This is a genomic window from Citrobacter sp. RHBSTW-00599, assembly GCF_013784065.1.
GTDB classification, from domain to species: Bacteria; Pseudomonadota; Gammaproteobacteria; order Enterobacterales; family Enterobacteriaceae; genus Citrobacter; species Citrobacter braakii.
Genome location: NZ_CP056717.1, coordinates 4,249,631 through 4,307,301, shown reverse-complemented (window position 1 = coordinate 4,307,301; position 57,671 = coordinate 4,249,631). Strand labels below are relative to the sequence as shown.

The 57,671-nt window shown below is 53.6% G+C and carries 51 protein-coding genes (2 of these 51 running past the window's edge); 25 read left to right on the top strand and 26 right to left on the bottom strand.

Going from position 1 to position 57,671, the window contains the following annotated elements; all coding sequences use genetic code 11:
- The 7 genes from ileS to HV243_RS20960 form a co-directional block, all read left to right on the top strand.
- A protein-coding gene (gene ileS, locus HV243_RS20990) for an isoleucine--tRNA ligase (RefSeq protein WP_047358353.1) crosses the window boundary here: on the top strand, positions 1-1,085 show its 3' portion. It extends 1,732 nt beyond the left edge of the window; only the last 1,085 of its 2,817 coding nucleotides appear in the window; its start codon lies beyond the left edge, outside the window; it ends in the stop codon at positions 1,083-1,085.
- Entirely contained in the window at positions 1,085-1,582 is a 498-nt protein-coding gene (lspA, locus tag HV243_RS20985) for a signal peptidase II (RefSeq protein WP_053388870.1), read from the top strand. The genes ileS and lspA overlap by 1 nt, the downstream gene beginning before the upstream one ends.
- 117 nt (positions 1,583-1,699) lie before the next feature.
- Positions 1,700-2,149 (top strand): FKBP-type peptidyl-prolyl cis-trans isomerase, encoded by a 450-nt coding sequence (fkpB, locus tag HV243_RS20980; RefSeq protein ID WP_003018929.1) that lies wholly within the window; start codon positions 1,700-1,702, stop codon positions 2,147-2,149.
- Position 2,150: 1 nt separating this feature from the next.
- Complete coding sequence (gene ispH / locus HV243_RS20975) at positions 2,151-3,101, top strand: 4-hydroxy-3-methylbut-2-enyl diphosphate reductase (RefSeq protein ID WP_016155658.1); 951 nt, start codon at positions 2,151-2,153, stop codon at positions 3,099-3,101.
- 66 nt (positions 3,102-3,167) lie between these two features.
- A complete protein-coding gene (gene rihC / locus HV243_RS20970; RefSeq protein ID WP_016155659.1) occupies positions 3,168-4,082 on the top strand; it encodes a ribonucleoside hydrolase RihC in 915 nt (304 codons plus the stop codon).
- A gap of 97 nt (positions 4,083-4,179) precedes the next feature.
- Positions 4,180-4,743, top strand: coding sequence for a glucose-6-phosphate isomerase family protein (locus tag HV243_RS20965; RefSeq protein WP_181603872.1), 564 nt, complete (start codon positions 4,180-4,182; stop codon positions 4,741-4,743).
- Positions 4,736-5,518, top strand: a complete 783-nt coding sequence (locus HV243_RS20960) for a glucose-6-phosphate isomerase family protein (RefSeq protein ID WP_047414458.1) — start codon at positions 4,736-4,738, stop codon at positions 5,516-5,518. Before HV243_RS20965 ends, HV243_RS20960 begins: the two co-directional genes overlap by 8 nt.
- 41 nt (positions 5,519-5,559) lie before the next feature.
- Here the strand turns inward: HV243_RS20960 and HV243_RS20955 are convergent, their stop codons facing one another.
- From HV243_RS20955 to HV243_RS20935, 5 genes are read right to left on the bottom strand one after another with little or no spacing between them, the layout of a single operon-like run.
- Positions 5,560-6,378 (bottom strand): PTS system mannose/fructose/sorbose family transporter subunit IID, encoded by an 819-nt coding sequence (locus HV243_RS20955; protein WP_016151643.1) that lies wholly within the window; start codon positions 6,376-6,378, stop codon positions 5,560-5,562.
- On the bottom strand, positions 6,378-7,178 hold the full coding sequence (locus tag HV243_RS20950; RefSeq protein ID WP_046276031.1) for a PTS sugar transporter subunit IIC: 801 nt from the start codon (positions 7,176-7,178) through the stop codon (positions 6,378-6,380). The genes HV243_RS20955 and HV243_RS20950 overlap by 1 nt, the downstream gene beginning before the upstream one ends.
- A gap of 10 nt (positions 7,179-7,188) precedes the next feature.
- Positions 7,189-7,683, bottom strand: a complete 495-nt coding sequence (locus HV243_RS20945; protein WP_003837349.1) for a PTS sugar transporter subunit IIB — start codon at positions 7,681-7,683, stop codon at positions 7,189-7,191.
- 11 nt (positions 7,684-7,694) lie between these two features.
- On the bottom strand, positions 7,695-8,123 hold the full coding sequence (locus HV243_RS20940; protein WP_053388871.1) for a PTS fructose transporter subunit IIA: 429 nt from the start codon (positions 8,121-8,123) through the stop codon (positions 7,695-7,697).
- A 4-nt stretch (positions 8,124-8,127) separates the two neighbouring features.
- Positions 8,128-9,873, bottom strand: coding sequence for a class I mannose-6-phosphate isomerase (locus tag HV243_RS20935; RefSeq protein WP_047417256.1), 1,746 nt, complete (start codon positions 9,871-9,873; stop codon positions 8,128-8,130).
- Positions 9,874-10,060: 187 nt separating this feature from the next.
- On the opposite strand from HV243_RS20935, the gene HV243_RS20930 reads away from it, so the two are divergent.
- The 5 genes from HV243_RS20930 (at position 10,061) to caiF (ending at position 17,542) form a co-directional block, all read left to right on the top strand.
- Complete coding sequence (locus HV243_RS20930; protein WP_016151647.1) at positions 10,061-11,068, top strand: LacI family DNA-binding transcriptional regulator; 1,008 nt, start codon at positions 10,061-10,063, stop codon at positions 11,066-11,068.
- Between the two features lie 133 nt (positions 11,069-11,201).
- A complete protein-coding gene (gene dapB / locus HV243_RS20925) occupies positions 11,202-12,023 on the top strand; it encodes a 4-hydroxy-tetrahydrodipicolinate reductase (RefSeq protein ID WP_016151648.1) in 822 nt (273 codons plus the stop codon).
- A gap of 455 nt (positions 12,024-12,478) precedes the next feature.
- Complete coding sequence (gene carA / locus HV243_RS20920) at positions 12,479-13,627, top strand: glutamine-hydrolyzing carbamoyl-phosphate synthase small subunit (protein WP_053388872.1); 1,149 nt, start codon at positions 12,479-12,481, stop codon at positions 13,625-13,627.
- Between the two features lie 17 nt (positions 13,628-13,644).
- Positions 13,645-16,872, top strand: coding sequence for a carbamoyl-phosphate synthase large subunit (gene carB / locus HV243_RS20915; protein WP_047498316.1), 3,228 nt, complete (start codon positions 13,645-13,647; stop codon positions 16,870-16,872).
- Between the two features lie 274 nt (positions 16,873-17,146).
- Entirely contained in the window at positions 17,147-17,542 is a 396-nt protein-coding gene (caiF, locus tag HV243_RS20910) for a carnitine metabolism transcriptional regulator CaiF (protein ID WP_016151651.1), read from the top strand.
- A 42-nt stretch (positions 17,543-17,584) separates the two neighbouring features.
- Here the strand turns inward: caiF and caiE are convergent, their stop codons facing one another.
- The 6 genes from caiE to caiT form a co-directional block, all read right to left on the bottom strand.
- A complete protein-coding gene (caiE, locus tag HV243_RS20905) occupies positions 17,585-18,181 on the bottom strand; it encodes a carnitine operon protein CaiE (RefSeq protein WP_053388873.1) in 597 nt (198 codons plus the stop codon).
- A 60-nt stretch (positions 18,182-18,241) separates the two neighbouring features.
- On the bottom strand, positions 18,242-19,027 hold the full coding sequence (gene caiD / locus HV243_RS20900; RefSeq protein WP_000004376.1) for a crotonobetainyl-CoA hydratase: 786 nt from the start codon (positions 19,025-19,027) through the stop codon (positions 18,242-18,244).
- Positions 19,028-19,081: 54 nt separating this feature from the next.
- The gene (gene caiC / locus HV243_RS20895) at positions 19,082-20,635 is read right to left on the bottom strand and encodes a crotonobetaine/carnitine-CoA ligase (RefSeq protein WP_016151653.1); all 1,554 of its coding nucleotides are present in this window, start codon (positions 20,633-20,635) and stop codon (positions 19,082-19,084) included.
- A 62-nt stretch (positions 20,636-20,697) separates the two neighbouring features.
- Positions 20,698-21,915: an L-carnitine CoA-transferase gene (gene caiB, locus HV243_RS20890; protein ID WP_019078349.1), complete on the bottom strand. Its 1,218-nt coding sequence runs from the start codon at positions 21,913-21,915 to the stop codon at positions 20,698-20,700.
- A 105-nt stretch (positions 21,916-22,020) separates the two neighbouring features.
- Positions 22,021-23,163 carry a crotonobetainyl-CoA dehydrogenase gene (gene caiA, locus HV243_RS20885; RefSeq protein WP_003018898.1) on the bottom strand — a complete coding sequence of 381 codons (1,143 nt, stop codon included), beginning with the start codon at positions 23,161-23,163 and terminating at the stop codon, positions 22,021-22,023.
- Positions 23,164-23,197: 34 nt separating this feature from the next.
- Complete coding sequence (gene caiT, locus HV243_RS20880; RefSeq protein ID WP_019078351.1) at positions 23,198-24,715, bottom strand: L-carnitine/gamma-butyrobetaine antiporter; 1,518 nt, start codon at positions 24,713-24,715, stop codon at positions 23,198-23,200.
- 481 nt (positions 24,716-25,196) lie between these two features.
- On the opposite strand from caiT, the gene HV243_RS20875 reads away from it, so the two are divergent.
- The 9 genes from HV243_RS20875 to folA all read left to right on the top strand — a co-directional run bounded on the left by HV243_RS20875 (position 25,197) and on the right by folA (position 33,488).
- Positions 25,197-25,967 (top strand): electron transfer flavoprotein FixA, encoded by a 771-nt coding sequence (locus tag HV243_RS20875; RefSeq protein ID WP_053388874.1) that lies wholly within the window; start codon positions 25,197-25,199, stop codon positions 25,965-25,967.
- Between the two features lie 15 nt (positions 25,968-25,982).
- Complete coding sequence (locus HV243_RS20870; protein WP_053388875.1) at positions 25,983-26,924, top strand: electron transfer flavoprotein subunit alpha/FixB family protein; 942 nt, start codon at positions 25,983-25,985, stop codon at positions 26,922-26,924.
- Positions 26,925-26,973: 49 nt separating this feature from the next.
- Positions 26,974-28,260, top strand: a complete 1,287-nt coding sequence (locus tag HV243_RS20865; protein ID WP_047358345.1) for an FAD-dependent oxidoreductase — start codon at positions 26,974-26,976, stop codon at positions 28,258-28,260.
- Entirely contained in the window at positions 28,257-28,544 is a 288-nt protein-coding gene (gene fixX, locus HV243_RS20860; RefSeq protein WP_000203736.1) for a ferredoxin-like protein FixX, read from the top strand. Before HV243_RS20865 ends, fixX begins: the two co-directional genes overlap by 4 nt.
- Before the next feature lie 109 nt (positions 28,545-28,653).
- Positions 28,654-29,997 carry an MFS transporter gene (locus tag HV243_RS20855; RefSeq protein WP_016151659.1) on the top strand — a complete coding sequence of 448 codons (1,344 nt, stop codon included), beginning with the start codon at positions 28,654-28,656 and terminating at the stop codon, positions 29,995-29,997.
- 90 nt (positions 29,998-30,087) lie between these two features.
- The gene (locus HV243_RS20850; RefSeq protein ID WP_003018880.1) at positions 30,088-30,321 is read left to right on the top strand and encodes a YgdI/YgdR family lipoprotein; all 234 of its coding nucleotides are present in this window, start codon (positions 30,088-30,090) and stop codon (positions 30,319-30,321) included.
- A gap of 103 nt (positions 30,322-30,424) precedes the next feature.
- Positions 30,425-30,955 (top strand): glutathione-regulated potassium-efflux system oxidoreductase KefF, encoded by a 531-nt coding sequence (gene kefF / locus HV243_RS20845; protein ID WP_016151660.1) that lies wholly within the window; start codon positions 30,425-30,427, stop codon positions 30,953-30,955.
- On the top strand, positions 30,948-32,810 hold the full coding sequence (gene kefC, locus HV243_RS20840) for a glutathione-regulated potassium-efflux system protein KefC (protein WP_016151661.1): 1,863 nt from the start codon (positions 30,948-30,950) through the stop codon (positions 32,808-32,810). The genes kefF and kefC overlap by 8 nt, the downstream gene beginning before the upstream one ends.
- A 198-nt stretch (positions 32,811-33,008) precedes the next feature.
- On the top strand, positions 33,009-33,488 hold the full coding sequence (gene folA, locus HV243_RS20835; protein WP_016151662.1) for a type 3 dihydrofolate reductase: 480 nt from the start codon (positions 33,009-33,011) through the stop codon (positions 33,486-33,488).
- 94 nt (positions 33,489-33,582) lie between these two features.
- Here the strand turns inward: folA and apaH are convergent, their stop codons facing one another.
- Genes apaH through lptD form a run of 6 tightly spaced genes read right to left on the bottom strand, consistent with a single transcriptional unit; the run spans position 33,583 to position 40,328 of the window.
- Positions 33,583-34,431: a bis(5'-nucleosyl)-tetraphosphatase (symmetrical) ApaH gene (apaH, locus tag HV243_RS20830; protein ID WP_016151663.1), complete on the bottom strand. Its 849-nt coding sequence runs from the start codon at positions 34,429-34,431 to the stop codon at positions 33,583-33,585.
- 10 nt (positions 34,432-34,441) lie between these two features.
- Positions 34,442-34,819 carry a Co2+/Mg2+ efflux protein ApaG gene (gene apaG / locus HV243_RS20825; RefSeq protein WP_003018867.1) on the bottom strand — a complete coding sequence of 126 codons (378 nt, stop codon included), beginning with the start codon at positions 34,817-34,819 and terminating at the stop codon, positions 34,442-34,444.
- 2 nt (positions 34,820-34,821) lie between these two features.
- The gene (gene rsmA / locus HV243_RS20820; RefSeq protein ID WP_003018865.1) at positions 34,822-35,643 is read right to left on the bottom strand and encodes a 16S rRNA (adenine(1518)-N(6)/adenine(1519)-N(6))-dimethyltransferase RsmA; all 822 of its coding nucleotides are present in this window, start codon (positions 35,641-35,643) and stop codon (positions 34,822-34,824) included.
- The gene (gene pdxA / locus HV243_RS20815; protein WP_053388876.1) at positions 35,636-36,628 is read right to left on the bottom strand and encodes a 4-hydroxythreonine-4-phosphate dehydrogenase PdxA; all 993 of its coding nucleotides are present in this window, start codon (positions 36,626-36,628) and stop codon (positions 35,636-35,638) included. The genes rsmA and pdxA overlap by 8 nt, the downstream gene beginning before the upstream one ends.
- On the bottom strand, positions 36,628-37,914 hold the full coding sequence (surA, locus tag HV243_RS20810; protein WP_053388877.1) for a peptidylprolyl isomerase SurA: 1,287 nt from the start codon (positions 37,912-37,914) through the stop codon (positions 36,628-36,630). The genes pdxA and surA overlap by 1 nt, the downstream gene beginning before the upstream one ends.
- A gap of 53 nt (positions 37,915-37,967) precedes the next feature.
- Positions 37,968-40,328, bottom strand: a complete 2,361-nt coding sequence (gene lptD, locus HV243_RS20805; protein WP_181603871.1) for an LPS assembly protein LptD — start codon at positions 40,326-40,328, stop codon at positions 37,968-37,970.
- Positions 40,329-40,671: 343 nt separating this feature from the next.
- Here lptD and djlA point away from each other — a divergent pair, with 343 nt between their 5' ends.
- Complete coding sequence (djlA, locus tag HV243_RS20800; protein ID WP_046276044.1) at positions 40,672-41,487, top strand: co-chaperone DjlA; 816 nt, start codon at positions 40,672-40,674, stop codon at positions 41,485-41,487.
- A gap of 95 nt (positions 41,488-41,582) precedes the next feature.
- Here djlA and rluA read toward each other — a convergent pair whose 3' ends face one another.
- The 3 genes from rluA to polB all read right to left on the bottom strand — a co-directional run bounded on the left by rluA (position 41,583) and on the right by polB (position 47,689).
- A complete protein-coding gene (rluA, locus tag HV243_RS20795; RefSeq protein ID WP_016151668.1) occupies positions 41,583-42,242 on the bottom strand; it encodes a bifunctional tRNA pseudouridine(32) synthase/23S rRNA pseudouridine(746) synthase RluA in 660 nt (219 codons plus the stop codon).
- Positions 42,243-42,253: 11 nt separating this feature from the next.
- Positions 42,254-45,160, bottom strand: a complete 2,907-nt coding sequence (gene rapA, locus HV243_RS20790) for an RNA polymerase-associated protein RapA (RefSeq protein ID WP_053388879.1) — start codon at positions 45,158-45,160, stop codon at positions 42,254-42,256.
- A 177-nt stretch (positions 45,161-45,337) separates the two neighbouring features.
- The gene (gene polB / locus HV243_RS20785) at positions 45,338-47,689 is read right to left on the bottom strand and encodes a DNA polymerase II (protein WP_053388880.1); all 2,352 of its coding nucleotides are present in this window, start codon (positions 47,687-47,689) and stop codon (positions 45,338-45,340) included.
- A gap of 600 nt (positions 47,690-48,289) precedes the next feature.
- Here polB and HV243_RS20780 point away from each other — a divergent pair.
- Entirely contained in the window at positions 48,290-48,673 is a 384-nt protein-coding gene (locus tag HV243_RS20780; RefSeq protein ID WP_016155677.1) for a DUF4751 family protein, read from the top strand.
- Positions 48,674-48,717: 44 nt separating this feature from the next.
- On the opposite strand, the gene araD is transcribed toward HV243_RS20780, so the two are convergent.
- Genes araD through araB form a run of 3 tightly spaced genes read right to left on the bottom strand, consistent with a single transcriptional unit; the run spans position 48,718 to position 52,693 of the window.
- Positions 48,718-49,413 (bottom strand): L-ribulose-5-phosphate 4-epimerase, encoded by a 696-nt coding sequence (araD, locus tag HV243_RS20775; protein WP_016151673.1) that lies wholly within the window; start codon positions 49,411-49,413, stop codon positions 48,718-48,720.
- 57 nt (positions 49,414-49,470) lie between these two features.
- Positions 49,471-50,973: an L-arabinose isomerase gene (gene araA / locus HV243_RS20770; protein WP_053388881.1), complete on the bottom strand. Its 1,503-nt coding sequence runs from the start codon at positions 50,971-50,973 to the stop codon at positions 49,471-49,473.
- 10 nt (positions 50,974-50,983) lie between these two features.
- On the bottom strand, positions 50,984-52,693 hold the full coding sequence (gene araB, locus HV243_RS20765) for a ribulokinase (protein WP_053388882.1): 1,710 nt from the start codon (positions 52,691-52,693) through the stop codon (positions 50,984-50,986).
- 339 nt (positions 52,694-53,032) lie between these two features.
- Here araB and araC point away from each other — a divergent pair, with 339 nt between their 5' ends.
- Positions 53,033-53,878, top strand: a complete 846-nt coding sequence (araC, locus tag HV243_RS20760; RefSeq protein WP_003018834.1) for an arabinose operon transcriptional regulator AraC — start codon at positions 53,033-53,035, stop codon at positions 53,876-53,878.
- Between the two features lie 119 nt (positions 53,879-53,997).
- Positions 53,998-54,765, top strand: a complete 768-nt coding sequence (locus HV243_RS20755; protein WP_053388883.1) for a DedA family protein — start codon at positions 53,998-54,000, stop codon at positions 54,763-54,765.
- A 49-nt stretch (positions 54,766-54,814) separates the two neighbouring features.
- On the opposite strand, the gene thiQ is transcribed toward HV243_RS20755, so the two are convergent.
- The 3 genes in view from thiQ to thiB are tightly spaced (each overlapping or abutting the next) and all read right to left on the bottom strand, a layout consistent with a single transcriptional unit that may run on beyond the window.
- Entirely contained in the window at positions 54,815-55,516 is a 702-nt protein-coding gene (gene thiQ, locus HV243_RS20750; protein WP_016151677.1) for a thiamine ABC transporter ATP-binding protein ThiQ, read from the bottom strand.
- Positions 55,500-57,110, bottom strand: coding sequence for a thiamine/thiamine pyrophosphate ABC transporter permease ThiP (gene thiP, locus HV243_RS20745; RefSeq protein ID WP_053388884.1), 1,611 nt, complete (start codon positions 57,108-57,110; stop codon positions 55,500-55,502). Before thiP ends, thiQ begins: the two co-directional genes overlap by 17 nt.
- Positions 57,086-57,671, bottom strand: the 3' portion of a protein-coding gene (gene thiB, locus HV243_RS20740) for a thiamine ABC transporter substrate binding subunit (protein WP_047358335.1). The gene runs 398 nt beyond the window's last position; only the last 586 of its 984 coding nucleotides appear in the window; its start codon lies beyond the right edge, outside the window — the gene reads right to left on this strand; the stop codon is at positions 57,086-57,088. The genes thiP and thiB overlap by 25 nt, the downstream gene beginning before the upstream one ends.

The following is a 57,671-nucleotide window of genomic DNA, read 5'->3' as shown; positions in this document are numbered from 1 at the left end:
CTGCAATGAAGGGCAAAGCGCCATACCGTCAGGTACTGACCCACGGTTTCACCGTTGATGGTCAGGGTCGTAAAATGTCCAAGTCTATCGGTAACACCGTAAGCCCGCAGGACGTAATGAACAAACTGGGCGCGGATATTCTGCGTCTGTGGGTCGCTTCTACCGACTATACCGGCGAAATGGCCGTTTCTGACGAAATCCTGAAACGTGCTGCCGACAGCTATCGTCGTATCCGTAACACCGCGCGCTTCCTGCTGGCGAACCTGAACGGGTTCGATCCGGTAAAAGATATGGTGAAACCGGAAGAGATGGTGGTGCTGGATCGCTGGGCGGTAGGTTGTGCGCAAGCTGCGCAGGAAGAGATCCTGAAAGCTTATGAAGCCTATGACTTCCACGAAGTAGTACAGCGCCTGATGCGCTTCTGCTCCGTAGAAATGGGTTCGTTCTACCTCGACATCATCAAAGACCGTCAGTACACCGCGAAAGCGGACAGCGTGGCGCGTCGTAGTTGCCAGACTGCGCTGTTCCATATTGCAGAAGCACTGGTACGCTGGATGGCGCCGATCATGTCCTTCACCGCTGATGAAATCTGGGGTTACCTGCCGGGCGATCGTGAGAAGTACGTCTTTACCGGTGAATGGTACGAAGGTCTGTTTGGCTTAGGCGAAACCGAAGCGATGAATGACGCCTACTGGGACGAGTTGCTGAAAGTGCGCGGCGAAGTGAACAAGGTCATCGAGCAGGCGCGTGCGGATAAGAAAGTCGGTGGTTCGCTGGAAGCGGCGGTTACTCTGTACGCTGAACCAGAGCTGGCGGCGAAACTGACCGCGCTGGGCGAAGAGTTGCGCTTTGTTCTGCTGACCTCCGGTGCGACGGTTGCGGATTATGCAGCGGCTCCTGCTGACGCTCAGCAGAGCGAACTGCTTAAAGGTCTGAAAATCGTACTGAGCAAAGCCGAAGGTGAGAAATGTCCGCGCTGCTGGCATTACACTACCGATGTCGGCCAGGTGGCGGAACATGCAGATATCTGCGGACGCTGTGTCAGCAACATCGCCGGTGATGGCGAACAACGTAAGTTTGCCTGATGAGTAAGCCTCTATGTTCAACAGGACTACGCTGGCTGTGGCTGGTGGTAGTCGTGCTGATTATCGATTTAGGCAGCAAATACCTGATCCTCCAGAACTTTGCTCTGGGGGATACGGTGTCGCTGTTCCCGTCGCTTAATCTGCACTACGCGCGTAACTATGGTGCGGCGTTTAGCTTCTTAGCCGACAGCAGTGGCTGGCAACGTTGGTTCTTTGCCGGTATCGCCATTGGTATCTGCGTTATCCTGATGGTGATGATGTATCGCTCGAAGGCGACGCAGAAGCTAAACAACATCGCGTATGCGTTAATCATTGGCGGTGCGCTGGGCAACCTGTTCGATCGCCTGTGGCACGGCTTCGTGGTTGATATGATTGACTTTTACGTCGGTGACTGGCATTTCGCGACATTCAATCTTGCCGATACGGCGATCTGTATCGGTGCGGCATTGATTGTCCTCGAAGGCTTCTTACCGTCGAAAGAGAAAAAAGCCGCATAAAAAAATGCCGGATGGCGCTATGCTAATCCGGCTTACAATATACTGCGATTCTTGTGGGCCCGGTAAGCGTAGCGCTATCGGGCAAACAGGCGGCAGCAATTTTAAAGAGCAACCTGCATGTCTAAATCAGTACAGAGTAACAGTGCGGTGCTGGTGCACTTCACCCTTAAGCTCGACGATGGCTCCACCGCAGAGTCAACCCGCAATAACGGCAAGCCTGCGCTGTTTCGCCTGGGCGACGGTTCTCTGTCTGAAGGACTGGAACAACACCTGCTGGGGTTAAAAGAAGGTGATAAAACCACTTTTGCTCTGGAGCCGGATGCCGCCTTCGGCGTGTCAAGCCCGGACTTAATTCAGTATTTCTCGCGTCGGGAATTTATGGACGCGGGCGAGCCAGAAATTGGCGCTATCATGCTCTTTACCGCAATGGACGGCAGTGAGATGCCTGGTGTGATCCGCGAAATCAATGGTGACTCGATCACGGTTGATTTCAACCATCCGCTGGCCGGGCATACCGTTCATTTTGATATTGAAGTGCTGGAAGTCGAACCGGCACTGGAGGCGTAAAATGCAGATCCTGTTGGCCAACCCGCGCGGTTTTTGCGCTGGCGTAGACCGCGCTATCAGCATTGTGGAAAACGCGCTGGCTATTTACGGCGCACCGATTTATGTCCGTCATGAAGTGGTGCATAACCGCTATGTGGTGGATAGCCTGCGCGAGCGCGGCGCTATTTTTATTGAGCAAATCAGCGAAGTACCGGATGGCGCGATCCTGATTTTCTCCGCTCATGGCGTGTCTCAGGCGGTGCGTAACGAAGCCAAAGGCCGCGACCTCACGGTTTTTGATGCGACCTGCCCGCTGGTAACGAAAGTGCATATGGAAGTTGCCCGCGCCAGCCGTCGCGGTGAAGAGTCAATTTTAATTGGTCACGCCGGGCATCCGGAAGTTGAAGGCACGATGGGCCAGTACAGTAACCCGCAGGGGGGAATGTATCTGGTCGAATCACCTGAAGATGTGCTGAAACTGAATGTAAAAAATGAAGGCAAATTGTCCTTCATGACGCAGACTACTCTCTCCGTTGATGACACCTCTGACGTTATTGACGCGCTGCGAAGCCGTTTCCCGAAAATTGTCGGGCCGCGCAAAGACGATATCTGTTATGCCACGACCAACCGTCAGGAAGCGGTCCGTGCGCTGGCAGAGCAGGCGGATGTTGTGCTGGTGGTCGGCTCGAAAAACTCTTCTAACTCCAACCGTCTTGCTGAACTGGCCCAACGAATGGGGAAAGCGGCGTATCTGATTGACGATGCGACCGATATCCAGGAAGCGTGGGTGAAAGAAGCCAGGTGCGTGGGCGTGACGGCCGGTGCCTCGGCGCCTGATATCCTGGTTCAAAACGTGATTGCTCGCCTGCAGGAGCTTGGCGGTGGGGAAGCTATTCCGCTGGCAGGGCGTGAAGAAAACATCGTTTTCGAAGTACCGAAAGAGCTGCGTGTGGATGTTCGTGAAGTAGAGTAAGTCTTTCCGGTTACGATTATGAGAAGATGCCAGACTTAACGTCTGGCATTTTTTTATGGAGAAACCATGCGCTTACCGATCATTCTTGATACCGATCCCGGCATTGATGATGCTGCCGCTATTGCCGCCGCGCTGTTTGCCCCTGAGCTGGATCTGCAACTGATGACCACGGTAGCAGGTAATGTGTCGGTGGAAAAAACCACCCGTAATGCATTGCAACTGCTGCACTTCTGGAATGCGGATATTCCACTGGCGCAGGGGGCATCGATGCCGCTGGTGAGACCGCTACGAGATGCCGCTTCCGTACACGGTGAATCAGGTATGGAAGGGTATGAATTTGTCGAACATGACCGCCAGGTGATGGCAAAACCTGCCTTCCAGGCCATTCGCGATGCGTTGATGCATGCCCCGCAGCCTGTGACGCTGGTGGCAATTGGCCCCCTGACCAACATTGCGCTGCTGCTGACTCATTATCCTGAATGCATATTCAACATTCACCGTCTGGTGATTATGGGCGGTTCTGCCGGGCGCGGGAACTTCACGCCAAACGCCGAGTTTAATATTGCTATTGATCCCGAGGCCGCCGCAAAAGTCTTCCAGAGCGGGCTGGAGATTGTGATGTGTGGGCTGGATGTCACTAATCAGGCCATGCTCACGCCTGACTATCTGGCGACGTTGCCGCAGCTTAACCAGACGGGAAAAATGCTGCACGCGCTGTTTAGCCATTACCGTAGCGGCAGTATGAATACGGGGCTACGAATGCATGACCTGTGCGCTATTGCCTGGCTGGTGCGCCCGGAACTGTTTACCCTGCAGCCGTGCTTCGTGGCGGTTGAAACCCAGGGGGAATATACCTCGGGTACGACGGTGGTGGACATTGAAGGACGTTTAGGGCATCCGGCAAATGCCCAGGTCGCGCTGGGGCTGGACGTTGAGGGGTTCCAGCAGTGGGTGGCAGAGGTACTGACGCTGGCACCTTGAGGCTGTGATCCGGCTCGCAATATGCAGATAGCGATAGCAGGTTAATCGATTAATCTGCTAATCTGATCCTGTTGTTCTCCTCGGGCCGGAGACACATATGAACCTTTCTTTTATCCAGCCACCGCAGGTGGCGTGGGCAAGCGGCGCTTTAGCTGATGGCCTGTTATTGCGTAAATCCACCCGTATTGAGGATCTTCCAGACGTTTTTGCCGATGAACACGCCCGTCAACAGCTGGCTGGCGAGCAGGTCGTGTATGACGTCGAGATGCTGGATACCTCTCCCGCTGAAGGTGAACTCTACACCGGTGTTACCCATCTTTACCCTGGCCGGGTCGGCTGTGAGTATTTTATGACCCGCGGGCATTTCCATGCGCGCCGCGAACAGGGGGAAGTCTATTTTGGTCTGCGTGGCACCGGTTTGCTGCTGTTGCAAACTGAGCAGGGCGACGCGAGGCTGGAAAAAGTATTCGCGGGATCTGTCCACATTATCCCCAGCTTTACCGCGCATCGATTAATCAACACCGGGGAAGAGGTTCTGTCGGCGCTCGCCGTATGGCCAGGGATTGCGGGTCATGATTATGCAGCGCTCGCCAGCGGCTTCAGAATAAGGGTCTTTGAGGAAAATAAGACGGTTCAGGCGAAGGAGGTACAGAATGGGTGACTTAGCGCATTCTTACGGCCTGGATATGACGGTCCATCATCATCCGCTTGGTTTTAGCTATGGGGATGAGGTTACCGGGCCGATGCCGGAGATTCGTCAACTTGACCAGATTCGCGCCTCGCTGCGCGATCCGCACTGTGAAGGGCCGCAAGAGGTGTATGCCATAGCGATGGATGTGGCGCGAATGCAGGATCGCGAAGAGTTGAAAAAGCGGATGCTGTTGTTTGGCGTGGTGACCTATGCGGCGGGACGGCTGGGAGAAGAGCCGGTGCGTAGTCAGGGACATATTCATCGTATTAGTCAGCACAGCGGCTGGTCTCCGCCGGAGCTTTATGAAATCTGGCAGGGAAAAGCGATCATTTATATGCAGGAATATGTTGAGGACGACCCAGGCCGCTGTTTTGCTGTAATTGCCGGACCCGGTGAGAAAGTGTTGGTACCACCCGGTTGGGGGCATGCGACTATATCCGCAGACCCGGATGTACCGTTAACCTTTGGCGCGTGGTGCGATCGTGAATATGGTTTTGAGTACGACGCCGTGCGTGCGCATAAAGGACTGGCATGGTATCCGCTGCTGCAGGGCAACAACGTTATCTGGCAGCATAATCCGCGTTACATCCCTGGACGACTGCAGGCCGTTACGCCCAGACAATATACGGAATTCTCGATTACCTCCGCACCTGTTTATCAACAATTCATCGAGGACCCGGCGCGTTTCCAATTTATCTCACGCCCGGACAAGCACCCCGAGCTATGGCAAAACTTTCATCCATAAAAAAACCGGGGCATAGCCCCGGTTGTACCGTTTTCTGTGTGTTATCCCGCAAACAGGCCCGTGGCAACGCCGAGGGCGGCCAGTATCAACAGTAAAATCATCGCTTTCACTGGTGATACACCGCGCTTGGCCATCAGATACCAGGTACCAAGCACCACAATCAGCGGCAGTAACTGCGGGAAGATACCGTCCAGCATCTGTTGAACATGGATATTCACCCCATCTTTGGTAATAAACTCCAGCCCGGTGCCAAGCTTAACGTAGCTGGCCGCCACGCCCCCCATGACAAACACACCCAGCAGCGATAACGCTTCACGCAGACGGGCAGACTTGCTGCTCACCAGCATTTCCACCGAGCCAGAACCCATTTTGTAGCCTTTCAGGAACAAGAACCACGAGCCGGGAATGATGATGGCCAGCCAGGCAACGGTATAAAACAGCGGCCCGAGAATGTTACCGCCGGCCGCCAGGGCCATGCCGATGCTGAGCAGGATAGGGATCAGCATGCCAGGGATCATTGAATCGCCGATCCCGGCAATAGGGCCCATCAGGCCAACCTTCAGGGTATTGATGGTCTCCCCATCGATCGGTTCACCGTTCGCTTTTTTCTCCTCCAGCCCCAGCACCATACCGTTTACGATCGCGCCTATCTGGGGCTCCGTATTATAGAATGAGGCATGACGGCGCAGCATTTCAGTACGTTGGGCTGCGTCGGGATAGAGCTTTTTCGCCACCGGAAGCATACTCAGACAAAAGCCAAAAGATTCCAGACGTTCAAAACTCATCGATGACAAGTTGTGCATCATCCATGCGCGCCAGCAGCGGCGAAGATCTTTACGCGTAAGTGTACGTTCTTCCATCAGAATTCATCCTCCTCATCATCGGCTACCGACTTTGCATTCGCGGCCTGCGGCGGTTCCGGTTTGTAGTTGTAATGGATCAACGCCAACAGCGAACCGACGATCACCAGCGCGACCATGTTGAGTTTTAAAAATACGATGCAGACAAAACCGACGAGGAAGTAGATCAGCATGGTGTAGTTTTTGATGATCTGCTTCAGCAAAATCGCGATCCCGACGGCGGGTAAAATGCCGCCCAGTACGTTCATCGTTGACAGAACTATTTTCGGCAAGCTGTCCATAAAACCGCTGATGTATTGCGCGCCGAAGTAAACCGCAATAAAAGTTGGTACAAAACGCAGGACAAAGTTTGTCACCTGTGGCCAGATGGCGCTGTTCAGGTAAATACCGCGTTCGTCGCCCCGTTCCAGCGCCACATCTGCCCGGTGATTCCAGAAGGAGTTCAGTACCATCATCGCGTTAAACAAAATGGTTCCGGCGATACCGATGGTCGCAGCCAGCGCGACCGCGACCTCGGGGCCTTTTCCTGAAAGGATCCCTAGGGCGATTGCGGGGTAAGCAACAAAGTTGAGATCGGCCGGCATCGAACCGCCAGGCGTTACCATCGCGATATACACCGCCTGAACCGCGACGCCAATCATGATCCCGGTTTTAATGTCGCCGAGAATAATCCCGACCAGCATTCCGGAAATCAGCGGGCGGGTGATCAGATACCAGCCGCCGGTCAGCCCCAGAAGCCAGGGACTGCTGAGGGCGCCGAGATAGCAAAGTATGCCAATCAACGTAGCTTCGATAATCATCGTGCGCTCCTTATTTCAGCTTCTGACGTGCGTCCTGCCAGCTGTAGCAACTGGCATCAGGAACCAGGCGAAACTCAACCAGGTGCCCATGTTGCGTCAGCCAGTCAAAGGCGGCAATTTCATCCCCGTTGACCGACTGATTCGGGCCGATGGTGGTGGTATCAGCACGCGCGCTCATCGGACCTACATTAATCTTGCCGTTGGCATTTTTCAGGCTGATACCTGCTTCTTCAATGCGTTTGAGCGTGACGGGTGATTTGCCAATGACGAAATAACGTTTCTCGCTGGCAATGACTTTTGGCAATTTTTCAATCGCGGTGGCCGTATCAAACAACCAAACTTTGGTGTCCTGTACGGCGCCTTTCATCACCGAAGAGAGCAAAGGGTCGGCCGCGACGGCGTCGTCTATAGCGACGATCCCATCACAGGGCAGCTCTTTGGCCCAACGTGTCACGAGCTGCCCATGGATTACGCGGTCATCGATACGTACAAAAGAAATACTCATAGTGTTTTCCTTTAAAAATCGTCGGACTGAACGGATAAAACCGGGGCGGCTTTAATCAGCGTGGGTATCGTCAGCGCCAACAGCTCGACGGCTGCGGCGTGAACATCCGTTAAATGGCAAATCTCCTCGCTTTGTAACAGCATCGGGAAATTGACCCCCGCTACGACGGCAACGGGAGGAACCGTTTGTGAAGAAAAAGCATGATGGCAGGCGACATTCCACGGCGTACCGCTTTGCATGTCACACAGCACCAGTACGCCGTCAGCGTCTTTTCCGGCACTGGTGAGAACCTGTGAGAACGTCGCTTTAAACCCTTCGATACCTGCCTGTTCACTCAGCGTGACGGGGTAAACATGCGGTAATTCTCCATAAACCATACGACCGCTGGCGAGAAGCGCGTCCGCCAGGGGACCATGGGTGGCAACAATTATGTTAATCATGCGCTTATCCTCTAACCCAGGCTTTAATCGTGGCGAGCTGTTGACCGACGCCTTTGCCAAACGGCGAAATACGATATTCTCCGACGGCGGCAGGGATGATAAAGGTCTCTGCATAGTTGACGACAAACGGGGGAAACGCGCCGCTCGGGCTTTCAACAACGGCCTGCGCACCTTCGACCAGGTTCAGGACGTTGACGCCGCCATGGGTATGGTGAGTGACCGGTGCCGTAAACCAATGGCGACGCGTTTCGATAAATTCGCGTTCGTGCATTCCGGTTCTTTCTTCCCGCCAACCCTCTCCTTCAGCCAGGGGTTCAATACGGTTGACGAGGTTGTCGTGCACCCATTGCGTGTCGCGCTGCCAGTCAATAACCTGCTGACCGTGATCCAGATGCACCGGACGCGGTAAGCCGTCTAACCCTAAGCGGCCCCAATCCCACAGCTTGAAGGTGAAGATATAGGGCGTTGCGCTGATCTCCAGCACCATGGTTCCTGCACCCGAGCAGTGTACGGTTCCGGCGGGGATCAGGAAGTGATCGTGTTTATGTGCAGGGATCTGGTTAACGAATCGTTCATCATCAAAGGTTTTTTCGCCACGACCCGCGGCCCGGAGGTCGTCGAGCATATCCTGCGGTGCGATCCCGGTTTTGGTCCCGAGATACACCACGGCGTCCGGCTCGGCTTCGAGAATGTAATAGCTCTCATCCTGGGTATAGTGCATACCAAACTGCTGTTGAATGTACTCCGTGAGCGGATGAACCTGAAAGCTCAAATTCTGGCCGCCAATAGTGTCGAGGAAGTCAAAACGGATCGGGAATTCCGCGCCAAAGCGTGCGTGAACTTTTTCACCCAGCAGGGGGCGGGGACAGGTCAGCACCAGATCCTGAGAGGGGATCTCGATCCGCACGTTGCCAAAACGCAGTAACAGGCTGTTTTCCTCGGGCACGCAATCAAAACACCACGCGTAATTGGGGGCTGAGGGATCGAGATCGAAGCGTTGTTTCATCCATTGCCCGCCCCAGACGCCTGGGTCAAAGAAAGGGGCAACGCGAAACGGTTGTTCGGTGGTTTGTTGCAGACCGGCGCGTAACGCGTCGCCGCTGACCATCGCGGGACTATTTTCTACCGTGGTATCGAGCAAATAATCGGCGCGTTTGAGTAACGGCGTTTTGTGTTTGTCGAATACCCGCCATTCAATGAAAAAAGCACGTTTGTAACGACGAAGAATATCTTCATCCTGGTTTTCTGCACCCCAGTTACCCAGCCCGTTATGACGCATACGCTGTTGAATTTCCCAGCGCGGAAGATCGGCATAAACCAGTACGTCACCAGGGTGTGCCAGCGCAGCGCCCGAGCCGTACACGACAACCAGCCCTGAGGTAACGGCATCAATCTGTTGGCGGAGTTGGCTGAGTTTGTCGCTATCAAAAAATTCATCCAGGTGATGACAGGAGAGAACGCCGAATACGCGATCGTCGGTAAGGTTACGCGCCAGTAAATCATGCAGGGCCTGCTCATCGCGGCGGGCGGATTCAATATTCAGCACCAGTGCGGTATCTAATGTCGTAACGAGCTGTTGCTCCAGCTCGTCAAGCCGCACGCCCGGATAGCAATCCACGATCAATACGGTTTTGGCGGCGGTAGAAACCCTGGTGTTAAGCACTGAATGAATCGACGACCAACCCTGCCAGGCGTGGTTGTCATAGCCCTGAACGTTAACCTCAGGGAATTTATTATAGGTTGTACGCATATTCTGTCTCCGTGTTGGCTTATTTAAGATTAATCGATTAACCTTATTTTCATAGTGTGGTTAACGCGATTAACCCGCCATAATCAGAATCCAGTGCGGTGAAATGCACGTTAGCGTGATGTGAATCACACGTAAAAAGGCAATATTTCGGTTATTCGATTAACCTTCGAAATAAACAGGAGAGGTCATGACTACAGTCACGCTGGCGCAGGTTGCTGAACGCGCGGGAGTCTCTACGGCAACCGTTTCAATGGTGTTGCGTAACCGGGGGCGCATTTCTCAGGCCACACGTGACAGGGTGCTCAAAGCGCTGGACGATGCCGGCTACGTTTATAATCAAACCGCCGCCAACCTGCGTAACCGGAGCAGTAATCAGGTCGGATTGTTGTTACACGATATCACTAACCCTTTTTACGGTGAGATGACTGCAGGGCTAAGCCATGAGATGGAGCGGCATGACCTGCTTCTGTTTCTGGCAAACAGTGAAGAGTCAGGAGAAAGGCAGCAAAAATTTGTCGACTCGTTGATGCGCAATAATGCCTGCGGCATGGTGCTCTGCGCGGCGCGCGAAACACCGACCTCCTTCTTCGAGGCGCTGAAAAGGCGCAATATTCCCGCCATCATGGTGGTTCGACCTCTTAGCGATCCTGATTTTGATTTTGTGGGAACCGATAACTTTCTCGGTACGCAAATGGCCACCACCCATTTAGTCAAAATGGGGCATAAGAATATTGCGTTTATCGGTGGTAGCCCAAGTTCCGGGAGCCGGGCACAGCGTATCGGTGGATTCACCAGCACGTTGCTGGAGCAGGGAATATCGCCGAATCCGCAATGGATAGTGGCGACGCAGGCCAGCCAGATTGACGGCGCAAAAGTGGCAGAGTCGCTTCTTATGCGGTTCCCGGAAATTACTGCCGCCGTTTGTTATCAGGATATTGTGGCGCTTGGGGTTATGCAGGCATTACGTAAAATGGGGCGTGAACCAGGGCGCGATTTTGCGCTGGTGGGGTTCGATGACATCACCGAAGCGGCGCTGGTACAACCTGCGCTCACCACCGTGTCGGTGGCCGCAAAAGAGATAGGTCGCAAGGCTGGGGAGCTACTTTATAGTCGCATTCAGGGAAATGACGAACCTCCGAAACGCATTATTCTGCCACCAGCGCTGGTGGTCAGAGAATCATGTGGTTTTCGCTGATCGTCATGCCTTTTACTGATATCTCTCCCTGTTTATCATTAAATTCTAATTATCGACGTTTTCGGCTGGCGGCGCAGCGATGTGCTGGTTAATCTGAAAACGATTTACGTAAAATTAACAAAAGAGAATAGCTATGCATGATGCACAAATCCGCGTTGCCATCGCGGGAGCAGGAGGGCGCATGGGGCGTCAGTTGATTCAGGCCACTCTTGGCATGGATGGCGTACAGCTCGGCGCGGCGCTGGAGCGCGAAGGTTCTTCTTTGCTGGGAAGCGATGCCGGAGAATTAGCGGGAGCCGGTAAAACGGGCGTTACCGTGCAAAGTAGTCTTGAGGCGGTGAAAGATGATTTTGATGTTTTCATCGATTTTACTCGCCCGGAAGGCACGCTGGCGCATCTGGCGTTTTGCCGCCAGCACGGTAAAGGGATGGTGATTGGCACCACTGGCTTTGATGACGCGGGCAAACAGGCTATTCGTGATGCTGCGCAGGACATTGCTATCGTTTTCGCCGCGAACTTTAGCGTTGGCGTTAACGTCATGCTTAAGCTGCTGGAGAAGGCGGCGAAAGTGATGGGTGATTACACCGATATTGAGATTATTGAAGCCCATCACCGTCATAAAGTGGATGCGCCGTCAGGCACTGCGCTGGCGATGGGGGAGGCGATTGCCGGGGCGCTGGATAAAGATTTAAAAGAGTGTGCCGTCTATTCGCGTGAAGGTTACACCGGTGAGCGCGTACCCGGTACGATCGGTTTTGCCACGGTGCGGGCGGGAGATATCGTTGGTGAGCATACCGCGATGTTTGCCGATATTGGCGAGCGCATTGAGATCACGCATAAAGCCTCCAGCCGCATGACCTTTGCCAATGGCGCAGTACGATCGGCAATTTGGCTGAAATCAAAGTCAAACGGTCTTTTTGATATGAAAGATGTGCTTGATTTACGCAGTTTATAACTTTTATTACCCTTCGTGATGTGGTTATTGTAATCATAACTATTTGATTACATAGGGCAATATTTTATTGCCCTTTTATTTTTCGCTTTTTAATTTGATTTTTTATTTAACGGCCTGTTTGTTGATGTTTTGCAGGGTTATTTTGTTATTTCAATGTAAATTTTGACCAAATGGTCCACTTTTATCTATCGCGCTTCCTGTTTTTACACTCTTTATCTTCCGCAAGCGTTTTCCACCCCAAGTTAGCTGATCTTTTTGCCTGTTAAATCGTGTGTTTTATCCCAGTGGCGTAAAATAATAATAAAAAATGCCCTTTTGGGTAGACTTTTACGTGGGCTATCTCTAGAATGCCGCCGTTTGCCAGAAATCCATAGGTAAGCAAATTTGCATTGATTCATGAGGTGTTAATGAATTAATATGCAAATAAAGTGAGTGAATATTCTCTGGAGGGTGTTTTGATTAAGTCAGCGCTATTGGTTCTGGAAGACGGAACCCAGTTTCACGGTCGGGCCATAGGGGCAACAGGTTCGGCGGTTGGGGAAGTCGTTTTCAATACTTCAATGACCGGTTATCAAGAAATCCTCACTGATCCTTCCTATTCCCGCCAAATCGTCACTCTTACTTATCCTCATATCGGTAATGTCGGCACTAATGAAGCCGATGCAGAATCTTCTCAAGTACATGCGCAAGGCCTGGTCATCCGCGACCTGCCGCTGATTGCCAGCAACTTCCGCAATACCGAAGACCTCTCTTCTTACCTCAAACGCCATAATATTGTGGCAATTGCCGATATCGATACCCGTAAGCTGACGCGTTTGCTGCGTGAAAAGGGCGCACAGAACGGCTGCATTATCGCGGGTGATAACCCGGATGCGGCGCTGGCGCTGGAAAAAGCCAAAGCCTTCCCGGGTCTGAACGGCATGGATCTGGCGAAAGAAGTGACCACCGCGGAGCCTTATAGCTGGACGCAAGGTAGCTGGACGCTGGCCGGTGACCTGCCGGAAGCTAAATCCGCCGATGAACTGCCGTTCCACGTAGTGGCCTACGATTTCGGCGCTAAACGTAACATTCTGCGTATGTTAGCGGATCGCGGCTGCCGCCTGACGGTTGTGCCGGCGAAAACCTCTGCTGAAGATGTGCTGAAGATGAATCCGGACGGTATCTTCCTGTCCAACGGCCCTGGCGACCCGGCGCCGTGTGACTACGCGATTACCGCGATTCAGAAATTCCTCGAAACCGATATTCCGGTATTTGGCATCTGCCTCGGCCATCAGCTGCTGGCGCTGGCAAGCGGTGCGAAGACCATTAAGATGAAGTTCGGCCACCACGGCGGCAACCATCCGGTAAAAGATATTGATAACAACACCGTGATGATCACCGCTCAGAACCACGGTTTTGCGGTCGATGAGCCCTCCATGCCTGCCAACCTGCGCGTGACCCACAAGTCGCTGTTCGACGGCACCCTGCAGGGGATTCATCGTACCGACAAACCGGCGTTCAGCTTCCAGGGGCACCCTGAAGCAAGCCCGGGTCCACACGACGCTGCGCCGCTGTTCGACCACTTTATCGAGTTAATTGAGCAATACCGTCAGTCCGCGAAATAATCAGGAGTAAAAGAGCCATGCCAAAACGTACAGACATAAAAAGTATCCTGATTCTGGGCGCGGGTCCGATCGTTATCGGTCAGGCGTGTGAGTTTGACTATTCCGGCGCGCAGGCGTGTAAAGCCCTGCGTGAAGAGGGTTACCGCGTTATTCTGGTGAACTCCAACCCGGCGACCATCATGACCGACCCGGAAATGGCCGATGCCACCTACATCGAGCCGATTCACTGGGAAGTGGTACGCAAAATCATTGAGAAAGAGCGCCCGGATGCGGTGCTGCCAACCATGGGCGGTCAGACGGCGCTGAACTGTGCGCTGGAGCTGGAACGCCAGGGCGTACTGGCTGAGTTCGGCGTGACCATGATTGGCGCGACGGCGGATGCCATTGATAAAGCGGAAGACCGTCGTCGCTTCGACATCGCGATGAAAAAAATCGGTCTCGATACCGCACGTTCAGGCATCGCTCACACCATGGAAGAAGCGCTGGCGGTTGCCGCTGACGTTGGCTTCCCGTGCATTATCCGTCCGTCTTTCACCATGGGTGGCACCGGCGGCGGTATCGCCTACAACCGCGAAGAGTTTGAAGAAATTTGCGAACGTGGTCTGGATCTTTCCCCAACTAACGAACTGCTGATTGATGAATCGCTGATTGGCTGGAAAGAGTACGAGATGGAAGTGGTACGTGATAAAAACGACAACTGCATCATCGTCTGCTCCATCGAAAACTTCGACGCGATGGGCATCCATACCGGTGACTCCATCACCGTTGCGCCAGCCCAGACGCTGACCGACAAAGAATATCAAATCATGCGTAACGCCTCGATGGCGGTACTGCGTGAAATCGGCGTTGAAACCGGTGGTTCTAACGTCCAGTTTGCGGTAAACCCGAAAAACGGCCGTCTGATTGTTATCGAGATGAACCCGCGCGTCTCCCGCTCCTCGGCGCTGGCGTCCAAAGCAACCGGCTTCCCGATTGCTAAAGTCGCAGCCAAGCTGGCGGTAGGTTACACCCTCGACGAACTGATGAACGACATCACCGGCGGGCGGACTCCGGCTTCGTTTGAGCCGTCCATCGACTACGTTGTGACGAAAATTCCACGCTTCAACTTCGAGAAATTTGTTGGCGCTAACGACCGTCTGACCACCCAGATGAAATCTGTCGGTGAAGTGATGGCGATTGGCCGCACCCAGCAGGAGTCTCTGCAAAAAGCCCTGCGCGGTCTGGAAGTAGGCGCGACCGGCTTCGACCCGAAAGTAAGTCTGGATGACCCGGAAGCGCTGACCAAAATCCGCCGCGAGCTGAAAGACGCAGGCGCCGAGCGTATCTGGTACATCGCCGATGCTTTCCGTGCTGGCCTGTCCGTCGATGGCGTGTTCAACCTGACCAACATCGACCGCTGGTTCCTGGTGCAGATTGAAGAACTGGTGCGCCTGGAAGAAAAAGTCACAGACCTTGGCATCAACGGCCTCGACGCTGACTTCTTGCGCGTACTGAAGCGCAAAGGTTTCGCCGATGCGCGTCTGGCGAAACTGGCCGGCGTACGCGAAGCGGAAATCCGCAAGCTGCGTGACCAATATAACCTGCACCCGGTCTACAAGCGCGTGGATACCTGCGCGGCAGAATTTGCCACCGACACCGCTTACATGTACTCCACTTATGAAGACGAGTGCGAAGCGAATCCAACTCAGGATCGTGACAAGATTATGGTGCTGGGCGGTGGTCCAAACCGTATCGGTCAGGGCATTGAATTCGACTACTGCTGCGTACACGCCTCGCTGGCGCTGCGTGAAGACGGTTACGAGACCATCATGGTCAACTGTAACCCAGAAACCGTTTCTACCGACTACGATACCTCCGACCGTCTGTACTTCGAGCCGGTAACGCTGGAAGACGTGCTGGAAATCGTGCGCATCGAGAAGCCGAAAGGCGTTATCGTGCAGTACGGCGGCCAGACTCCGCTGAAGCTGGCGCGCGCGCTGGAAGCGGCAGGCGTGCCGGTTATCGGCACCAGCCCGGATGCTATTGACCGTGCGGAAGACCGTGAACGCTTCCAGCAGGCGGTTGACCGTCTGAAGCTGAAACAACCGGCTAACGCCACCGTGACCGCCATTGAAATGGCGGTTGAGAAGGCGAAAGAGATTGGCTACCCGCTGGTGGTGCGTCCGTCCTACGTTCTCGGCGGCCGCGCGATGGAAATCGTCTACGACGAAGCCGACCTGCGTCGCTACTTCCAGACCGCGGTCAGCGTTTCTAACGATGCGCCGGTACTGCTGGACCGTTTCCTTGATGACGCGGTGGAAGTGGACGTGGATGCCATCTGCGACGGCGAAATGGTGCTGATTGGCGGTATTATGGAGCACATCGAACAGGCGGGCGTGCACTCCGGTGACTCCGCATGTTCTCTGCCTGCGTATACCCTGAGCCAGGAAATTCAGGATGTGATGCGCCAGCAGGTGCAGAAACTGGCCTTCGAACTGCAGGTTCGCGGTCTGATGAACGTCCAGTTTGCGGTGAAGAATAACGAAGTTTACCTGATTGAAGTGAACCCGCGTGCGGCGCGTACCGTTCCGTTCGTCTCCAAGGCAACGGGCGTACCGCTGGCGAAAGTCGCGGCGCGCGTGATGGCCGGGAAAACGCTGGCACAGCAGGGCGTCACCAAAGAAGTTATCCCGCCGTACTACTCGGTAAAAGAAGTGGTGCTGCCGTTCAACAAGTTCCCGGGCGTTGATCCGCTGTTAGGGCCGGAAATGCGCTCTACTGGTGAGGTGATGGGCGTGGGCCGTACCTTCGCGGAAGCGTTCGCCAAGGCACAGCTCGGCAGCAGCTCCACCATGAAAAAACAGGGGCGTGCGCTGCTCTCCGTTCGCGAAGGCGATAAAGAGCGCGTGGTTGACCTGGCGGCGAAGCTGCTGAAGTTTGGTTTCGAGTTGGATGCGACGCACGGCACCGCGATTGTGCTGGGCGAAGCCGGTATCAATCCACGTCTGGTGAACAAGGTGCATGAAGGCCGTCCGCACATTCAGGACCGTATCAAGAATGGCGAGTACACTTACATCATCAACACTACCGAAGGCCGTCAGGCGATTGAAGACTCCAAGCTGATTCGCCGCAGCGCACTGCAGTACAAAGTGCATTATGACACCACCCTGAACGGTGGTTTCGCAACGGCGATGGCGCTGAATGCCGATGCTACCGAGAAGGTGACCTCGGTTCAGGAAATGCACGCGCAGATCAAAAAGTCATAAAAAAAAGGCCCGGTGATAATTGCGCTAACCGGGCCTGCAATATAATTGGGAAAGGGTTTCTGTAAAGAAACCCTTTTTTTATCTCTCATAAGGTCATTCCTGGCCAACCGCGCTTTCATAACCACATTTTCAATGTAATAAGCACGATGTTGCTCACACTAATCAACATTCAAGTCGCATACTATCCATTATATCCACAATTTTTAATATGGCTTAGTTTTTATTAATTTGGACAGGCCGTAGCCAGATTTTTAATTTGTGAAATGGTGTGCTTATGTGTGAAAAATATGTTGAAAGACCGCTTTATTTGTTAATTGCTGACTGGATGATGGCTGAAGATCGTTGGATCACAGCAAAGGAAATTTCCCGCCATTTTGATATTGAACACTGCAAAGCAATTAATACGCTCTCTTATATTCTGTCGGAAGTGGGAGAAATTGTTTGTGAAGTTAAGATGATCCCTAATCAAATTGCAGGCCGCGGCTGCCAGTGCCAGCGTTTGGTGAAAGTCATCAGTATTGATTCTCATCTCTACAGACGATTGAATCACAATTTGCAGGAAAAAAAGGTGAGTGTGGCGAAAACGCCGCGACTGCCAGCGGTTCCCCCAACAGAGCTTAACCGTGAGCAGAAATGGCAGATGATGCTCTCCAAGAGCATGCGTCGATAATGGTGATTTGCCGGATCGGCGTGAGCGCTTCTCCGGCATAAATTACCGTGCTGATTTTGGCTTTACGTCCGTCGTGCCTTTCAGTCGCGGCCGGTTTTTTTCGACCTGCGTTAATGGCAAGGTTTCGTGTAGTCCTGTTTGGCAGCGGATTGCAAGGTCCTGATACTCTTTGGTGTTCAGCCGTTTCCAGTGCAGCTCCTGGTCCGTGACTTCACGCAGTACGCGAACCGGTGAACCAACCAGCATCTGCCTTGCCTCTCCCTGAAATCCGGCTTTGACAAAGCTCATGGCGGCGACAATGCTCTCTTCGCCAATTACCGCACCGTCCATAATCACGCTGTTCATGCCAATCAGCGCATTTCTGCCCACCACGCAGCCGTGCAGGATTGCGCCATGGCCGATGTGTCCATTCTCATGCACGATAGTGTCGGTGTCGCAGTAGCCGTGCATGATGCAGCTATCCTGCAGGTTAGAACCGGCTTCCAGAATCAGGCGACCATAGTCACCGCGCAATGAGGCGTGTGGACCAATATAAACCCCGGCCCCCACAATGACATCGCCAATCAGCACAGCGCTGGGATGGACATAGGCATCCGGATGTACCACCGGAATCAGGCCCTCAAAGGCGTAATAGCTCATTGTCTTATCTCGGTTTTATTGCCGGATTGCGGCGTAAATACCTTATCCGGCATAGGCACATTAACGACCTTTCCATACCGGATCGCGTTTTTCCGCAAATGCCTGTGGTCCTTCGAGCGCATCTTCCGAGTGCAGCACCGATGGATAGTGCTTCAGCACACCGCTGCGGATGTACCGGTAGCCTTCTTCCACCGGCATTTCGCTGGTTGCACGGTAAATCTCTTTCAGCGCGGCGATAGCCAGCGGGGCGCTATTCACCAACTGCTGCGCCAGTTCGCGCGCGCTATCCATCAGTTCGCTCTGGCTGACAACGCGGTTGACGATGCCCCAGCGCAGTGCTTCTTCGGCGCTCATTCGTCTGCCGGTCATCACCATTTCGTTGACGATTGCTGGTGGCAGCAGTTTAGGTAGACGCAGTACGCCGCCGCTGTCAGGCACGATCCCGAGTTTTGCTTCCGGCAGCGCGAAGCTGGCATTTTCCGCACAGACGATAAAATCCGCCGCCAGCGCCAGTTCAAAACCGCCGCCAAACGCGTAGCCGTTTACCGCGGCGATGACCGGCTTATCGAGGTCGAAAATTTCGGTTAAACCGGCGAAGCCGCCTGGGCCAAAATCGGCATCTGGCGCTTCACCTTCGGCCGCCGCTTTTAAGTCCCAGCCCGCAGAAAAGAATTTCTCTCCGCCGCCGGTGATAATTGCTACGCGTAATTCCGGGTCATCACGAAAATTAAGAAAAGCTTCCCCCATTGCAAAGCTGGTTTTAGCGTCAATGGCATTGGCTTTAGGCCGGTCAAGGGTAATTTCCAGGATCGGGCCGTTACGGGTCAGATGTAATGATTCACTCATAGTTCATCTCCAGATAATTAGATTTCCCGGCCGGAGGAATTCCGACCGGAAGGGTTATTTCAGATTTTTTTTGATTATTTTTCCTGAACAATTGCGCGGCAGGTCGGTTCTTATCTCCATAAAAGAAGGAACCTTGAATTTCGCCATATTGTTTTCGCAGAAGCTGAAGAACTCAGCTTCGCTTAATGTTTCACCCTCATTAAGGACGACAAAAGCTTTAATGGCTTCATCGCGGATCGAGTCTTTAATACCGACAATCACAATGTCCTGAATTTTCGGATGCGCAGAAATAATATTTTCCAGCTCGACGCAGGAGACATTTTCCCCACCGCGTTTAATCATGTTGCAGCGTCTGTCGACGAAATAAAAAAAACCGTCCGCATCCTGGTAACCCGAATCACCGGTATGTAACCACCCTTCAGGTTCCAGCGCTTTGGCAGTAGCGTCGGGTTGCGCGTAGTACTCTTTGAAGATTGTTTTTCCCGGCACGCCTTTAATGCAGATTTCGCCAATTTCTCCGGCGGGCAGGGGACGGTTGTGATCGTCACGGATTTCGGCTTCATAGCTAAAACCTACGCGACCAATAGAAGGCCAGCGCCGTTTGTCTCCAGGGCGATCGCCAATAATGCCCACGATGGTTTCGGTCATACCGTAGGAGGTCAGCAGTCTGACGCCAAAGCGTTCGATAAAGGCATCTTTTTCCTGTTCGGATAAATTGAGATAGAACATCACTTCGCGCAGGTGATGCTGTCTGTCCGTTGGGGCTGCGGGTTGGACCATCAGCGTTCTGATCATCATCGGGATGCATTCGGTGACCGTCGCCTGATATCGACGCACCTGATCCCAGAACGCCCTGGCGCTGTACTTCTCCACCAGCACAAAGGTGCTGCCTGCGGAGAATGCGGCCATGGCAGCCGTACACTGACAGTCGATATGAAAAGCGGGCATCACCGTCATATAGACGTCATCATCGCGCAGAGCGATTTGCCAGGAGGTGTAGTAGCCCGCAAAGCGCAGGTTGTAGTGGGTAATCACCACCCCTTTAGGCCGCGAGGTGGTGCCTGAGGTAAACAGAATTTCCGCCGTATCGTCAGTGGATAACGCAGGCGTATAGCACAGATTAGTCGACTGGCGGGCTTGCAGTTGGGTAAAGTGGCTCACGCCGTCGTCAACCGGAAGCTGCTCGCCAATCAGACAGATATGATTTAGCGGAGTGGTATTTTCCAGCCGTATCTGGCGGTACATAGGATAAAACTCGGCACTGGTGACCAGCAGGCTCACCTGGCTGTTTTGCAGGATCCAGGCGCTCTCTTCGCCCAGCAAGCGGGCATTAATCGGCACCATAATGGCGCCAATTTTTGCCAGTCCAAACCAGCAAAAGATAAATTCCGGACAGTTATCCAGATGCAATGCGACCTTGTCGCCCTTGCGGATCCCTAAGGAATGGAAAAGGTTCGCCGTGCGGTTTATCTCTTCATTGAGCGAGGCATAGCTATACTGCCGAACGATTCCTTCGCAGGATTCGAAAATTAACGCCGTTTTATCTCCGTACACCCCGGCCAGGTCGTCCCACATCTGACGTAAGTTTTGTCCGCCAACGATATCCATAATGCTTTATCCACTGAAATCAGGCGTGAGCGCTAACCAACCAGCGGGTCAGCGCGTCGCGTTTATTCCTCAACTCTGGCCAGGCCTTTGCCGACCAGCTCATTTATGTCTGCTTCGCTATAACCAATGTTTTTCAGAATGGCGGCGGTATCCATGCCGTGTGACGGCATGCCACGCCAGATTTTCCCTGGGTTGTTTTTAAATTTCGGCATGATGTTCGGTCCTTTGCAGGTGCGGCCGTCCATCGTTTGCCACTGAGTAATGGATTCACGGGCAACGTACTGCGGGTTGCCTTCCAGTTCAGGAATGGTCAGTACCTTCGCGCAGGCGATATTCAGCTCAGCAAAGCGCGCCTGGACTTCGGCGATGGTGTGCGTTGCCAGCCAGGCGTCCAGTTTCTCTTCCACGAGCGGGCCGTAAGGGCATTCCACGCGATGGATAAGCTGGGTGCCTTCCGGGACTTCCGGTGTGCCAAGAATGTGGGCGAGGCCAATATCCTTGAAGCACTCGTTGATTTGCGTGATGCCGACCAGCTCCATGACGATATAGCCATCGGCGCATTTATAGAGACCGCAGCCAGCGTAATACGGGTCTTTGCCTTTGGTCATGCGTGGACAAATTTCGCCGCCGTTGAAGTAGTCCATCATGAAGTACTGACCCATGCGCAGCATCACTTCGTACATGGCGATATCAATGCTTTCACCCTTACCCGTTTCGCGTACTTTGTGCAGGGCTGCCAGCGCTGCTGTCGTTGCGGTCATCCCGGAGAAGTAATCGGCGGTGTACGGGAAGGCCGGCATCGGCTGATCAACATCACCGTTTTGGATCAGATAGCCGCTGAACGCCTGCGCGATGGTGTTATATGCCGGAAGATTGGTGTACTCCTCGGTACCAAACTGGCCGAAGCCGGAAAGGTGGGCGATAACCAGTTTTGGGTTATGTTCCCACAGCACGTCATCGGTAATGCCGCGGCGAGCAAAGGCCGGGCCTTTACTGGCTTCAATGAAAATATCGGTGGTTTCCATGAGCTTCAGAAACGCTTCCCGGCCTTCATCTTTGAAAATATTCAGCGACAGGGCGTGCAGGTTGCGGCGTGAGAGCTGTGGATAGTTAGGTTGCACGCGGATGGTATCGGCCCATGCGACGTTTTCAATCCAGATAACCTCAGCACCCCATTCGGCGAACATCTGTCCGGCGAACGGGCCGGCAATTTCGATCCCTGAAAAAACCACGCGTACCCCGGCAAGTGGGCCAAAGGTTGGCATTGGTAAATGATTCATAATTTTGCTCCTGGCATTTTTTGTAGGCCCGGTAGGCGCAGCGCCACCGGGCATGTTGCCGGATGGCGGCGTAAACGCCTTATCCGGCCTACGAATCGTGCTGAATTAGCGGTATTGCTTGAGTACCGCACGACCCAACGTCAGGATCTGCATTTCATCAGAGCCACCAGAAACACGGTCAACGCGCAGATCGCGCCAGAAACGCGTGATGCGATGGTTACCCGCGATACCTACACCGCCCAGCACCTGCATGGCGGTATCGACCACTTCAAACGCGGCGTTGGCGCAGAAGTATTTGCACATTGCCGCATCGCCCGAAGTAATGGTGCCGTTATCCGCTTTCCATGCCGCTTCAAGCAGCATGTTTTTCATGGAATTCAGTTTGATCGCCATATGCGCGAACTTCTCCTGAATCAGCTGGAAACGGCCGATCGTTTCGCCAAACTGCACGCGCTGATTGGCGTAGCGCGCGGCGTCTTCAAAAGCGCACATTGCCGTACCGTAGTTGGTCAGTGCGACAAGGAAGCGTTCATGATCGAACTCTTCTTTCACGCGGTTGAAACCATTACCTTCCCGACCGAACATGTCTTTCTCGTCCAGTTCAACGTCGTCAAAGGTGATTTCACAGCAGCTATCCATGCGCAGACCGAGTTTCTCCAGCTTGTTGACCTTGATACCCGCTTTGCTCATGTCAACGAACCACTCGGTGTAAACAGGTTTATCCGGCGATGCACCATCTCTCGCCATAACCACGATGTACGGGGTATAGGCGCTACTGGTGATAAAGCACTTACTGCCATTAAGATAAACCTTACCATTTTTACGTGTATAAGTGGTTTTCAGGCTGCCAACATCCGATCCCGCTCCCGGTTCGGTGATGGCAGAGTTCCACATCTGCTTACCGGTTCCCTGGAATGCCATGATTTTATCAATCTGCTCTTGGGTACCTTCACGCAGAAAAGTGTTAAAACCGCCCGGCAATTGGTACAACACGTAAGTTGGCGCACCAAGACGACCCAGCTCCATCCAGACGGCAGCGACGGTAACAAATCCTGCTTCCAGACCACCGTGTTCTTCCGGGATCAACAGACTATCAATGCCCATATCCGCCAGCGCTTTTACAAAACGCTCAGGGTAGACGCTGTCACGATCGCACTCGGCAAAATAAGCTTCCCAGTTCTCACTGGCCATCAGTTCACGAATACCGGCGACAAACAGTTCCTGCTCGTCATTTAAGTTGAAATCCATCTTTCAGCCTCTTGATCAATTGGGTTAATTAGAATTACTTGTCTTTCCAGTGCACTTTGGCGTCTTTAATAAAGGACAGCGTCACCATGATGTTGACGAAGAACAGCGGGCATCCTCCGGCGATAATCGCGGTCTGAATCGGCTTCAGCCCACCCAGCGCCAGCAGAACGATACCGATGATGCCGACCAGAACGGACCAGCCGATACGCACTAACAGCGGCGGTTCTTCACCATCGCGGACTTCACGACAGGTGGACATCGCCAGGGTGTAAGAGCAGGCGTTAATCAGCGTCACGGTGGCAATAAAGCAGAGGATGAAGAAGCCCCACATGGTGGCGGTGCTGAGCGGTAAAGCAGCCCAGGTTTCGATAATGGCGCGCGCCACGCCGTGTTGTTCAATCAGCTGCGGGATGTTGAGAATGTTTTTATCCATCAGCAGCAGCGTGTTGCTGCCAAGGACTGTCCACAGGATCCAGGTCGACGCGGTCAGGCCCAGCACCATCCCGAAGCACAGTTCACGGACGGTACGACCACGAGAAATACGGGCCAGGAAGATACTCATCTGGATGGCGTAAATGACCCACCACGCCCAGTAGAAGACGGTCCAGCCCTGTGGGAAGCCGCCTTTACCGATGGCATCGGTATAGAACAGCATGCGCGGCAGATACATCAACAGCATGCCGACGGAGTCGGTGAAGTAGTTCATGATGAAGCTGGCGCCGCTGACGATAAACACCCAGCCCAGCATCAGGAAGCTCAGATAGCTACGCACGTCGCTGGCGATCTTGACCCCTTTTTGCAGGCCGCAGGCCACGCAAATGGCGTTCAATATGATCCAGCAGGTAATGATGATTGCGTCGAGTTGCAGCGTATGCGGAATACCGAACAGATACTGCATGCACTCGGTTACCAGCGGAGTGGCCAGACCGAGGCTGGTACCCATCGCGAAGATCAGCGCCACCAGATAGAAGTTATCGACGATGGTGCCGAACAGCCCTTTTGCATGCTTCTCGCCCACTAACGGTACCAGCGTGGAGCTGGGACGGATGACGTCCATCTTGCGCACAAAGAAGAAGTAGGCGAAAGCCACGGAAAGGAAACTGTAGGTTGCCCACGGCAACGGTCCCCAGTGGAACAGGCTGTACGCCAGGCCCAGCTCTTTCGCGCCCGTGGAGTTAGGTGCGAGAGCAAACGGCGGGGTGGAGATGTAGTAGTAGATCTCGATGGAACCCCAGAACAGCACCGCGGCGGATGTACAGGAAGCGAACATCATAAAAATCCAGCTGGCGGTACTAAACTCTGGTTTTTCGTCGCCTAATTTCTTTTTGGCATACGGGCCAAAGACCAACCAGAACCAGCCGAAGAGCATGACGACCATATACCATTCAAATGCCCAGCCCCAGACATTGGTGACATAACTGAATACCGCATTAATAACGACGTTAGCGGCATCGAGATCTCTTACAGTTAGCCAACAAAGTATCCCAACTATTATTAATGGCGGAAAAAAAACCTTCGGTTCAATTCCCGATTTTCTCTTTTCATTTTTCATAAGTGAATTCCAGTGTGAAAACGAAACTTATATAGCGTGCCCGTGCATGATCGTTTGTTTATTTATTATTAATGATTTGTTGATAACTTTTTAACCTCTGGGAGCGCCTCAGTGAGTAACCCATAATGAGTATTCATATCGGGTGGTTCTGTTATCTTCGTCACACTTTTTTATGCTGAGTGATTCGCTTAAAAATTTGATATTTTTTGTTTTTAATCAATTATTTGAATGTGGTTTTTTAACTTTTTTAAGTGGCTGGCGTTCAATATTGTTGAACCCGCAGACAATATTGAAAATTTTCATATTTGACGTGATTCTTTCAATATTGGTGAGGTGCATAACACTATTGAAAGTTACGAATTTCAATGTGTGACATTTTCAATATTGGTGATTAAGGTTTTATTTCCGAATTAAAGAGCGTGATATCTGTATTTAACACTGCCGATATAAATACGTTTCCTTCATGATTTCTGGAGATGCAATGAAGATAATTACTTGCTACAAATGCGTACCTGATGAACAGGATATTGCGATTAATAATGCTGATGGCTCACTCGATTTCAGCAAAGCGGATGGCAAAATAAGCCAGTATGATCTGAATGCGATCGAAGCGGCTTGTCAGTTGAAACAACAGTCAGGAGAGGCCCTGGTTGTGGCCATGAGCGTCGGCGGCAAAGCGCTGACCAATGCAAAAGGGCGAAAAGATGTGCTTTCCCGTGGCCCAGATGAACTGATTGTTGTTATTGACGATCAATTTGAGCAGGCGCTGCCGCAACAAACTGCCAGCGCGCTGGCTGCTGCCGCGCAAAAAGCAGGTTTTGATCTGCTTATTTGCGGTGACGGTTCTTCCGATCTTTATGCTCAGCAGGTTGGTCTGCTGGTGGGCGAAGCGCTGAACATTCCGGCGATTAACGGCGTGAGTAAAATCCTCTCTCTTACCGACAGCACTCTGACGGTAGAGCGTGAACTGGAAGATGAAGTCGAAACTCTGAGCATTCCGCTTCCGGCGGTGATCGCGGTCTCAACGGACATCAACACCCCACAAATCCCTTCCATGAAAGCCATTCTTGGCGCGGCGAAAAAACCGGTTCAGGTCTGGTCGCCGGCAGACATTGGCCTGAACAGCGCGCAGGCATATTCCGAACAACACGTTGCTGCACCGAAGCAGCGCGAGCGTCAGCGCGTTGTAATTGAAGGTGACGGTGAAGAACAGATTGCCGCGTTTGTCGAGAATCTTCGCAAAATCATTTAATTATCAGGGGATGTTATGAACAAATTTTCCAGTATCTGGGTATTCAGCGATACCCCTTCTCGTCTGCCGGAACTGATGAATGGTGCGCAGGCTTTAGGTGAAAAAGTTAACACGTTTGTGCTGAGTGAAGCGGACTGCGCGACGGCATGCCATTTAGGCGCAGATGATGTCTGGTTACTCAGCGGTAAACCAGAAGACCGTATGGTCGAAGACTACGCTGATGTGATGGCCGAAACGATTCGTCAGCACAGCGAGGGCGGGGCGGTGCTGCTGCCAAATACGCGTCGCGGCAAGCTGTTAGCGGCAAAACTGGGTTTTCGCTTGTCGGCAGCGGTCTCCAACGACGCCAGTGCAGTCGCCGTGCAGGACGGAAAAGCGGCGGTAAAACATATGGTCTACGGCGGCCTGGCGATGGGGGCAGAAACAATCGCTTCACCGTTCGCCGTGATAACGCTCAGCAGTGGAACGTTTGACGCGCAGCAACCGGATACCGCCCGCAGCGGCGAGGTGCACACCGTGTCATGGCAGGCTCCGGCTATAGCCGTTACTCGTACGGCAACTCAGGCACGTCAGAGCAACAGCGTCGACCTCGACAAAGCCCGTCTGGTGGTTAGCGTGGGACGCGGGATCGGCAGCAAAGAAAATATCTCGCTGGCGGAGGCGCTGTGCCAGACGATTGGTGCCGAGCTGGCTTGCTCCCGTCCGGTGGCGGAAAACGAGAAGTGGATGGAGCACGAACGCTACGTCGGCATCTCCAACCTGATGCTCAAGCCTGAACTGTATCTGGCCGTGGGGATCTCCGGGCAGATCCAACATATGGTCGGCGCCAACGGCGCGCAGACGATTTTCGCCATCAACAAAGATAAAAATGCGCCGATTTTCCAGTATGCGGATTTTGGCATCGTTGGCGATGCGCTGAAGATCCTGCCTGCGCTGACGGCTGCTTTAGCGCGTTAAACCATTTCGGGCAGGATGCGAAGGTGTCCTGCCGCTGACAGGAGTACGTATGTCCGAAGATATCTTTGATGCCATCATCGTGGGTGCAGGTCTGGCGGGTTCGGTTGCGGCGCTGGTGCTGGCTCGGGAGGGCGCACAGGTGCTGGTTATCGAGCGCGGCAATTCTGCTGGCGCGAAGAATGTCACCGGTGGGCGCATGTATGCGCATAGCCTGGAGAATATCATTCCCGGTTTTGCTGAGCAGGCCCCCATTGAACGCATCATCACCCACGAAAAACTCGCCTTTATGACCGACAAAGGGGCGATGACCATCGACTATTGCAACGGCGAAGACGCCAAATCGTCGCAGGTTTCTTACTCTGTCTTACGCAGTAAATTTGACGCCTGGCTGATGGAACAGGCCGAAGAGGCGGGCGCTCAGCTCATCACCGGTATCCGCGTGGATAACGTTGTGCAGCGCGAGGGCAAAGTCGTGGGCGTGGAAGCCGATGGCGATATTCTGGAAGCCAAAGTGGTGATCCTTGCCGACGGAGTGAATTCTCTGTTGGCTGAAAAGTTGGGTATGGCAAAGCGCGTCGAGGCATCGCATGTTGCCGTCGGCGTAAAAGAGCTGATCGAGTTGCCGAAATCGGTAATTGAAGATCGTTTCCAGTTACAAGGGAACGAAGGGGCTGCCTGTCTGTTTGCCGGATCGCCCACCGATGGGTTGATGGGCGGTGGCTTTCTCTATACGAATGAAACGACCCTTTCTCTGGGGCTGGTCTGCGGCCTTCATCATCTGAAAGATGCGAAAAAATCGGTTCCGCAAATGCTGGAAGATTTCAAACAGCATCCGGCGGTTGCCCCGCTGATCGCCGGTGGCAAGCTGGTGGAATATGCCGCGCACGTCGTACCGGAAGCCGGTATCAACATGCAGCCAGAACTGGTGGGGGACGGCGTATTGATTGCTGGTGACGCTGCCGGAATGTGTATGAACCTCGGCTTTACCATTCGCGGTATGGATCTCGCCATATCCGCAGGTGAAGCGGCGGCGAAAACGGTGCTTTCCGCAATGAAGCGCGACGATTTTAGCAAGCAGTCGCTGGGGGAATACCGTCAGCATCTGGACGAAGGCCCGATGCGCGATATGCGCATGTATCAGAAGCTACCCGCTTTTCTTGATAACCCACGCATGTTTACCGCTTATCCGGAAATGGCGGTCAGCATTGCGCGCGACCTGTTCACCGTGGATGGTTCGGCACCGGTGCCAATGCGTAAAAAAATCCTGCGCCATGCGAAGAAAGTGGGCTTCATCAACCTGATGAAAGATGGCCTGAAAGGAGTGACCGTATTATGACATCTCCCGTCAACGTGGACGTCAAACTGGGCGTCAATAAGTTCAATGTGGATGAAGACAGTCCGCATATCATTCTCAAAACCGATCCTGATAAACAGGCGCTGGAGGTGCTGATTAAGGCCTGTCCGGCTGGCCTGTATAAAAAGCAGGATGACGGTAGCGTACGTTTTGATTATGCCGGATGCCTGGAATGCGGAACGTGCCGCATTCTAGGACTGGATACAGCGCTGGAAAAATGGGAATACCCGCGTGGGACGTTTGGCGTGGAGTTCCGCTACGGCTAAACCTGGTGCCGGATGGCGGCTTCGCCTTATCCGGCCTACAGGAACAATGCGTAGGCCTGATAAGCGTAACGTCATCAGGCATTAAGTTAAAATAAAACAGGACATAACCATGCAGCAGCCCAGGAACTTTGATGACATCAAATTCACCTCTATTCACCGCCGGATAATGCTGTGGGGAAGCGGTGGGCCGTTTCTGGATGGTTATGTGCTGGTGATGATTGGCGTGGCACTGGAACAGCTCACGCCAGCATTGAAACTGGATGCGCAGTGGATTGGTCTGCTGGGCGCCGGTACGCTCGCGGGTCTGTTTGTGGGGACGTCGCTGTTTGGCTACATTTCCGACAAGGTCGGGCGGCGCAAAATGTTCATTATCGATATTATCGCCATTGGCGTGATATCGGCGGCAACCATGTTTGTCTCCTCGCCCGTTGAGTTGTTGGTAATGCGCGTGCTGATCGGCATTGTGATTGGTGCCGACTACCCGATCGCCACCTCGATGATCACCGAGTTTTCCAATACCCGCCAGCGCGCTTTCTCCATCGGTTTTATCGCCGCTATGTGGTATGTCGGCGCCACCTGTGCCGATCTGGTCGGCTACTGGTTGTATGATGTTGAGGGCGGATGGCGCTGGATGTTGGGCAGCGCGGTGATCCCCTGCATTTTGATCCTGATTGGGCGTTTCGATCTTCCTGAATCGCCGCGCTGGCTGCTGCGTAAAGGTCGGGTGAAAGAGTGTGAGGAGATGATGATCAAACTGTTCGGTGAACCGGTGGTGTTCGACGAAGAAGCGCCGCAGGAGACGCGCTTTCTTCAGCTATTTAATCGCCGTCATTTCCCGTTTGTGCTGTTTGTCGCCGCTATCTGGACTTGTCAGGTGATCCCGATGTTTGCCATTTATACCTTTGGTCCGCAGATTGTGGGGCTGCTGGGGCTTGGTGCCGGGAAAAGCGCCGCGTTGGGAAATGTGGTAATCAGCTTGTGCTTTATGTTGGGATGCATTCCTCCCATGTTCTGGCTTAATAGCGCGGGCCGACGACCGCTGTTAATTGGCAGCTTCATTATGATGACGCTGGCGCTGGCCGTGCTGGGGTTAATCCCTGATATGGGCGCGTGGCTGGTGGTGCTGGCGTTTGCCGTATACGCATTTTTCTCTGGGGGACCAGGAAACCTGCAATGGCTATACCCTAACGAACTGTTTCCCACCGATATTCGTGCGTCTGCCGTCGGGGTGATTATGTCCTTAAGCCGTATCGGCACCATTGTTTCAACCTGGGCGCTGCCAGTGTTCATCACCAAATACGGGATCAGTAATGTCATGTTGATGGGGGCGGGAATTTCGCTGATCGGCCTGCTCGTGTCCATCGCTTTCGCCCCGGAAACGCGAGGCCTGACGCTGGCGCAAACTAGCCAAATGACGATCCGCAGTAAACCCGTGACCAGGACGGGTTATTAGGAGTGTTCTGTATTTTCCCTGCAACTCAGTCAGTTAGCCTACAGTTAACGGGTATATCACTGAAAACGACTGAAAAGCAGGGAGAACACCATGCAAAAACATATTCTGATCACCTCTATTTTTACCGCAGCAGCACTGTTCACCGTAGCCGGTTGCTCCTCGAACCAGGCGGTTAAAACTACCGATGGCAAAACAATCGTGACCGACGGCAAACCGCAAGTCGATGATGATACAGGCCTGGTGTCGTACAAAAATGCGCAAACGGGTAAGACGGAACAAATTAACCGCGATCAGGTTAAAGATATGAGCGAACTGGATAACTAGTTCAGTTTTCTCCATTCAACCACTCAATAATATTGACTGTTAGCCTGCGGATTAACTGACTAAACTCACTGTTATTACAATAATGCAGTGAAACAGGCTAATCATGATCCTCATCATTTATGCGCATCCCTATCCGCAGCACTCGCATGCGAATAAGCGGATGCTTGAACAGGCAAGGATGCTGGAGGGCGTGGAGATCCGCTCGCTCTACCAGCTCTACCCCGACTTCAATATCGATATTGCCGCTGAACAGGATGCGCTGGCGCGCGCTGATTTGATTATCTGGCAGCATCCTATGCAATGGTATAGCACACCTCCCTTACTCAAGCTGTGGATGGATAAGGTCCTTTCGCACGGTTGGGCATATGGCCACGGCGGGACAGCGCTCCACGGTAAACATCTGCTGTGGGCAGTGACGACCGGCGGCGGCGAAAACCACTTTGATATTGGCTCCCATCCCGGATTTGATGTGCTTTCCCAGCCCTTACAGGCAACGGCGCTCTACTGTGGCCTCAAATGGCTGCCGCCGTTTGCGATGCACTGTACGTTTATCTGTGATGATGAAACTCTGCAGGCGCAGGCGCGTCATTACAAACAGCGTCTGTTGGAGTGGCAGGAGGTTCATCATGGATAACCATACGCTAATACAGGCGCTGATTTATCTCGGATCGGCGGCGCTGATTGTCCCCATTGCCGTGCGACTGGGGCTAGGATCAGTGCTGGGGTATCTCATCGCAGGGTGCATTATTGGACCATGGGGTCTGAGGATGGTGACCGACGCTGAATCAATCCTGCATTTTGCCGAGATCGGCGTGGTGCTGATGCTGTTTGTCATCGGTCTGGAGCTGGATCCGCAACGTTTGTGGAAACTGCGGGCCTCGGTGTTCGGTGGTGGTGCGCTGCAGATGGTGGTATGCGGCGGTCTGATTGGTTTGTTCTGTATGTTCCTCGGCCTGCGCTGGCAGGTAGCGGAACTGATCGGCATGACGCTGGCGCTTTCCTCCACGGCTATTGCTATGCAGGCGATGAATGAACGTAACCTGATGGTTTCGCAAATGGGACGCAGCGCGTTTGCCGTGCTGCTGTTCCAGGATATCGCCGCTATTCCTCTGGTGGCGATGATCCCATTACTTGCGGCGAGTGGCGCATCGACAACGCTTGGGGCGTTTGCGCTCTCCGCCCTTAAAGTGGCGAGCGCCCTGGTGCTGGTGGTGTTGCTGGGGCGTTATGTGACGCGTCCGGCCTTGCGTTTTGTCGCTCGCTCTGGCCTACGGGAAGTATTCAGTGCCGTTGCGCTGTTCCTCGTTTTTGGCTTCGGTCTGTTGTTGGAAGAGGTTGGACTGTCGATGGCGATGGGGGCGTTCCTGGCTGGCGTGCTGCTGGCAAGCTCTGAGTATCGTCACGCGCTGGAAAGCGATATCGAGCCATTTAAAGGGCTGCTGCTGGGACTGTTTTTCATCGGCGTCGGGATGTCTATCGACTTTGGTACGCTGATTGATAATCCCTTGCGCATTATCATTCTGTTGGTCGGTTTCCTGGTTATCAAAACCGTCATGCTGTGGCTGATAGCGAAACCCTTACAGGTGCCGAACAAGCAGCGCAGATGGTTTGCCGTGTTATTAGGGCAGGGCAGTGAGTTTGCCTTCGTGGTGTTTGGCGCGGCGCAAATGGCAAACGTGCTTGATCCTGATTGGGCGAAATCTCTGACGCTGGCGGTGGCGCTGTCGATGGCGGCGACGCCGATTTTACTGGTAATTCTGACGCGTCTGGAAAAATCGGCGACCGGTGAAGAGCGGGAAGCAGATGAAATCGACGAGGAACAACCTCGGGTGATCATCGCCGGGTTTGGGCGATTTGGTCAGATAACCGGTCGTCTGTTGTTGTCGAGCGGGGTCAAAATGGTGGTTCTTGATCATGACCCGGACCATATCGAAACGCTGCGTAAATTCGGCATGAAGGTTTTCTATGGCGATGCGACGCGGATGGATCTGCTGGAGTCTGCCGGGGCGGCTAAAGCTGAAGTTATTATTAACGCCATTGACGATCCGCAAACCAGCCTGCAACTGACCGAAATGGTGAAACAGTATTTCCCGCATCTGCAAATTATTGCCCGTGCGCGCGATGTGGATCATTACATCCGCCTGCGCCAGGCTGGCGTGGAGATGCCGGAACGTGAAACCTTTGAGGGCGCGCTGAAGACCGGACGTCTGGCACTGGAAGGTCTTGGGCTTGGACGCTATGAAGCGCGTGAGCGGGCCGATGTATTCCGCCGCTTCAACACGCTGATGGTTGAGGAGATGGTGAAAGGGGAAAATGACGCAACGTCCCGCGCGGCGGTATATAAACGCACCAGCGAAATGCTGAGCGAAATTATTGCGGAAGATCGTCAGCACTTATCATTAATTCAACGCCATGGCTGGCAAGGCACGGATGAAGGTAAGCATACGGGCGACGTCGCCGATGAGCCGGAAGTGAAACCGTCAGCATAGGGTAAAAAATGTGATGTTCTGCAAACTTTACTGCTAATTGGCTGTTTTTGAACTACTGTAATGCTGGCGTACCACCTTAAATAGGTCGGTTCGCCAGCAGAACGGAAAATTTTCATGCTCATCCTCTTTCCGCCAGTCGACGAAAGATTGCGCTTTCCGTATAGTGGCGACAATTTTTTTGTATCCGGGAAACATTCAATGATCAGTCTGATTGCGGCGTTAGCGGTAGATCGCGTCATCGGTATGGAAAATGCCATGCCATGGAACCTACCTGCCGATCTCGCCTGGTTTAAACGTAATACCTTAAACAAGCCGGTTGTCATGGGACGCCACACGTGGGAATCCATCGGGCGACCGTTGCCAGGGCGTAAAAATATTGTCATCAGCAGCAAGCCTGGCACCGACGATCGCGTGCAGTGGGTGAAGTCTGTTGAGGAAGCGATCGCGGCCTGTGGCGATGAACCTGAAATTATGGTTATTGGCGGTGGGCGTGTGTATGAGCAGTTCCTGCCGAAAGCGCAGAAACTGTATCTGACACACATTGATGCGGAAGTTGAAGGGGATACGCATTTCCCGGACTACGAACCGGATGACTGGGAATCAGTGTTCAGTGAATTCCACGATGCTGACGCGCAAAACTCCCACAGCTACTGCTTCGAGATTTTGGAACGTCGTTAATGTGGATGCCTGATGGCGTTGCGCTAATCAGGCTTACAGATTGCACATTCGTCTGCCGGATCAGGTGTAAGCACCGCCATCCGGCAGACGACTATCAGGCGTTGACGGCCTCGCCGGGATCCAGATTCAGATGGCGATTTGATGGCTGTACAAAGTACTGTTTGTCTTCCCAGCGCAGACAGGTGAGATCCCCGCCCCAGCAACACCCCGTATCTAACGCGTAAATACCTTCTGGCGTGCCTTTGCCCTCCAGCGATGCCCAGTGCCCGAATGCAATGCTATAGGCTTCACTGACCGGTCCAGGAATGGCAAACCACGGCTTCAGCGGGGCAGGCGCATCTTCTGGCGACTCTTTGCTGTACATATCCAACTGACCGTTGGGGAAGCAGTAACGCATGCGGGTAAACGCGTTGGTAATAAAACGCAGGCGCGCCAGCCCCGTCAGTTCCGGGGTCCAGTTATTTGGCATGTCGCCGTACATGGCATCAAGGAAGAATGGATAAGAGTCGCTCGACAGCACGGCTTCAACATCGCGAGCACAGTCCTTCGCCGTCTGCAGATCCCACTGTGGGGTAATCCCTGCATGCGCCATGACCAGTTTCTTCTCTTCATCAACCTGCAACAGCGGCTGGCGACGTAGCCAGTTAAGCAGCGTGTCAGCATCCGGTGCCTCAAGCAGCGGCGTGAGCCGGTCTTTTGGTTTATTACGGCTGATGCCAGCAAACACGGCCAGCAGGTGTAAATCGTGATTACCGAGGACTAACCGCACGCTGTCGCCCAGCGATTTAACGTAGCGCAAAACGTCTAACGACCCTGGCCCACGCGCGACCAGATCGCCGGTGAGCCATAAGGTGTCTTGTTCTGGATTAAAGTCAACCTGGTGCAGCAAGGCTACCAGTTCATCGTAACAACCGTGAACGTCGCCAATGAGGTATGTTGCCATAGCTATTGTTTTAATGAATGAGTGTAGGAACGGCGAGTCGGAACACGGGAATGTCGATGGTAAAGGCGATCCCTTGCTCATCGATCATTTCGTAATGACCCTGCATGGTACCCAGCGGTGTTTCAATCACCGCACCGCTGGTGTACTGGTACTCTTCGCCAGGTTCGATGTGGGGCTGAACGCCAACCACGCCTTCGCCCTGAACTTCGGTTTCACGGCCATGACCATTGGTGATCAACCAATAACGCCCCAACAGCTGCACAGGCGCTCGCCCCAAATTGCGGATAGTCACGGTATAAGCAAAAACGTAACGTTCATCATCAGGTGAGGATTGCGCCTCAATGTAGACGCTTTGTACCTGAATGCACACTCGGGGCGAATTGATCATGTTTAACTCTCCTTCGATGGCGCGTTTTCTGACAGATAGTTAGCCATCCGGCAGTATTGCGCGACAGAGATATTTTCCGCTCGCATCGCCGGATCAACGCCCAGCTCTGTCAGTACTTCAACGCTAAACAGGTTGCCGAGACTATTACGTACCGTTTTGCGACGCTGATTAAACGCTTCAGTAGTAATACGGCTCAGCACACGAACATCTTTAACGGGGTACGGCATTGTCGCGTGAGGGACCAGACGCACCACGGCGGAATCGACTTTAGGCGCAGGCGTAAATGCGGATGGCGGCACTTCAAGTACCGGGATCACATTGCAGTAATACTGCGCCATGACGCTTAATCGACCATACGCTTTACTGTTTGGCCCTGCAACCAGACGGTTGACCACCTCTTTTTGCAACATGAAATGCATGTCGGCGATGGCATCAGTATAGGAAAAAAGATGGAACATGAGCGGCGTGGAGATGTTGTACGGCAGGTTGCCGAATACGCGCAGCGGCTGACCCATCGTTTGTGCGAGTTCGCCGAAGTTCATGGTCATGGCATCTTGCTGATAAATCGTCAGCTTCGGCCCTAAAAACGGGTGTGTTTGCAGGCGGGCGGCGAGATCGCGGTCCAGTTCAATGACCGTGAGCTTGTCCAGGCGTTCGCCTACAGGTTCGGTCAACGCTGCCAGGCCCGGGCCGATTTCGACCATAGCCTGACCTTTCTGCGGGTTGATAGCAGAGACAATACTTTCGATCACAAACTGATCGTTGAGGAAGTTTTGCCCGAAACGTTTACGGGCTAAGTGGCCCTGATGGACTCGATTATTCATTGGTATTAACAATCATTTTGATGGCGAGATTAAGCGCCGTAATAAAACTGCCTACATCTGCTTGCCCACGACCCGCAAGTTCAAGCGCGGTGCCGTGATCGACGGATGTGCGAATAAAGGGCAGGCCCAGCGTGATATTCACACCGCGACCAAATCCCTGGTATTTTAGCACGGGGAGACCCTGATCGTGGTACATTGCCAGCACGGCATCCGCGTGGTCGAGATATTTGGGCTGAAACAGGGTATCTGCGGGCAGCGGGCCGTTTAATTTCATCCCCTGCGCACGCAGTTCATCAAGGACCGGAATGAGGGTGTCTATCTCTTCCGTTCCCATATGACCACCTTCACCGGCATGCGGGTTAAGACCGCACACCAGAATATGCGGATCGGCAATGCCAAACTTGGTGCGCAAATCATGATGCAAAATACCGATCACTTCTTTAAGCAGAGCAGGCGTAATGGCGTCGGCAACGGCTCTGAGCGGCAAATGAGTGGTTGCCAGGGCAACGCGCAGCGCTTCAGTCGCCAGCATCATGACGACTTTCTTCGCCTGTGAGCGCTCTTCAAAAAACTCGGTATGTCCGGTAAACGGGATGCCTGCGTCATTGATTACGCCCTTGTGTACCGGACCGGTAATCAGCGCCGCAAACTCACCTTGCAGACAACCATCGCAGGCGCGAGCCAGCGTATCCACCACATATTGTCCGTTCTCTACCGCCAACTGACCCGCGATAACAGGCGCCCGCAGCGCAATCGGCAACAGCGTCAACGTACCTGCTGATTGCGGTCTGGCTGGGGTATCTGGAGAGTATGGGAGGAGTGAAAGCGGTAAACCGAGCATTGCTGCCCGATCACTGAGGAGTGCGGCATCCGCACAGACAACGAGTTCTACAGGCCACTCACGCTGGGCGAGCTGAACCACCAGGTCCGGGCCAATCCCGGCGGGTTCGCCGGGAGTGATCACAACGCGTTGAATACGAGTCATTAGTTGCTCAGAACTTTAACGTAGGCGCTGGCGCGCTGTTCCTGCATCCAGGTCGCCGCTTCTTCCGAGAATTTACGGTTCATCAGCATACGATAAGCTCTGTCTTTCTGCGCCGCGTCAGTTTTATCAACGTTACGCGTGTCCAGCAGCTCGATCAGATGCCACCCGAAAGAGGAGTGCACCGGGGTACTCATCTGGCCTTTGTGAAGTTTGGTCAGCGCATCGCGGAAAGCGGGATCGAAAATATCCGCTGCAGCCCAGCCCAGATCGCCGCCCTGGTTGGCAGAACCCGGATCCTGAGAAAACTCTTTAGCCGCTGCCGCGAAGGTTATTTTACCGCTCTTAATATCAGCTGCGATTTGTTCCAGCTTCAGACGCGCCTGTTGATCGGTCATGATCGGCGATGGCTTGAGCAGAATATGGCGGGCATGAACTTCGGTCACGGAGATGCTCTGGCTTTGACCACGCATATCGTTAACTTTCAGGATGTGGAAGCCGACACCAGAACGAATTGGGCCGATGATATCGCCTTTTTTCGCGGTGCTTAGCGCCTGGGCAAAGATGCCCGGCAGCTCCTGAATACGTCCCCAACCCATCTGGCCGCCTTTCAGCGCCTGCTGGTCAGCGGAATAGGTGATAGCCAGTTTGCCGAAATCGCTACCGTTACGCGCTTCGTCAACAACAGAGCGCGCCTGACTTTCAGCCGCGTTAACCTGGTCAGAAGTTGGGTTTTCCGGTAATGGGATCAGAATGTGGCTCAGGTTCAGCTCGGTGCTGGCATCGTTTTGGTTGCCGACCTGCTGCGCCAGAGCATCCACTTCCTGAGGCAGGATAGTAACGCGACGGCGAACTTCGCTGTTACGCACTTCAGAGATGGTCATCTCTTTGCGGATTTGGTTACGATAGGTCGAATAGCTTAAGCCATCCTGTGCCAGACGGCTGCGCATCTGATCCAGCGTCATGTTGTTTTGCTTGGCGATGTTGGCAATCGCCTGATCCAGTTGCTCGTCAGAGATTTTAACACCCATCTTCTGACCCATCTGCAGGAGGATTTGATCCATGATCAAACGTTCCAGGATCTGATGACGCAGCGTGGCGTCGTCCGGTAATTGTTGACCAGCCTGACCCGCATTAAGTTTTACTGACTGCATTAAGCCATCGACGTCGCTTTCCAGAACGACGCCGTTATTGACGACGGCTGCGACTTTATCGACTACCTGTGGGGCAGCGAAACTGGTATTCGCGATCATGGCGATACCGAGAAGCAGCGTTTTCCAGTTCTTCATACTTTTTCCATTTCAATTAACCGCAAAGCGGATTACGTTGTAAATCAATCAGATCATAAAGAGCTTTGATACGGTAAAATGTTCGAACGCAACATTTGGTTGGTGCCGAGACCGTAGTTGGAACTCAGGCCGCGTAGTTCGATATTAAAGCCGATCGTGTTGTCATAAATCGCGTGCTGCTGTTTGTCATCCCAGCCGTTCAGCTTACGTTCGTAGCCGAAGCGAATGGCGTAACAGCAGGAGTTGTACTGCAGGCCCAGCATGGAATCTGCTTCTTTGTTCACGTTGGTATCAAAGTAGTAAGCCCCGACAATCGACCAGCGATCGGCGATCGGGAAGCTTGCTACCGCGCCCACCTGTGAAATCCCGTTTTCATATTGTGGTTTAGTCACATCACGGGAAGGCACTGCAGCCTGAATATACTCCGGGCTGGCATAACGGTAGTTCAGCTGCAGCATACGGTTTTCGTCGCGACGATATTCGATGCTGCTGTTGCTGGTTGCGATGCTGTCCAGACGGGTATCGTACTGGACCCCACTGCGTAAACCCCAGCGATCGGAGATGCGCCAGTAGGTGTCACCTGCCCATACCAATGAGCCTGTTTTGTCGTCATTCTCCCATTCGATATGGTCATCGCCGGTGCGAGACTCGGTGAAATAGTAGATTTGACCCACAGAAATATTAAAACGTTCAACGGCAGCGTCATCATAAACGCGAGATGTGACCCCGGTCGTTACCTGGTTGGCAGACGCGATGCGGTCCAGACCGCCATAGGTACGATCACGGAACAGGCCGCTGTAGTCAGATTGCAGCAGGGACGAGTCATAGTTATAGATATGACTTTGGTCGCGATACGGTACATACAGGTACTGCGCACGGGGCTCCAGCGTTTGGGTATAGCCCGGCGCTAACATGTTCATATCGCGCTCGAAGATCATCTTGCCGTCAACTTTAAACTGCGGCATGACGCGGTTGGCTGAATCATCGAGCTTGTTAACGTTACTCGGATTGCTGTTGTACCAATCCAGGTTAGTCTGCTGATAGTGAGTTGCCAGCAGTTTCGCTTCGGTATTGATACTTCCCCAGTTATTCGACAACGGCAGATTAATTGTTGGTTCAAGGTGAACACGCGTCGCTTCTGGCATGTAGTCCTTGGTATTAACGAAATGGACCGCCTGCCCATAAATCCGGGTATCAAACGGGCCCACATCATTCTGGTAGTAGTTGACATCTAACTGTGGCTGAGCGGAATAACTACTTTTGTTCTGGTCATCAAAGATCTGGAACTGCTTGGTCGAAACCGTCGCATCAAAGTTTTGTACCGCATAGCCGACGCTGAATTTTTGCGTGGCGTAGCCGTCGGTACTGGAACCGTATTTATTATCAAAATCGTTAAAGTAGCTGGAGTCACTGACCTTGGTGTAGTTAACGTTAAAACGCCACACCTGATCCATTACACCAGAGTGTTGCCAGTAGAACAGCCAGCGGCGGGAATTGTCATCCTTCGGATGTTCATCCTCGTACACTTTATCGGAATTCAGGTAGTCGAACTCCATCAGACCTGCGCCCGCCTGGGTGAGGTAGCGGAATTCGTTCTCCCACATGATACCGCCACGACGGTGCATATAATGCGGCGTGATGGTGGCGTCCATATTGGGCGCAATGTTCCAATAATACGGGAGATAGAACTCAAAATAGTTATTGGTAGAGTATTTTGCGTTCGGGATCAGGAAACCAGAGCGACGCTTATTGCCGACGGGTAACTGTAAATAAGGACTGTAAAAGACCGGAACCGGACCCAGTTTAAAACGGGCGTTCCAGATCTCTGCGACCTGTTCTTCACGGTCGTGAATGACTTCGCTACCGACGACGCTCCAGGTATTGGAACCTGGCAGACAAGAGGTGAAGCTACCGTTTTCCAGAATGGTATAGCGGTTTTCCCCACGCTGCTTCATCAGATCGGCTTTTCCGCGCCCCTGACGGCCTACCATCTGATAATCACCTTCCCAGATGTTGGTATCTTTGGTATTCAGATTAGACCAGCCCTTCGGCCCCTTCAGAATAACCTGATTGTCATCATAATGGACATTGCCAAGCGCATCGACGGTACGAACTGGCTCCGGCTGGCCTTCTGCCTGCTTCTGATGAAGCTGCACTTCGTCGGCCTGCAGGCGGCTGTTACCCTGTGCGATGTCCACATTGCCAGTAAACACCGCGTCATCCGGGTAATTCCCTTTCGCGTTGTCAGCAGTGATGGTGACGGGTAATTCATTGGTCTCGCCCTGTACCAGAGGACGGTCATAGCTTGGCACGCCCAGCATACATTGTGAGGCGAGATCGGCTGCCAGACCCTGATGGCTATAGAGGGCGCTGGCAATCATGGTGGCCAGAAGAGTGGGAATACGTTTTTTCATACGTTGTATTTATTGTTCCATCATCAGTAGCGTCGCGCGTGACAAACGGTCACAGCCTAACTTATCTCATCTTCACTTCGCTAGTATTAATCCTGCCCATTTTATCCCGCCACCTTTCAAGCTGCATCTTCGTTCCAGACGAATTGGTCACTGCGTTGCCGCCTTGTTGCAACTCGAAATCCAACGGGTATAGCGTTTGTGGTGTTAGGCACGGCATAGAATGACAGGTATGATAATGCAAATTATAGGCGATGTCCCACAATTGACCGCAGCCGTAAATCGGTAAAAGCACCTTATATTGTGGGACATATCCTGGCAGAGAGCAGAAAGATTTGGGGAGTCTATGCAGTATTGGGGAAAGATAATTGGTGTCGCCGTGGCCTTAATGATGGGCGGCGGCTTCTGGGGTGTGGTTCTGGGCCTGTTAGTTGGCCACATGTTCGACAAAGCCCGCATGCGCAAAATGGCGTGGTTTGCCAACCAGCGTGAACGCCAGGCGCTGTTTTTTGCCACCACTTTTGAGGTGATGGGGCATCTGACCAAATCCAAAGGTCGCGTCACGGAAGCCGATATCCATATCGCCAGTCAATTGATGGATCGAATGAATTTGCACGGTGACTCGCGTACCGCCGCGCAACATGCCTTCCGGGTGGGAAAATCGGACAATTACCCATTACGTGAAAAAATGCGTCAGTTTCGCAGCGTCTGTTTTGGCCGCTTCGATCTGATCCGCATGTTTCTGGAGATTCAGATCCAGGCGGCTTTTGCCGATGGGTCGTTGCATCCGAACGAGCGTGAAGTGCTGTATGTGATTGCTGAAGAGTTGGGGATCTCACGTACCCAGTTTGATCAGTTTCTGCGCATGATGCAGGGCGGCGCCCAGTTTGGCGGCGGATATCAGCAGCAGTCCGGCGGCGGTGGCTGGCAGCAGACGCAACGCGGTCCGACGCTGGAAGACGCCTGCAATGTGCTGGGTGTGAAAGCGACCGATGATGCGACCACCATTAAGCGCGCATACCGTAAGCTGATGAGCGAGCACCATCCGGACAAACTGGTGGCGAAAGGCCTGCCGCCAGAAATGATGGAAATGGCGAAGCAAAAAGCGCAGGAAATTCAAAAAGCTTACGAGTTAATTAAAGAACAGAAAGGTTTTAAATAATCGTTATGCCGGGTGGCAGCTAGCGCCTTATCCGGCCTACGTTAATGACTGTAGGCCGGGCAAGCGAAGCCCACCGGCCTAAATGGGACCTGCGTTTAAAAATCTGCCGGAACTTTAAACGTCATACTGTTGCCGTATTCGGGATGCGTGATAGTTAACATCTCTGCGTGCAGCAGCAGGCGCGGCGCTAACGCCAGGGCCTGTGGCGGGGCGTAGAAGCGGTCGCCCAGAATCGGATGCCCTAATGCCAGCATATGCACACGCAACTGGTGGGAGCGTCCGGTAATGGGTTTGAGCACGACCCGGGCGGTGTTATCTTCCGCGAACTCCACCACTTCATACTCGGTCTGCGCCGATTTTCCGGTCTCATAACACACTTTCTGCTTTGGCCGATTCGGCCAGTCGCAAATCAGCGGTAAATCAACCAGCCCCTCGGCCGGAGCGGGATGTCCCCAGACGCGTGCGACATACTGTTTCTTCGGCTCGCGTTCGCGAAACTGGCGCTTTAGCTCGCGCTCTGCCGCTTTAGTTAGCGCCACTACAATCACGCCGCTGGTTGCCATATCCAGACGATGTACGGATTCAGCCTGCGGGTAATCGCGCTGAATACGCGTCATCACGCTGTCTTTGTGTTCATCCAGACGACCCGGCACGGACAACAAGCCGCTCGGCTTGTTGACCACCATAATGTGCTCATCCTGATACAGGATAACCAGCCAGGGTTCCTGCGGCGGATTATAGTTTTCCATCCCCATGTCAGGCTCCGTTACTGATGCGTCACGACGATCAGGCGCAGGGCATCCAGACGCCATCCCGCCTGATCCAGGCTTTCCATCACCAGCTGACGATTGCTTTCAATGGCGCTGAGTTCGTCATCACGGATGTTCGGGTTAACGGCACGCAGCGCTTCCAGACGGGAGAGTTCAGCCGTCAGCTTCTCGTCCGCTTCTTTGCGCGCCGCGTCGATCAGCGCGCGGGCCGATTTTTCTACCTGCGCTTCACCGAGTTGCAGAATGGCATGCACATCCTGCTGTACGGCGTTGACCAGTTTACTGCCGGTGTGGCGGTTAACGGCGCTGAGCTGACGGTTAAAGGTTTCGAATTCAACCTGCGCGGCAAGGTTGTTGCCGTTTTTGTCCAGCAGCATGCGTACCGGGGTTGGCGGCAGGAAGCGGTTTAACTGCAGCTGTTTTGGCGCTTGCGCTTCAACGACGTAGACCAGTTCAACCAGCAGAGTACCGACCGGTAATGCTTTGTTTTTCAGCAAAGAAATGGTGCTGCTTCCGGTGTCGCCGGAGAGGATCAGATCCAGACCATTACGGATCAGCGGATGCTCCCAGGTAATAAACTGCGCGTCTTCACGCGACAGGGCAACATCACGCTCAAACGTAATGGTACAGCCATCTTCCGGCAGCCCTGGGAAATCCGGCACCAGCATATGATCGGACGGTGTCAGCACGATCAAATTGTCGCCACGGTCATCCTGATTAATACCAACGATATCAAACAGGTTCATGGCGAAGGCGATCAGGCTGGTATCGTCGTCCTGTTCTTCAATACTCTCAGCCAGCGCCAGCGCTTTTTCGCCGCCGTTAGAGTGGATCTCCAGCAGGCGATCGCGACCTTGCTCCAGCTGTGCTTTCAGCGCGTCATGCTGTTCGCGACAGGTTTTGATCAGATCGTCAAAGCCATCGGTGTTTTCTGGCTCAGCCAGGTAGCCGATCAGATTGTTATATACCGTGTCATAGATGGTACGTCCGGTCGGGCAAGTGTGTTCGAACGCATCCAGACCTTCGTGGTACCAACGCACCAGCACGGATTGCGCGGTTTTTTCCAGGTATGGAACGTGGATCTGGATATCATGCACCTGACCAATACGGTCCAGACGGCCAATACGCTGTTCCAGCAGGTCCGGATTGAACGGCAGATCAAACATCACCAGATGGCTGGCGAACTGGAAGTTACGCCCTTCGGAGCCGATTTCAGAGCACAGCATCACCTGGGCGCCGCTATCTTCTTCGCTAAACCAGGCCGCAGCGCGGTCACGTTCAATGATCGACATCCCTTCATGGAATACGGCGGCGCGGATACCTTCGCGCTCGCGCAGAACCTGCTCCAGTTGAAGCGCAGTGGTGGCTTTCGCGCAGATAACCAGTACTTTTTGCGAGCGGTGGCTGGTCAGGTAGCCCATCAGCCATTCCACGCGCGGGTCAAAGTTCCACCAGGTGCCGGTGTCGCCTTCGAATTCCTGATAAATCTGCTCCGGGTAGAGCATGTCGCGCGCGCGGTCTTCCGCACTCTTACGCGCGCCCATAATGCCGGAGACTTTAATGGCCGTCTGGTATTGGGTTGGCAACGGCAATTTGATGGTATGCAGCTCGCGTTTAGGGAAGCCTTTCACACCGTTACGGGTATTTCGGAACAGCACGCGGCTGGTGCCGTGGCGGTCCATCAGCATCGAAACCAGCTCCTGACGCGCGCTCTGGGCGTCTTCGCTGTCGCTGTTTGCCGCTTGCAGTAACGGCTCAATGTCCTGTTCGCCAATCATGTCACCTAACATGTTCAGCTCATTGTTACTCAGCTTGTTGCCAGCCAGTAACATGGCGACGGCGTCGGCGACCGGACGGTAATTTTTCTGTTCTTCAACAAACTGGGCGAAATCGTGGAAGCGGCTTGGATCCAGTAGACGCAGGCGCGCAAAGTGGCTTTCCAGGCCCAGCTGTTCCGGCGTTGCGGTCAGCAGCAGGATGCCTGGTACGCGCTCTGCCAGCTGTTCAACGGCCATATATTCACGGCTGGGCGCGTCTTCGCTCCACACCAGGTGATGGGCTTCATCGACAATCAGCAGATCCCACTCGGCATCACACAGGTGCTCCAGACGCTGTTTACTGCGACGGGCAAAGTCCAGCGAACAGATAACCAACTGTTCGGTTTCAAACGGGTTGTAGGCATCGTGCTGCGCTTCTGCATAACGCTCATCATCAAACAGCGCAAAGCGCAGGTTGAAACGACGCAGCATTTCGACCAGCCACTGGTGCTGTAACGTCTCCGGGACGATGATCAGCACGCGCTCCGCGGCGCCTGACAGCAGCTGTTGATGCAGGATCATCCCAGCTTCAATGGTTTTACCTAAACCCACTTCGTCTGCCAGCAGCACGCGAGGGGCATGACGACGGCCGACATCATGGGCAATGTTGAGCTGGTGGGGGATCAAGCTGGTACGTTGGCCACGCAAGCCACTCCACGGCATACGGTACTGCTCGCTCTGAAATTTACGTGCGCGATAGCGCAGCGCAAAGCGGTCCATACGGTCAATCTGGCCGGCAAACAGGCGATCCTGGGGTTTACTGAAAACCAGTTTGCTGTCGAGCAGCACTTCACGCAGCGTTACACCGGTTTCTTCGGTATCAAGGCGGGTTCCGATATAGGCAAGCAGGCCGTTTTCTTCTTTTATTTCATCGACATGCAGTTGCCAGCCTTCATGGCTCGTAATCGTGTCACCAGGATTGAACATCACGCGGGTCACGGGGGAATCACTGCGCGCATACAGACGGTTTTCACCCGTCGATGAGAAAAGTAAAGTGACGGTTCGCGCATCCATGGCGACAACAGTACCAAGTCCCAATTCGCTTTCTGTATCGCTGATCCAGCGTTGACCAAGTGTAAAAGGCATATATGTTCGGCTCTATATCTTTAATTGCAGGCAATACTCGTCATTTTCCGGGCTAGTCCCCGTTATTGAGAGCATATGACCCCGCTACCAGGCTAATAAATCAGTGGTAGGGGTGTTAAATGGGTCCAGGAATGGAAAGGGCGCTATGGTACTGGATGGCGGCGGTTTCGTCACGCGTCAAAATAACCCCAGTTGTCCTGTGAGTAGTGTAGCAAAATTATCGTCAATAAAGGGAAGAATTCCCTCGGCAACCGGCTGGATCTGGCGGGTCAGATAATGCTCGTAATCAAGTGCAGATAGCTGATAATCAACAGGTTCAGGTCCATTTATCGTCCAGACATATTTAATCGTGCCACGATTCTGATACTGCTGAGGACGCCCCAGTTTGACGTTCTGCTCATCGGCGAGCCGTGCGGCGCGAACGTGCGGCGGAACATTCCGCTGGTATTCGCTCAACGGGCGGCGCAGGCGTTTGCGGTACACCAGGTGTTCATCCAGTTCACCCGCCATCAGACGGTCGATAGTCTCGCGAACAAACTCTTGATAAGGCTCGTTACGAAAAATTCGCAGGTACAGCTCCTGCTGAAACTGCTGGGCCAGCGGCGTCCAGTCGGTTCGTACCGTTTCCAGACCTTTAAAGACCATGCGTTGCTCAGCGCCCGACTGAATCATTCCGGCGTAGCGTTTTTTGCTGCCGGTATCTGCACCGCGAATGGTCGGCATCAGAAAGCGACAAAAGTGGGTTTCAAATTCCAGCTCCAGCGCGCTGGTCAGGTTTTGCTGCTTCAGCGATTGCGCCCACCAGTTGTTGACATAGCTCACCAGCTCCCGACCAATCCGGGCCGCATCGTCTTCCGAGTGCGCCTTTTTAAGCCAGACAAAGGTGGAGTCGGTGTCGCCATAGATGACGTCGTAACCCTGAGCCTCAATCAGCGCTTTGGTCTGACGCATGATCGCGTGACCGCGCATGGTGATAGACGAAGCCAGCCTCGGGTCAAAAAAACGGCAGGCGGTGGTGCCAAGCACGCCGTAAAACGCGTTCATGATGATTTTCAGCGCCTGTGAGAGCGGCTTATTGCCGCGGCGTTTGGCTTCATCACGCCCATGCCAGATCTGGGTAACAATTTCCGGCAGACAGTGCTTTTCGCGTGAGAACCAGGCGTCAAGGAACCCCTCGGTACTGTGTTCCCGATCCGGCTGTGCCATCCCTTCGATAAGTCCCACTGGATCGATCAAAAAAGTACGAATAATTGACGGGTACAGGCTTTTGTAATCCAGCACCAGCACGGAGTCGTACAAACCCGGGCGCGAGTCCATCACGTAGCCACCGGGGCTGGCGTGCGCGGGAACTTCCCCCAGATTCGGTGCCACATAGCCCGCCCGGTGCATTCGCGGTAGGTAGAGATGGCCGAAGGCGGCAACGGAACCGCCGTGCCGGTCGACCGGCAGGCCGTTTACCGTCGATCGTTCCAGCAAAAATGGCATGATCTCGGTTTTATGAAAAATACGCGTGACCAGCTCACAGTCTTTGAGATTGTAGGTGGCGAGCGCGGGTTTATCCTGGGCAAACCGGCGATCTATTTCGTCCATCCTGTCCCAGGGATTATCTATCGACTTCCCTTCGCCCAGCAGCTCCTGTGACACCGTTTCCAGTGAAAAGGATGAGAAATTCCAGAATGCGGATTTAAGCGCCTCAATGCCGTCGATAATCAGGCGACCTTTAGCCTGCGCGAAGAATACGCCATTTTTGAAGCCATGTTCGCGCCACTCCAGCTCGCTATTGTCACGGCCAAAACGCAGGGGAATGCGGTAACGTTCAGCATGCTTTTGCAGGACGCGTAAATCGAATTGCACGACGTTCCAGCCGATTACCACATCAGGATCGTGACAGGCAATCCAGTCGTTGAGCTTTTCCAGTAACTGCGGGCGGCTTGCGACGTATTCAAGTTCAAAATCCAGCGCTGAGGCATCGCCGTTTGCCGGGCCGAGCATGTAGACAATACGCTGCCCACAGCCTTCAAGGCCGATACAGTAGAGTTCGCCGTGGCGCGTGGTTTCGATATCCAGCGAGACCCATTTCAGCGGCGGTCGATAGTCAGGGTTCGGCTTCAACCGGGCATTAACCAGCGTACCGTTATGTCTGTCGCCTTCAACCCAAACAGGCGAGGTGATAAAACGCTCCATCAGATACCGTTCCGGCGGACGCACGTCGGCCTCGTAGACGGTAATTGCGTTTTCACGCAGGAGCTTTTCCAGCCGCATGAGCTGGCGATGTGAGCGGCAATACAGGCCGGAAACGGGCTGGCGGTGGAAGTCTTGCAATTGCAGCGGCGTCAGACGATAGCCGTTTTCATTGCGTAATAATGACGCTACACGGGGAACCTGACTGACAGGAATAAACGCGACCGACTCCTGAGGCGCGAGCGTGACCTGTAGCGGCCCGTCGTCCGTAGCCAGCCAGAATGTGACCTCAGTTCCCTGCGGGGTGTCCCGCCAGTGCCGGGTTAAAATAAAGCCTGCCTGCGCCACGCTGCGTACCCATTAAAAAACCAGGCATTATTATAGCCTGGTTTACACGATTGTACTGTTATTTTGTACAGTTAAAAATGAGAACTGCGGGCAGTTATTGTGACAGTAACAGTAAAATGCCCTCCGCAGTAAAAGTGTTACAGGATAGAGTTTGGTATTTAATAAATGAATGCCTTAATTGAAAGCTCTTCCTTTAATTATTTTATTGGCCTGTCATGGCTATTTGGATCTATTATTCTTTTGTAATTATATTTGTTTCATAAATTGGAAGTCCGTTTCAGGATTTTTATGTCATTTTCGGAATCGTGCTCGTATGGTTTTGTTACTCATCCCTCGGTTCAGGAAAAATGGTTATTTTTTTTATTTGTTTTTATTCATGGTTAGTGTAACTATTTTAATCAAACACTCGGGTTACCAGGTTGAATATAATATATTTTTATGGCTTGCTATTGTCTGGATAAAAACGGATTTTCGGTTCGATTTCGTCGGGAATATCTCTCTGTATAATTTGATTTTTATCGCTGAATATAATTTTATTCATCTGATAGCTCGGGTGTTTTATATCAATAGCTTGGGTGCGTAGTGTTATGGAGGCCTATTATGGATATTTATACTCAGGCGTTACAGGTAGGATATGATCACTATTTATTTGTTAATACTCAGTTATCTAACCCTACAATTAAATCAGTAAGTCAATATATTGAGTATAGAACGTGGTCAGGTCAAATTTGGCGTACTGAGGTTATTGAACGTGGGAATGCTTTCTTTCACTGGCAAGGGCATGACAGAATAAATGGTCATCGTGATACGGTGATTAATTATCTGTTGAATGGACAGCGCTGGCAGTCAACGATTACAGATTACATTTTCTTTCATTCACTGGATGGTGAAGAGGCGCAGGGACATTATGACAACGTGATTAAATACGTTTGTGCTAATAACTGTGTGTATCGAAGTGCGTTTGCGGAATATATAAAGGAATAACCAGAGAGCGCGCCACCGAGATTCCGGGCGCGCTCAGATTGTTTTCACTGACCGTAGTAGGCTTTTGCGCCGTGTTTACGTAGGTAATGTTTATCTAACAGGGTTTGCTGCATATCCGGCAATTGCGGCGCGAGCTGGCGACAGAAGATCCCCATGTAGGCGACTTCTTCCAGCACGATGGCGTTGTGTACCGCATCTTCGGCGTTTTTTCCCCACGCAAACGGACCGTGAGAGTGCACCAGCACGCCAGGCATCTGCGAAGCGTCAATGCCTTGTTTCTCAAAGGTTTCAACGATCACGTTACCGGTTTCCCACTCATATTCGCCGTTGATTTCTTCCTCGGTCATTTTCCGTGTGCAGGGAATCGATCCGTAGAAATAGTCCGCATGAGTGGTACCCGTGGCTGGAATCGACTGGCCCGCCTGCGCCCAGATGGTTGCATGACGCGAATGGGTATGAACAATGCCGCCAATGGTCGGGAATGCCTGATACAGCAGACGGTGGGTTGGGGTATCGGAGGAGGGTTTCTTCGTACCTTCTACAACCTCACCGGTGGCGATACTGACTACGACCATATCTTCTGCGGTCATAACGCTGTAATCGACCCCGGATGGTTTAATCACAAACACGCCGCGCTCGCGATCGACGGCACTCACGTTCCCCCAGGTCAAGGTGACCAGGTGGTGCTTAGGCAACGCCAGATTGGCTTCCAGCACCTGACGTTTGAGATCTTCTAACATGTTGATTCCTCTGTGCCGGATGGCGGGCAAGCGCAGAGCCATCCGGCAACAACATAATTAACGTTTAAAACCGTAATAGACGTCGTTCCAGCGCAGCGCGTCCTTAAAGGCCGGCAGGCGGGTATCGTTGTCGATCACGGCGATCTCGATATCGTGCATTTCAGCAAACTGGCGCATATCGTTCAGATCCAGCGCGTGGCTGAAGACGGTGTGGTGCGCGCCACCGGCCAGGATCCAGGCTTCAGATGCAGTTGGCAGATCAGGCTGGGCTTTCCACAATGCGTTAGCCACCGGCAGTTTCGGCAGAGAGTGCGGTGTTTGAACTGTGTCGATGCAGTTAACCAGCAGGCGATAGCGATCGCCAAGATCGATCAGGCTGGCAACGACTGCCGGGCCAGTTTTGGTGTTGAAGATCAGACGAGCGGGATCGTCTTTACCACCAATGCCGAGATGCTGAACATCGAGGATCGGTTTATCTTCCTCCGCGATGGACGGGCACACTTCCAGCATGTGCGAGCCGAGCACCAGATCGTTGCCTTTCTCGAAGTGGTAGGTGTAATCCTCCATAAATGAGGTGCCGCCCTGCAGACCGGTTGACATCACCTTCATGATGCGAAGCAGAGCGGCGGTTTTCCAGTCGCCTTCGCCCGCAAAGCCGTAGCCTTGCTGCATCAGACGCTGTACGGCCAGACCCGGGAGCTGTTTCAGGCCGTGTAAATCTTCAAATGTCGTGGTAAAGGCGTGGAATCCGCCCTGTTCCAGGAAGCGCTTCATCCCCAGTTCAATACGGGCCGCTTCCAGTACGTTCTGACGTTTCTCACCGTGGACTTGCGTTGCCGCCGTCATGGTGTAGGTGCTTTCATACTCATCGATTAGCGCGTTGATTTCGCCGTCGCTAATGGAGTTTACTACCTGCACCAGATCGCCTACGGCCCAGGTATTTACCGAGAAGCCGAATTTGATCTGCGCAGCGACTTTATCGCCATCGGTGACTGCGACTTCACGCATGTTGTCGCCAAAACGGCAGACTTTCAGATGGCGGGTATCCTGTTTGGACACGGCCTGGCGCATCCAGGAGCCAATGCGTTCGTGCGCTTGTTTGTCCTGCCAGTGACCGGTGACCACGGCGTGCTGCTGACGCATACGTGCGCCGATGAAGCCGAATTCACGGCCGCCGTGCGCGGTCTGGTTCAGGTTCATAAAGTCCATATCAATGCTGTCCCACGGCAGGGCGGCGTTGAACTGGGTATGGAATTGCATCAGCGGCTTGTTGAGGATAGTCAGACCGTTAATCCACATTTTGGCCGGAGAGAAAGTGTGCAGCCAGACCACCAGACCTGCGCAGCGATCATCGTAGTTAGCGTCACGACAAATAGCGGTAATCTCGTCAGGTGAAGTACCCAGCGGTTTTAAAACCAGTTTGCAGGGCAGTTTAGCTTCAGTATTCAGCGCGTTAACGACGTGCTCGGCATGTTGGGTTACCTGACGCAGGGTTTCAGGGCCATACAGATGCTGGCTACCAATCACAAACCACACTTCATAGTTATCAAAAATCGTCATTGTCGTGTCCTTAATGTGTCAGGGTTGCCTGGTCTACCGGGGTTTGTTGCGCCGGAGCGGCAGTCGGAAGATATTGTTGTTCAGCGCTAACCGCCCACTGCTGGTAGCGGCGGTAAAGCTGTTCAAAACGTTGAGCCTGCTCTGGTCGAGGTTGCAGCGTGTTTTCCACGGCGCTTGCCATCTGTTGCTGAGCGGCTGGGATATCGGTGTGTACTTTCGCGGCAACGGCGGCAAAGATAGCTGCACCGAGTGCGCAGCACTGGTCTGAAGCGACAATCTGTAGCGGACGGTTGAGCACGTCACAGCAGGCCTGCATGATGACCGGATTTTTACGGGCGATGCCGCCTAGCGCCATTACGTTGTTAACCGCAATGCCTTGTTCGGTGAAGCATTCCATGATGGCGCGTGCACCAAAGGCGGTGGCGGCAATCAGACCGCCGAACAGCGCTGGCGCGTCGGTTGCCAGATTCAGATCGGTAATCACTCCTTTCAGACGCTGGTTGGCATTGGGCGTACGGCGACCGTTGAACCAGTCGAGCACCACCGGCAGGTGATCCAGCGACGGATTTCTCGCCCAGGCTTCGGTTAGCGCTGGTAGCAGCTGTTTTTGGCTGGCTTTAATCTGGGTCTTCAGCTCCGGGTGTTGCGTGGCAAGCTGCTCCAGCGGCCAGCTCAGCACACGGCTAAACCAGGCATAGATATCGCCGAACGCGGACTGGCCTGCCTCGAGGCCAATAAAATGCGGCACCACGCTGCCATCAACCTGGCCGCAAATGCCTTTCACCGCGCGCTCGCCGACGCTGTGTTTGTCAGCAATCAGAATGTCGCAGGTCGACGTGCCAATGACTTTCACCAGCGTATTGGGCTGTGCGCCCGCGCCGACCGCGCCCGTATGGCAGTCAAAAGCGCCGCCTGCAATCACCACGCTTTCCGGTAGTCCCAGACGCTGCGCCCACTCGGCGCACAGGGTGCCAACCGGCAGGTCGGCTGTGAAGGTATCGGTAAACATCGGGTATTGCAGATGGCGGTTGAGGATGGGGTCGAGTTCGTCAAAGAAACTGGCTGGCGGTAGACCACCCCAGCTTTCATGCCACAGGGATTTATGCCCGGCGCTGCAGCGACCGCGACGAATATCCTGTGGACGTACGGTATTAGAGAGCAGGGCCGGAACCCAGTCGCACAGTTCAATCCACGAAACCGCGGCCTCGGCAACCGCGTGGTCCTGACGGGTCACATGCAGGATTTTGGCCCAGAACCATTCGCTGGAATAAATACCGCCGATATAGCGGGAGTAATCGATCTTGCCCGGTGTGTGGCACAGACGGGTAATTTCTTCAGCTTCTTCTACTGAGGTGTGATCTTTCCACAGGACAAACATTGCATTTGGGTTTTCAGCGAACTCCGGACGCAACGCCAGTACGTTGCCGTCGGCATCGATGGGGGCCGGGGTTGAACCGGTGCTGTCAACGCCAATCCCGACCACTTCCGCACGCTGTTTAACGCTCAGTTCGGCCAGCACGGTTTTCAGCGCCGCTTCCATTGATTCAATGTAGTCGCGTGGATGATGGCGAAACTGGTTGTTTGGGCCATCGCAATACTGCCCTTCCTGCCAACGTGGGTACCACTCTACGCTGGTGGCGATTTCTTCACCGGTGGCACATTCCACTGCCAAAGCGCGTACTGAATCACTGCCAAAATCGAGGCCAATTGCAATCGCCATCGTCTTACTCCATCCAAAAATACGGGTATGGATAAACAGTAGTTAGTAGGGATAAAAACCGTCAGGCAGGATTCGCTAATCTTATGGACTAAAATGCTGTGGCATCACAAAGTGTGACGCCGTGCAAATAATCAATGTGGACATTTCTGCCGTAGTTATAGACACTTTTGTTAGCCGATTTTAACGTTGGCGCAGTACATATTTTTTACAAAGTGCTTTTCACAAGCGGGGTTGATGGTCCATTACCGCAAACACAGCGGCCCGCAGGGGCGACGGCAATGATGTCTGGCGTAATATGGACAAATTGTTTCTTAGCAGAACATAGGGAGTATTGAAATTATGGCTGAAACGCAAAACGATCCCCTGCTGCCAGGCTATTCGTTTAATGCGCATTTGGTGGCCGGATTAACCCCCATCGAGGCGAACGGATACCTGGATTTTTTTATCGACAGGCCGCTGGGTATGAAGGGCTATATCCTCAATCTCACTATCCGTGGCGAAGGGGTTATCAATAATCAGGGCAAACAATTTGTCTGCCGGCCTGGCGATATTTTGCTGTTTCCGCCCGGAGAAATTCACCACTACGGACGCCATCCTGATGCCAGCGAGTGGTATCACCAGTGGGTTTACTTTCGCCCACGCGCCTACTGGCAGGAGTGGCTGACCTGGCCGGCCATTTTTGCCCAGACTGGATTCTTTCGCCCGGATGAAGCACATCAGCCGCATTTTAACGAACTGTTTGGGCAGATAATCAACGCCGGGCAGGGAGAAGGTCGCTATTCCGAACTGCTGGCGATTAATTTACTGGAGCAGTTATTGCTCCGACGTATGGAAGCCATTAATGAATCGCTGCATCCCCCCATGGACAACCGCGTGCGCGACGCCTGCCAGTACATCAGCGATCACCTGGCGGACAGTAATTTTGATATTGCCAGCGTCGCACAGCACGTCTGCCTGTCGCCTTCCCGTTTGTCGCATCTGTTCCGTCAGCAGTTGGGTATCAGCGTATTAAGCTGGCGCGAGGATCAGCGTATCAGCCAGGCCAAGCTATTGCTGAGTACCACTCGTATGCCCATTGCTACGGTAGGGCGCAATGTTGGCTTTGACGATCAGCTCTATTTTTCTCGCGTTTTCAAAAAATGTACCGGCGCCAGTCCGAGCGAGTTTCGCGCCGGATGTGAATAAAAAGTGAATGATGTGTCCTGAAAGTTGTCATAACTCGCAATCTATTCAGACAATTGATGGCTTGACGAAGTTGAGACGGGTTATCAAAATCCCTGCTTCGTAAATCTGACGGACACATTATGCAAGCATTGCTGGAACACTTTATTCTTCAGTCCGCCCTGTACTCCCTGATCGCCGTACTGCTGGTGGCCTTTCTGGAGTCGCTGGCGCTGGTTGGTCTGATTCTGCCCGGTACCGTGATGATGGCGGGGCTGGGGGCGCTGATTGGCAGTGGCGAACTGAACTTCTGGCATGCCTGGCTTGCGGGCATCATTGGTTGCCTGTTAGGGGACTGGATCTCTTTCTGGTTGGGCTGGCGCTTTAAAAAGCCGCTGCACCGTTGGTCGTTCATGAAAAAGAACAAGGCGTTGCTGGATAAAACCGAGCACGCGCTGCATCAGCACAGCATGTTTACCATTCTGGTGGGGCGTTTTGTGGGACCGACGCGTCCGCTGGTGCCAATGGTGGCGGGCATGCTGGATCTGCCTGTCGCTAAATTTATCGTCCCGAATATTATTGGTTGCATACTGTGGCCGCCGTTCTACTTCCTGCCGGGGATCCTGGCGGGGGCGGTAATTGATATTCCTTCTGAGATGCAGAGCGGGGATTTCAAATGGTTGCTGCTGGCGACGGCGCTGTTGCTATGGGTAGGGGGCTGGTTTTGCTGGCGACTGTGGCGTAGCGGCAAAGCGGCAGTCGATCGCTTAACCGCGTATTTCCCCCGCAGTCGTTTACTGTATCTGGCGCCGTTGACGCTTGGGATCGGCGTGGTTGCGCTGGTGGCGTTACTGCGCCATCCGCTGATGCCGGTGTATATTGATATTCTGCGTAAAGTCGTGGGTTTCTGACGATTCTTTTGCCGGATGGCGCTGACGCTTATCCGGCCTGGGAAATCAATCACTCGGCTTTGATGCCCAAGAGCGTCGAGGCGCTGGCCTGACCGCTTAATAACTCATCCGTTTTGCCCTGCCAGGCGATGCGCCCGTCGGCGACCACAATCGAACGGGACGCAATTCGCGCCGCATCTTCTACGCTGTGGGACACCATCAGCAACGTAAGCTGTTTATCGCGACAGACCTCGGCAACCAGCGTTAACATCTCCTGGCGCAGGGCGGGATCGAGCGCAGAGAACGGTTCATCAAGCAGCAAAATGGGTTGTTCCCGCACCAGGCAACGCGCCAGCGCTACGCGCTGTCGCTGACCGCCGGAAAGCTCACCGGGGAGGCGCTCCAGCAGTGAGTCGATCCCCATTTGCTGGGCGATGTGATGCATTTTCTCCCGCTGCGATGCGTTCAGCTTCAATCCCGGGTTAAGGCCCAGGCCGATGTTTTGTTGCACGCTCAGGTGGCTGAACAGGTTATTTTCCTGAAACAGCATCGAAACGGGGCGACGTGAGGGAGGCGTGGCGGTGTGATCTTCACCTTCAATCAACATGGTACCGCTGGCAGGCGTGAGAAAGCCGGCGATCAGATTCAGCAGCGTACTTTTCCCGGCGCCGCTGGGCCCGAGGATCGCGACCTGCTCACCGCGTGCGATCGACAGCGTAAAGCGCATCGGCAAATGGTGATAAAGCCATGTGATATCAATCAGTTTTAACATTTCGACCCGGCAATTTCTCAATAACGGTAAACAGCGTAAAGCACAGGATCAGCAGCAATAACGCCGTAACTGCGCCATCCTGACTGCGATAAGAGCCAATCTGCTGATATAAATAAAACGGCAGGGTGCGGAAATCCTCATTACCAAATAGCGCGACCACGCCAAAATCGCCAATCGACAGCACGCAGGCAAAAGCCATCGCCTGCGCCAGCGGGCGCTTCAGGGCACGCAGTTCAACCACTTTCAGGCGCGACCATCCCTCAATTCCCAACGACTGGCACAACATACTGTAGCGGGTGGTGACGTCCCGCATTGGGTTTTCCAGCACCTTCAGCGCGTAAGGGATCGCCATCAGCGCATTGGTAAAAATGACAATGCCGTCGGCTGATTCGGGGAGTCCAATGGTGTTATTGAGCAGCAGAAAGAAGCCGGTTGCCAGCACGATGCCCGGCATGGCGAGGATCAACATGCCGCTAAGTTCCAGCATCTGACCTGCCAGCAACTGCTGTCGGGCACGCAGTTCACGACTGCTCCATAACAGCATTATGGTGAGAACAACGCACAACGCACCTGCCGCCAGCGCAATACGCAGCGAGGTTCCCAGCGCGTGCCACAGTACAGGTTGCTTAAGAACATCCAGCATATGGCGGTTAAAACCATCGACAATTACCGCCAGCAGCGGCGGCAGCAGTAGCAGCAGGGCCAGAATAATCAGCAGTGCGTCTGCCAGGCGGCTGTGCAGACGATCGTCGGGATCGCGCCAGCCCTGAACCAGCGTGGTACCGGGGGCGATGGCGCGGCTCAGACGTTGGCTGAAGAGCACCAGCGCTAAACAACAAACCATCTGGATCAACGCCAGCATGGCGGCGCGGGCGGGATCGTAATCGAAGTTCAGCGCCTGATAAATCGCCAGCTCGATGGTAGTGGCCTGCGGTCCGCCGCCTAGCGACAAAACGGTGGCGAAGCTGGCGAAACAGAGCATAAAGATGAGCGCCGCGACGGGAAGGATTTGCCGACGCAGCCACGGCCATTCCACAAAGCGGAAGAAATGCCAGCTGCGCAGACCTAACTGAGCGGCTAACTGTCGCTGTTCGCCGGGAATATTCTCCAGAGACTGCAACAGCAGACGACTGGCCATCGGCAGGTTGAAAAAGACGTGCGCCAGCAGAATGCCCTGCAGACCGTACGGCGAAAACGTCCATTCCAACCCGAATGTATGCCAGATCGAGGCCAGCCAGCCCTGACGACCGTACACGCTAAGAATACCGAAGACCGCGACCAGCACTGGCAGGATTAACGTCATCGCGCACAGGCGCAGCAGCGCCAGTCGTCCTGGAAAACGGCGGCGATAGAGCGCTCTGGCAAGGAAAATCGCCGGGATGACCGACAGCACTGCGGATAAAAAAGCCTGCCAGAAAGAAAAGCGCACCACGTGCCACAGGTAGTCGTCTTGCCACAGTGAGCGCCACTCCCCCCGTGGGACGTTAAACCACAGCGCCAGAAACGCGGCCAGGGCAACGGCCACCATCAGCGTGGCGGCGGTAAGCCCTGGAACCAGCCAGCCGGAAATTAACGGCTGACGGCGCGTTGCCATTCGCTAATCCATGCCTGACGTTGAGCCGCAACCTGCTGCGGCGTAAATTCCAGCGCGGTGGCTGGCTTATTCAGTTGCTCGAATCCAGAAGGCAGGGCGACCGGGGTTACCGGATACATCCAGTTGCCGGTCGGAATCGCATTCTGGAAGGCTGGAGACACCATAAACTTGAGGAATTTCTCGGCCAGTTCCGGCTGTTTGCTGGCCGCAGTACGGGCGGCGACTTCCACTTGCAAATAGTGGCCTTCGCTAAAGTTGGCTGCGGCGTAGTTGTCTTTTTTCTCGGCGATGATGTGATAGGCCGGAGAGGTGGTGTAGCTGAGTACCAGGTCGCTTTCGCCTTTCAGGAACAGGCCGTAGGCTTCACTCCAGCCCTTGGTGACCGTGACGGTTTTTGCCGAAAGCGCGCGCCAGGCCTCCGGTGCCTTATCGCCATAGACTTTTTGCATCCATAGCAGCAGGCCCAGCCCCGGCGTGCTGGTACGCGGGTCCTGATAAATGACGCGCCATTTTTGATCGCTCTCTACCAGTTCTTTCAGGCTTTTGGGCGGATTCTTCAGC

Coding starts and splice junctions, on each gene's coding strand:
- fixX (WP_000203736.1), top strand. CDS start 28,257: ATGACATCTCCCGTCAACGTGGACGTCAAACTGGGCGTCAATAAGTTC.
- HV243_RS20930 (WP_016151647.1), top strand. CDS start 10,061: ATGACTACAGTCACGCTGGCGCAGGTTGCTGAACGCGCGGGAGTCTCT.
- HV243_RS20950 (WP_046276031.1), bottom strand. CDS start 7,178: ATGATTATCGAAGCTACGTTGATTGGCATACTTTGCTATCTCGGCGCC.
- HV243_RS20875 (WP_053388874.1), top strand. CDS start 25,197: ATGAAGATAATTACTTGCTACAAATGCGTACCTGATGAACAGGATATT.
- HV243_RS20755 (WP_053388883.1), top strand. CDS start 53,998: ATGCAAGCATTGCTGGAACACTTTATTCTTCAGTCCGCCCTGTACTCC.
- rihC (WP_016155659.1), top strand. CDS start 3,168: ATGCGCTTACCGATCATTCTTGATACCGATCCCGGCATTGATGATGCT.
- caiB (WP_019078349.1), bottom strand. CDS start 21,915: ATGAATCATTTACCAATGCCAACCTTTGGCCCACTTGCCGGGGTACGC.
- apaG (WP_003018867.1), bottom strand. CDS start 34,819: ATGATCAATTCGCCCCGAGTGTGCATTCAGGTACAAAGCGTCTACATT.
- HV243_RS20940 (WP_053388871.1), bottom strand. CDS start 8,123: ATGATTAACATAATTGTTGCCACCCATGGTCCCCTGGCGGACGCGCTT.
- HV243_RS20955 (WP_016151643.1), bottom strand. CDS start 6,378: ATGGAAGAACGTACACTTACGCGTAAAGATCTTCGCCGCTGCTGGCGC.
- caiF (WP_016151651.1), top strand. CDS start 17,147: ATGTGTGAAAAATATGTTGAAAGACCGCTTTATTTGTTAATTGCTGAC.
- HV243_RS20850 (WP_003018880.1), top strand. CDS start 30,088: ATGCAAAAACATATTCTGATCACCTCTATTTTTACCGCAGCAGCACTG.
- surA (WP_053388877.1), bottom strand. CDS start 37,914: ATGAAGAACTGGAAAACGCTGCTTCTCGGTATCGCCATGATCGCGAAT.
- HV243_RS20865 (WP_047358345.1), top strand. CDS start 26,974: ATGTCCGAAGATATCTTTGATGCCATCATCGTGGGTGCAGGTCTGGCG.
- araC (WP_003018834.1), top strand. CDS start 53,033: ATGGCTGAAACGCAAAACGATCCCCTGCTGCCAGGCTATTCGTTTAAT.
- araB (WP_053388882.1), bottom strand. CDS start 52,693: ATGGCGATTGCAATTGGCCTCGATTTTGGCAGTGATTCAGTACGCGCT.
- caiT (WP_019078351.1), bottom strand. CDS start 24,715: ATGAAAAATGAAAAGAGAAAATCGGGAATTGAACCGAAGGTTTTTTTT.
- caiC (WP_016151653.1), bottom strand. CDS start 20,635: ATGGATATCGTTGGCGGACAAAACTTACGTCAGATGTGGGACGACCTG.
- thiP (WP_053388884.1), bottom strand. CDS start 57,110: ATGGCAACGCGCCGTCAGCCGTTAATTTCCGGCTGGCTGGTTCCAGGG.
- caiD (WP_000004376.1), bottom strand. CDS start 19,027: ATGAGTGAATCATTACATCTGACCCGTAACGGCCCGATCCTGGAAATT.
- rapA (WP_053388879.1), bottom strand. CDS start 45,160: ATGCCTTTTACACTTGGTCAACGCTGGATCAGCGATACAGAAAGCGAA.
- djlA (WP_046276044.1), top strand. CDS start 40,672: ATGCAGTATTGGGGAAAGATAATTGGTGTCGCCGTGGCCTTAATGATG.
- fkpB (WP_003018929.1), top strand. CDS start 1,700: ATGTCTAAATCAGTACAGAGTAACAGTGCGGTGCTGGTGCACTTCACC.
- araD (WP_016151673.1), bottom strand. CDS start 49,413: ATGTTAGAAGATCTCAAACGTCAGGTGCTGGAAGCCAATCTGGCGTTG.
- HV243_RS20780 (WP_016155677.1), top strand. CDS start 48,290: ATGGATATTTATACTCAGGCGTTACAGGTAGGATATGATCACTATTTA.
- HV243_RS20855 (WP_016151659.1), top strand. CDS start 28,654: ATGCAGCAGCCCAGGAACTTTGATGACATCAAATTCACCTCTATTCAC.
- HV243_RS20870 (WP_053388875.1), top strand. CDS start 25,983: ATGAACAAATTTTCCAGTATCTGGGTATTCAGCGATACCCCTTCTCGT.
- caiE (WP_053388873.1), bottom strand. CDS start 18,181: ATGAGCTATTACGCCTTTGAGGGCCTGATTCCGGTGGTACATCCGGAT.
- lptD (WP_181603871.1), bottom strand. CDS start 40,328: ATGAAAAAACGTATTCCCACTCTTCTGGCCACCATGATTGCCAGCGCC.
- HV243_RS20965 (WP_181603872.1), top strand. CDS start 4,180: ATGAACCTTTCTTTTATCCAGCCACCGCAGGTGGCGTGGGCAAGCGGC.
- araA (WP_053388881.1), bottom strand. CDS start 50,973: ATGACGATTTTTGATAACTATGAAGTGTGGTTTGTGATTGGTAGCCAG.
- kefC (WP_016151661.1), top strand. CDS start 30,948: ATGGATAACCATACGCTAATACAGGCGCTGATTTATCTCGGATCGGCG.
- rsmA (WP_003018865.1), bottom strand. CDS start 35,643: ATGAATAATCGAGTCCATCAGGGCCACTTAGCCCGTAAACGTTTCGGG.
- carB (WP_047498316.1), top strand. CDS start 13,645: ATGCCAAAACGTACAGACATAAAAAGTATCCTGATTCTGGGCGCGGGT.
- ispH (WP_016155658.1), top strand. CDS start 2,151: ATGCAGATCCTGTTGGCCAACCCGCGCGGTTTTTGCGCTGGCGTAGAC.
- HV243_RS20945 (WP_003837349.1), bottom strand. CDS start 7,683: ATGAGTATTTCTTTTGTACGTATCGATGACCGCGTAATCCATGGGCAG.
- folA (WP_016151662.1), top strand. CDS start 33,009: ATGATCAGTCTGATTGCGGCGTTAGCGGTAGATCGCGTCATCGGTATG.
- HV243_RS20960 (WP_047414458.1), top strand. CDS start 4,736: ATGGGTGACTTAGCGCATTCTTACGGCCTGGATATGACGGTCCATCAT.
- lspA (WP_053388870.1), top strand. CDS start 1,085: ATGAGTAAGCCTCTATGTTCAACAGGACTACGCTGGCTGTGGCTGGTG.
- thiQ (WP_016151677.1), bottom strand. CDS start 55,516: ATGTTAAAACTGATTGATATCACATGGCTTTATCACCATTTGCCGATG.
- apaH (WP_016151663.1), bottom strand. CDS start 34,431: ATGGCAACATACCTCATTGGCGACGTTCACGGTTGTTACGATGAACTG.
- rluA (WP_016151668.1), bottom strand. CDS start 42,242: ATGGGGATGGAAAACTATAATCCGCCGCAGGAACCCTGGCTGGTTATC.
- caiA (WP_003018898.1), bottom strand. CDS start 23,163: ATGGATTTCAACTTAAATGACGAGCAGGAACTGTTTGTCGCCGGTATT.
- HV243_RS20935 (WP_047417256.1), bottom strand. CDS start 9,873: ATGCGTACAACCTATAATAAATTCCCTGAGGTTAACGTTCAGGGCTAT.
- dapB (WP_016151648.1), top strand. CDS start 11,202: ATGCATGATGCACAAATCCGCGTTGCCATCGCGGGAGCAGGAGGGCGC.
- pdxA (WP_053388876.1), bottom strand. CDS start 36,628: ATGACTCGTATTCAACGCGTTGTGATCACTCCCGGCGAACCCGCCGGG.
- kefF (WP_016151660.1), top strand. CDS start 30,425: ATGATCCTCATCATTTATGCGCATCCCTATCCGCAGCACTCGCATGCG.